This is a genomic window from Fulvivirga sp. M361, from assembly GCF_007097395.1.
In the GTDB taxonomy this organism is placed as follows: Bacteria; Bacteroidota; Bacteroidia; order Cytophagales; family Cyclobacteriaceae; genus Fulvivirga.
Genome location: NZ_VKDC01000050.1, coordinates 1 through 47241 on the forward strand (window position 1 = coordinate 1; position 47241 = coordinate 47241).

The following is a 47241-nucleotide window of genomic DNA, read 5'->3' on the forward strand; positions in this document are numbered from 1 at the left end:
CCCATTAGAGTGGCTTACCCAAACCCTGAGAAAAATCCCTGAGTATAAGATCAACCAGTTACATGAATTACTGCCTATAAGAAAATAATCATAATTAAATACACGCCCAACACCGAAGGGATACATTAGTTATATGGGCTCATTATAAATAAAGACAGGCTTTTACAAGCCTGTCAGAAATTCCATTGTATCTATTCCGTCAGCATAATCATTTAATGTTGGGCATTGAGCTGTTCCAAAAGTCAGGCTGTTTGACCAGTGCCCATTTTCAGAGACAATGCACTGTATTTTGTGCTGTTGTCGTTCAATAGTTATTTTTAAGTTATCCAGGTCGGTATAGGTTTCGTAGAACAAAACGGAAATTGGAGATACCAATTGCGGATCTTCTTTTATAAGTAAGAAGCCATTGTCAAGGTGGTGTTCTTTGTTGACAAGGTAAATGGCCTTGTTGTAATCATAGTTGTTATGGTATTTATGATGATGTATTATAGACTGATATGGTTCGAGAGCAGCGAATAACGGTTTGAAATCATAGCCTTCCGGTACATATATTTTAGATACATTTCTACAACCCAATCCATAGTACAGAAATATGTCCTCCCCCAGTTTGGTTAGCACTTCTTGTCCTTCGGTTCCTGATAATATGCCGATTGATGTCCTGTTTTTTCGAATGATATTGGGATACTTGCCAAAATAGTATTCAAAGTAACGGGAAGTATTGTCACTTCCGGTGGCAATGACAGCGTCAATCCCTTTCAACTGATCCACCAGACGAAAATACGCAGATATCCCAGGGGATAATCGTGTCAACTGATCGAGAAGGTATGTCATGATAACAGTGTCCTTTGAGCTGGGCTTAATTACAGCAATATTCCCACTTAGCAATATGCAAAAAACGTCATGAAAACCTACGGCAGGAATATTTCCCGCCAGCACAACACCTATTAATTTGTTATTGCCCCTTATGTTGTACTGATTTATAAACTCTTCTATTGAATCTGGATTTAAGAATAATTGAATACCATATAGAGCACTTGAGACCGAATCCGGATCAAACCAGCTGTTTTCGGATCGTGCGGCGACCTGTAAGTTTTCAAGTTCTTCAGGGGGCATAGTTTTTAAATGATTACCTAGCTGAATAAAAACATTAATTTTCTCCTTGATGGTCATAAACTTTCGCTCTTAATATCTGTTTGTGGCTATGAATATAGTGTCTAACTTTGCAAAGGTTTTAATTTTTATTGAAAAGGAAATAGGAAGCTGGAGATATGGCTATAATGATAACAGATGAATGCATCAATTGTGGTGCATGTGAACCAGAGTGCCCCAATACGGCAATTTATGAAGGAGGAATCGAGTGGAACTGGTCAGGTGGAACAGAGCTATCGGAAGTGGAGTTGGAAGACGGTACTATCGTAGATGGCAAGGATGATCAGACACCGGTATCAGATGAATTTTATTATATAGTTTCAGGCAAATGTACGGAATGTATGGGTTTTCATGAGGAACCTCAATGCGCGGCGGTATGTCCTGTGGATTGCTGTGTGCCTGATCCTGACTATGAAGAGACTGAGGAAGAGCTGCTAGGTAAAAAGGCATGGATGCATAATGAGTAGCTTTGTAAGCTGAAGGTGAGTGCTGATGCCAGGTGTTGATTTATCTTGATAGGACATTATGATTATCTCATTTTAGCCCGTTTGATCATATAAGCGTTCAATATTTGATTGTAATCCTCACTGATATCAGCCTCAATAAGATCTATTTTTAACTGTGCACATCGAAGTTTCAGATGAGTATAATACTGTTGTGCTTCTTTAACGAAATGTTGCTTGATCTCGGATGGCTGGAGTTTGATCTTGTCACCAGATTCTAAATCAATGAATTCATGCGGCCTTTCTTCAAACTCGAATTGCAGTTCTGTTTTTTTATCGGTTACATGAAATACTAGTACTTCGTGCTTATTATGCTTGAGGTGCTGTAACCCCTTGAATATTTCTTCTAACTCATTTTCATTATCGAACATATCACTGAAGATAATGATCAGAGACCTCTTCCTGTTTTTTTTAGCCACTTCATGAAGGATCTTGCCTACAGAGGTTTGCTTATGTTTGGCAGGCTCACGGGCTAATTCCTGAAGGTTAATGAATAGTTTATTCAGATGAGATGATGTAGACTTTATATCCGAATTAAATTCAATTTTATCTGAAAATGTGCTAATACCGACCGCATCGCGTTGGCTTTGTAACAGGTAAGCAATAGCGGAAGCGGCCAATAAACTGAAGATGAGTTTCCCCTTGTAATCTACCGGATAATGCATGGATGAAGAATTGTCCACTACAATCTGACATCTCAGATTGGTTTCTTCCTCGTACCTTTTTGTGTATAAACGATCTGTTTTTGCGTACACTTTCCAATCAATATGTCGGGTGCTTTCCCCCGTATTATAGAGTCTATGCTCCGCAAATTCTACTGAAAAACCATGATAAGGTGATTTGTGCAATCCGGTTATAAAACCCTCTACCAACTGTTTTGCTAGAAAATCAATGTTGTTTACATCTTTGACTTTTTCCAGATCTAATTTCATAGGCAGGTCTTAAATAAAAAACGCTTAACAGCTAAGAAGCTAAATTGTTTTGACAATTCACTAGTACCACTTGCATTAAATATAAATATTATACTATATTTAGAGCAAGTTTTGCTAGGAAAGGGTTGATACATAAATTAAACTAACAGGATTGTGGAAGAGAATATTAACAATGAAAGGGAAGAAATATATTCAGAACGGGTGCGAGCAGGCAAACGGACATACTTTTTTGATGTGAAAGCCACAAGGTCAAATGACTACTACCTTACCATCACAGAAAGCAAAAGAAAATACAAGGATGACGGATTTACTTATGAGAAGCATAAAATCTTTTTATATAAAGAAGATTTCAACAAGTTTATGGAGGCTTTGAATAATACGGTCAACCATGTAAAAGAAGAACTAATGCCGGAAGTGGATTTCGATCAATTTGATCGGCGTGAACCATCTGAGAACGGGCATATGGAAAAAACTGAAATTGATACAGAGTTGAAGTGGGATTGATTACGTTTTAGTTCCGTATCAAAAATAATTAAATTGGGCCTTATCTAGTTAGATAGGGCCTTTTTTGTTAAACATCTATGCTTAAAAAAACACTCCTGATAGTTATTCTTATTGTAGTCGCCTTCATTAGCCTTGCATGGGTGTTCTCCGATATTTTTATTTACATAGCAGTGAGTATTGTGTTGAGTTCTATCCTCAGGCCCCTGACACAGTACATAGCAAAAATGCAGATCTTTAAGGTTAAGGTGCCGCGACTTGTTGCAGTATTGGTTTCTTTCCTTATTTTGCTTTCCTTAATTTCTTCATTTATCATACTGTTTATTCCACTGATATCTGAGCAGATCGAAGTGCTATCTGCATTGGACTATGAAGATCTATACAGTCGGAGTACTGTTCCATTAAAGAACCTGGAGTTGTTTATGATTGAAAACAATCTTACCAGTGCGCCTGAAGGGTTTATCGTAAATAACCTCAGAGAGAACATTATCTCTTTTATTTCCGGGATCAGCTTCAGTAACTTACTGAACGAGATCATAGCCTTTACGGGACAGTTCTTTGTAGGTATTCTGGCAGTAAGCTTTATTAGTTTTTTCTTTCTCTATGAAATGGGGCTATTGAGAAACAAATTGATTGACCTTATACCTAATCGCTATTTTGAAGTGACCATTGCTGCTTATAATAAGATTGAACGATTGCTTTCCAACTATCTCATCGGACTCCTTTTTCAGATGTTTTCCGTCTTTAGCATAGCAGCACTGGGGTTAAGTATTGTAGGAGTGAAGTACGCCCTGACAATAGCCTTATTTGCAGCAGTAGCCAATTTGATCCCTTATCTAGGTCCATTATTAGGCGCTTCATTTGGTATTTTGGTGGGTATGTCAACTGGTCTGGATATAGATTCTTCCCGTGAATATCTCTTTCTTATCGTTAAGATCATTTCTGTTTTTGGTGTTATGCAATTGGTGGATAACATTCTTCTACAGCCACTTATTTTTTCAAAAAGTGTGAAGGCCCATCCTTTGGAAATTTTTATAATTATATTTGCAGGCGCTTCTTTGGCAGGCATTACAGGGATGATTGCGGCGATACCCGTTTATACTGTATTACGTGTGTCATTTTCAGAGTTGTATGAAGGCTATAGAAGCTATGCGATATTTAAAATTCAGAAAAATAAAGTTTAATGGCTCTAAAGTGTGGCATTGTAGGCTTACCAAATGTTGGTAAGTCGACATTATTTAATGCTATTTCAAATAATAAGGCAGAAGCTGCTAATTTTCCTTTTTGCACGATAGAACCTAACGTCGGTGTGATTACTGTACCTGATGAAAGGTTAACTATATTAGAAGGGTTAGTGAACCCCCAAAAGGTATTACCTACCACGATCGAATTTGTAGACATTGCCGGGCTTGTAAAAGGTGCCAGTAAAGGGGAAGGGCTGGGAAATCAATTTCTTGCCAACATACGGGAAGTAGATGCCATTGCTCATGTCGTGAGGTGTTTTACGGATGATAATATTGTACATGTAGATGGTAGAGTAGATCCAATAGCTGATAAGGAGGTGATCGATATAGAATTGCAGCTTAGGGACCTGGATTCTATAGAAAAGAGAATTCAACGAGTAGAAAAAATGGCTAAAAGCGGTGACGCACAGGCGAAGAAAGAAATGACTGCGTTAACAGCCTATAAAAAGCACCTGGAATCCGGGAAAAATGCTCGTTCGATTGATCTCGACCCAGAAGACAGAGGTATAGAAAGAGAGTTACAACTACTCACAGCTAAGCCGGTGATCTATGTAGCTAATGTAGAGGAAACCGCTCTGCCGGATGGCAATCAATATGCTGATCAACTCAGGGCCATAGCTGTTGAAGAAGGGACGGAGATGGTGGTAGTTTCAGCTTCGATAGAAGCCCAGATCGCTGAGTTAGAAGATGCAGAAGAACGGGAAATGTTCCTGGCAGAGTATGGATTAAAGGAATCCGGCCTTAATAAACTTATCAAGGCGGCATACGCAATACTTGATCTTATTACCTATTTTACGGCAGGTGAGAAGGAAGTGAGGGCATGGACGATCCGTACCGGTTGGAAAGCGCCACAGGCGGCTGGTGTGATTCATACTGATTTTGAACGGGGTTTCATTCGAGCTGAGGTAATTAAATTAGCTGATTATCAAAATTATAAATCTGAGTTGGCATGCAGGGAGGCAGGGAAAGTATCAGTGGAAGGTAAAGATTACATTGTAGATGATGGAGACATCATGCATTTCCGGTTCAATGTCTAAAATCTGCTTTTCTATTCATTAGTCTTTTGGATTTTCAGTTTTATAGATTATTTTTAACAGACGCAATCGTGTCTATAAGAACATCTATTTGAATAAGTGAGGTCATAAGCTTTTTTATTTTTTGAGGATAACTTAGTGTGACGGTTGTAACGCTGATTTTTTAGGGAGGAAAAATTACCGCAGTGAGAGTCCGTATCGTTTTTCTTTTAAGAAATAGAGGGAGTTATGTCCCTTTTCACCATCAATACCTGTTGGCACAGATGATCAAGGGTATCCTTATGAAAGGGGGTACGAAAGATTTTGTGGATTTTTCACTTTATAATTTCTCAGGACTTAAAGGACAGACTAAAATAAGCAGGAAAGGGCTTCATTTTTATTCCTCAAGAGTTACGTTGGTTTTATCAAGCCCCAGTAAAGAATTCATTGACTACTTTCTGATGAATCTTTTTGAGTTGGAACAGGTTGAAATTGGTAACCTTGTCATTCAACCGGAAGATGTCGAACTGGAAAACCGCGTCGAGTTCGGAGATAACACCAAATTTATTTGCATCTCACCCGTAGTCATTCTCAGTTCTTCTTTTAATGATACTACGGCTAAAAGGTTTATTCCACCTGAGACAGACAGTTTCTCTGACCTGCTTTATGAGTCTACCATGACCAGAATGCAGAGCACTGGTATGTTTTCAGAAGAGCAAATGGCAGGGTTTTATAAATTTCAGTTAGTGCCAGATAAGAATTACCTTGCCAGATTGAATGCCGCGCAGAAAAAATTTGCCCGTATTTATCCTGTATTTGATCAGGATGTCAAATATGAGATTAGAGGATATACTTTTCCGTTTACACTTTATGCCGCCAAAGAAGTACAGGAGTTTGTGTTTCATAGCGGCCTTGGCAAATTCACTCATAAAGGTTTTGGTATGTTGGATGTAGCTAATACTAATCCGAATCAACGGGTGCTGAAGTATGAGTTCAATCTGGCACAGGCCTAGTTTTCTGTAACTTCGATTTATACTTTAGAATAATGCTTTTTTATCATCTGTTGTTAAATAGAATAGATGGCATAATTTCTTTTGCTGTAAGTGATCTTGTCGTTATGTAATTTAGGAGATGAGGCTAATGTGATCTCATAACGTTAGTTCCTGGGGTTAAGAGTCACTTGTGTATATCCCACTAACAGGTCGGCACCCAGATTCATAGGGCGATAGTATGCCATGATTTCGTAACCGTTTTCCGTTTCGTAGTGATTACCTTCCAGGTAACTGGAGCTTAACGTGTCTGCTCTAACCAGGTATTGGTAATTGTAAAACCCTTGTTTCAGGATCATGTCTGTTTGGTAAGTATTAGAACTTTTATTGAACGTCATTTTACTTTCGGCATCTGACATGTAATTGTTCATTTTGCCAATTACATGAACGTCGCCGGGCAAGAAGCGATCAGCATTCAACATGAACCTTACCGTTACATAATCGGATTGAACCTGTCCGTTGCCGGTGTCTGTGTTTTGAATATAGAAATCTCCATTGATATCTTCATATTGAGCATACGCCTGATATTCCCTGGTTTGATCTACCATAAGGTATGCCAGACTCGGATAGCTTTTCATGTCTACTTTCCCTACATTTTGCCCGGGATACCGAAGCGACCTAAGGTCAAAAAAGCGATACTCGTTGTTACCTGGAAAGCTATTTTCTCTGTCAAAGAAACGATATTCAAGAATGCCTTGACTTTCTCGTATAAATCGGGGTTTTAAGTTGAAGATAGCATTATCCCAGCGTTCGTTTTGACGTATTGTTACACTAAAAAATTCACTGGGATTAATTATTTCATAATCACTGAAGATCACTTCAAAATCTATCTGTTGATTATTCCTGTCAGCTGAGGTAACCCCTGTAAGATTACTTGTTACACTAATACCCACATTACGCTGATATATCATAAATCGTTTGGAAAGAATAATGTCTTTTGAGTTCGAGCCACGATAAGCTACGAGTAAATAGTTTCCGGGTAGCTTTACTCTTGGCAGGCGAAAAGAATAGTGAACATAACTGATTTTTGTATCTACGGAATATTCAAATGTAGTGATGTTGAATTCATTGTAGTCATATAGATAATCCAGACTCTTTAATCGTGATGGTGTCCAATCTGCATTACAATGTATCAGCATGACCCGATACTCCTCATGAGCTTCCACCAGATCATCAAATTCTAAAAACAAGGTGTTCTGATTGATAGGAGCTGTGGGCGGTAGTAACTTATCTTGTGGATTACCGGTATTCGGATATAATTGAACCGTTTTTATCTCTTCTTCGTAAGATACATCTTCGTATCTGAGTTTCTTACCTTTGTAAGGGTGATAAGATGTGGTTGATAATAAGCATATTAAAACTGTGATTCCAAGCAGTAAGCGCATAATGCCTCTTTTTTTCTCTAAATTTATTACTTATTCATTAAATCATTCCAACCTGATGGAACGCTTTAGTGTCTTAACATCAAAGCCCGGGCCAAACCTGTAATATGGATCCAGAAAAAGCGTTGATTGAAGGCTGCAAAAAAGGAGATCGTAAGTCTCAGCGGAAACTCTATGAAGAGTTTGCTCCGAAAATGACGGTAGTCTGTTTGCGTTACTCTAAATCCGACCAGGAAGCAGAAGATATTCTGCAGGAATCATTCATTAAAGTCTTCGATAAAATAAAATCCTTTAAGGGAGAGTCCAGGTTGATTTATTGGATAAAGAGAATTGTTATTAATACGGCTTTGAACCATTGCAGACGGAAATTATATATGTTTCCCATGGTTGATATCGATAAAATGCAGGACTCTTTTGAGTCAGATTTTTCACTTGCTGGATTTCATTTTTCAGAGTTGTTAAAAATGATCCAGTTGCTGCCATCCGGCTGCCAGGTAATATTTAACCTGTATGCACTGGAAGGATATAATCATAATGAGATTGCCGAGTCCTTGGATATAAGCGTAGGCACCTCAAAATCTCAATATTTCAGAGCTAAAATGTTGCTCCGTGATATGATACAGAAAGAGGAAAAAATGAGTTATGGACACACAGAATAAATCAGAATTTGAGCAGGAATGGGAAAATGCTTTTGAAGGAGCTGAAATACAGCCTTCAAAAGCCGTGTGGGACAGAGTGGCATTAGCTCTGGCGAATTCTGCTAATGGTTCATTCCGAAAAAAAATAATAGTGTTTAAATTATTGGCGGCAGCGTCTGTGGCCTTTGCGATGACTATTGGAGGTATAGGACTATACAATGGCTATTTCGAAGACGCCAGTTTACTAACACCAGGTGAAAAACTATCTAAAAACCAGTTAGATGATCGTACTCCGGCCGAGGTAAGCAGCCAGGCACCGGAAACTACTGAAAAGGCCCAACCCAATATTTCTTTTGAAAGTAACACTGCAAACCAACTGGCAGCTGCCACTAATTCTGAAATGAAAGAAGGAAGTGAACTTATCTCTTCAGAAGGACCTGTGCCTGCTAATATGGTTGATGCCATACATGCAAATGATGGATCAAACCCTCCTTTGATAGCTGAGACGCAAACCTCTACACGTACGGCTGAAAGAGTTTCTACCGATACAAAACAGGTTTTGTCTGATGTTGAAAGTAAGAACGTTTACAGCACGGCAATAAGTGAAGAAAAGTCCAATTCGTCTTATGCATCTTTGGAAGAGCTGGTTGAAGATCCGAGGCATTTGCAGGATGCCGATAAAATGGGGCGTGATCCAAATGTGGGTTCACTGGAACAGGTACCTGAAAAACTTGAGAAACTGATGGCTCAGTTGGAGACAGCCTCCCTTCGGGAAAGAGAATTAACCATGGTACCCTGGTACGTATTTAATCAAACAAACGATAGAAAAACAAGTAAAAACAAGGCCTGGGCTGGTTTAGGCATGGGAGGTGGTGAATTTAACTTTTCAGGAGCGTCTCCCTTACCGACAACGGCAAATGCAGCGATACTTTCTCCCAATGTAGAAGACTTATTCGGTTATGATTATAATGAAGCCAGTAATCAATTTACACTTCTTAATAATGAACAATCCAGGAGGTCTGAGCAACCGGACATTGGAGAAGAACAGAGCGGAACATCTTTTAATATAGGATTTAATGTTGGTGTGCGAGTAGCACAGCGCTGGATTATTCAAAGCGGAGCAAGTTTCATTGAAAGGAATACAACTAATACTTCTAATGTCGTTTTGCAGGATGGTACTGGAAATTCAAACCCATTGGTAATAAGTGATGCAGATGTGTTAAACAGCTCGGAAAATGTTTTAGTCGTTCCGGAATATGATGTTGAGAATAAGTATCAATTGATTTCTGTACCACTTCAGGTAGGATATGTTGTGTTAGACAGGAAGTTGGCAATTACACTGCTTGGAGGTTTTTCTAATGATGTACTTTTAAGTAGAAAAGCCAGTACTGAGTTTGCCGAATTTCAGGATTATTCAGGAAGAGGTGGATATAGAAAGTACAATGTGGCAGGTTTGTTGAGTACTGAAATAGGTTATAAACTTGGTAGTAATTACCAGGTATCTCTTATGCCGCAAATAAGAAAATCTGTTCATTCCATTCGTACGACTCGGGATGATGAGAAACCCACCTTTATGGAAATGGGCTTTCGTTTTAAATATATCATTGACTAACAAGTCTGATATTTTCACAATGATTTAAACTATTTAATTCCAGGAAAGAGTATTCTGGTGTTTGATTATCCTTACTTAAGTGATTTTGATCACATATAATATCTCATTCATCGAAAAATAATAAAAACAAGTCCGTTTCCAACTTAGCTTTAATAAGAAGTGTCTTTAGAATAAGCGAATAAATCACTTTTATAATGAAAGCACTTATACTTCAAATATTAATCCGGCAAAAGGAGAAGATCATATGGTTTCTGTCCATAGCGTTGTTGATCATTGTGGGGTTTTTTGCGGGTGGGTGCACAGAGGATTGCGAACAGCAAACGCAGTATTTTTATATGGAGCCTGTTTATACCTCTCTGTCAGAGATTCGTACAGCGGTCAACGTAACGGAACCAGTGGAAATTAAACATACCGGAAAGATCTTCTTTAAAGATAACCTGCTTTTTGTCAATGAGCCGAATGAAGGTATCCATGTCATTGATAATAGTGACCCTTCAAACCCTTCACCCATAGCATTTATCACTGTTCCCGGTTCTTTTGATTTGGCGGTAAAGGGAAATGTATTGTTCACAGATAGCTATATTGACCTAATCGCCATTGATATTACAGATGTTAGAAATGCGAATGAAATAGATCGCATTGAGAATTTATTTGATGGGTATAACTCATACGGATTTTATGCGGATCCGCAGCTAGGCATAGTCACCGACTGGGAAGAATCAGGAATGGTAGATGTTATCGAATCTGATTGTGCGGAAGGAATTGAAGCATGGGGAGGTATTTATTATGAAAGTGGCCTGGCTATGGCAGATGCTTCCGGGTTTAGCCGTCAGTCGGCCATAGCTCCTTCTAACCCTGGAGTAGGAGGGTCCATGGCAAGGTTTGCGCTAAGTGGTGATTTTCTCTACGCTATTGATGCCGATAAGCTACAACCTGTGGACGTTAGTCTTCCTTCTGCCATGACTGCTGCTGACGAAACAGTTGTTAATTGGGGGATTGAAACGATCTTTCCTAACAACGATGTACTTTTCATCGGTGCTCAGGACGGTATGTATATTATGGATATATCTAATCCTTCAGCACCTGATCTGATTTCCAATTATCAACACGTCAATAGTTGTGACCCTGTCATTGTAGATGGTGATCTTGCTTTTGTTACACTTAGGTCTGGAACTGAATGTCAAGGGTTCACTAATCAATTGGAGGTGATTGATATTTCAGACCTGAAGACACCCAGACTTTTGCATACATATGCCATGGATAATCCACATGGATTGGGAAAAGAGGGAGATGCCTTATTCATTTGTGACGGAGCTTCCGGTCTTAAAGTGTATGACGCAAGTGATGTTAGCGTCATTGACAAAAATCAATTGGTTCACTACAGTGACATACAAGCTTTTGATATAATTCCATTTAATAATGTAGCTATGATGATTGGTGCCAATGGGTTATACCAATATGACTATTCTGACTTGAATGATATTAAACTTTTGAGCCAAATAAAAGTATCAAATGGAATTGAATAAATTCTTAAATATGATTTTCATCATTTTCTCTTTGAATTTATATCCACATGGGAGTTCATGTGAAGAGATGAGATTTAAAGTAAAGTTGAGGTTGCCAGTAGGTGGTTATTAACTGTTTTGTTATCAGTTTATTATGGTTTGGTTCAATTTTTGCCATCGTCAAGGAAATGAAATTATCATGTGTTAGGAAAGAACTGTTTGGAATAATAAACATGATAAATTACATGTAAAAATGCTTTTGTTGGATTACAATATTTGCGTCATACGGATTGTAATAACGATGTTTACTAAAAATAAAAATAAAATAATATAACTTTGTCAACAAAAAAAAACAAAGTAAGAAAATGATGGAGTTACTATTATTTTTTAAACCACAAGATCAGAACTGAGTCTAATCTCAGGATCGAGTTACTTTTTTAATCTTTTGAATATTAAATAATATTATGAGCACTTACCAATTACAACTTAAGAAGCTGGCTTTAAGGTATGTGGTAGTGGCTGGAGTTTGTTTCTTGCTTATACTTATGATCTGATCAGGATTGTAAGCGTTCAATTTGAGTAAATAATTCCTCCCACTGTCCATTTAATTCTTCTAATTGTTTTTTTAGAGTTTCGTACTCGGTATTGGCAATTAGAAGTTGATCAGCATCTCCGTATACTGTTGGATCGGCAAGATGATCTTCTTGCCGTTTGATTCTTAATTGGAACTCATCTATTTGGGATTCCAGTGCACTGAGTTCTTTTTCCGCTTTTTTGAGCTCTGTGTCCGTTTTAGGTTTCTCTGGCTTTGGTCTTTTTTCTTTTACCTTAATCCCGTTAGTAGACTCTTCACTTTCTTTAGGCGGTGTTAAGCTGTCTTTCCAGTAGATGTACTCATCATAGGTTCCAGGATATTCTTTTATCTCAGTGTCTTCAATATACCATATTTTATTGGCTACTTCTGACACAAAATGACGATTGTGAGAAACTACAATACATGTGCCTTGGTATTGTTGTAATGCCTGTATGAGAATGTTTTCCGAAATAAAATCAAGGTGGTTGGTAGGTTCGTCTAAAAGAAGGAAATTGGCCTCTGAAATCAGTGTTTTGGCCAGTGCTACTCTTGATTTTTCACCTCCTGAAAGTACTTTGATCTTTTTAAATACATCATCATCACTGAAAAGGAAACAGCCTAATAGTTGACGTAATTCCAACTCTGTTTTGTCCAAACCAGACTGTTTTAATTCCTCAAGTATCTCATTACTTACATTTAAGGCTTCCAACTGATGTTGGGCATAAAACCCTTTGATCACATTGTACCCTTCCTCCCGAAGGCCTTCTATGCTCTCCGACCCTGAGATGATCCTTAGCAAAGTGGACTTGCCTTTGCCGTTAGCTCCGATAAGAGCAATCTTATCACCCCGTTCTATGTGTGCTGTAGAGTTCTTGAAAATGGTGAGGTCACCATAACTTTTTGACACATTTTCGAGTCTAATGATATGTCTTCCTGATTTTTGTTTGAAACTAAACCGGAAATTTACAGCTGCGGTGTCATTTACCACATCTTCAATCATATCCATTCGCTCCAGCGCTTTTACCCTGGATTGAACCTGACGCGCTTTTGTTGCCTTGGCTCTAAACCTTTCAATGAATTTTTCAGTCTGTTTGATCTTTTGCTGTTGATTATCAAAAGCGTTCTTTTGTATCTCAGCTCTCAGCTCTTTTTCTTCCAGATAGAAGTCATAATTACCTTCGTAAGTGATTAGATCACCACCTGTTACCTCCACTATTTTAGATGCGGTATTATTGAGAAATTGCCTGTCGTGAGAGACTACGATCACCGCACCTTCATAATTTCTTAAATAATTTTCTATCCATTCAATAGACGGTAGGTCGAGGTGGTTAGTTGGTTCATCCAGCATGAGCAGAGAAGGTTTCTCCAGCAGTAGCTTGGCTAACATTACACGCATTCTCCAACCACCAGAGAATTCCTGCAGAGGCCGCTGTAAGTCCGTTGTCTTAAAACCTATACCTTCCAACACTTCTTCAGCCCTGGCTTGCATACTATATCCATCCAGTGCTTCGAAGCGCTCTTGCAGCTTTGATAACTTGTCTACAAGGTCGTCGGTGTAATTGGTTTCCATTTGCTTCAAAACAGCATCTATCTTCTTTTGTATTTGAACGGCTTCTTCAAAAGCCAGCATCGATACCGTTAAAATACTTTCCTGACTTTGATATGAAAGAAGGTCTTGGTTCAGGAATCCCAGAGAACACTCGTTACTTTTACTTATTTCACCCTTGTCAGGTGGATAGTCTCCGTTAATAAGCTTAAGCAGAGTAGACTTTCCTTTACCGTTTAAACCTATCAGACCTATTTTGTCTTTAGGTTTTATGTGAAGAGAAGCGTTTTCATAAATTACTCTTCCTCCTATGTAGTAGCACAAATTATTGATTGCGAGCATAAGGGCAAAGGTATTTCATCCCACCTGATCAATGAAATCAAAGTCAGAATAATAATAACATTAAATATTAGAGTGTCACTGAAATTTGTCGAGTGCTATTTTGAGTCGTATAAAAACTGTTGTATAGATGCATGCAATACTTTAGATTTAATTCAATGTCCGTAAGTATATGGATGTCTTTCACTGAACTCGATCAATATGCGTGTATTAATTTTTTTCATAACCTTACTTACTCTAACATTAGGATGTAGCTCTGAAAGTGACTCCATGAGTGGGGGGGGAGAAGATATAGGAATCAAAGATTCTTTATCTACAGAGCCTAATGCTTCAGAACATCCATTACACAAATTAAATCTGCCAAAAGGTTTCAAAATCTCAGTTTTTGGAGAAGTAGAAAATGCACGTTCTCTTGCTATTAGTCCTTCCGGCGTGGTATATGTGGGCAATCGAAATGGTGGTAAGGTCTATGCGTTGAAAGATTCAGATGCGAATGGTGTGGCGGATGAAAAGTACCTCCTGGCCTCCGGTTTGAAGATGCCAAATGGGGTAGCTTTTAAAGATGGGGCACTTTATGTGGCAGAAGTGAGTAAAATATGGAAGTTTGACAATATAGAGCGTCAGTTGAAAGCTCCCGATAAACCAAAATTGATCTATGACGAATATCCTACTGAAAGTCACCATGGGTGGAAATACATAGCTTTCGGCCCGGATGGTAAATTATATGTACCAGTAGGAGCGCCGTGCAATATTTGTAAAAGTGAGCAACCGGTTTTTGCTTCTATTACCAGGATGAATGCAGATGGAACAAATATGGAAATTGTGGCGGAAGGTGTGAGAAATACGGTGGGTTTTGACTGGAACCCTAACACACGGGAATTGTGGTTTACGGACAATGGCAGAGATCATATGGGAGATAATTACCCGCCTTGTGAACTCAATAGATTACAGACTGACGGCCAGCATTTCGGCTATCCTTATTGTCATGGAGGGGATATTGCAGACCCGGAATTTGGTGCCCAAAGGCCATGTAGTGATTTTGAGCGACCTGTATGGAATTTTGGCGCTCATACTGCACCTCTTGGTATGAAATTCTATAGAGGCGATATGTTTCCTACAGAATATAATGGCGATGTACTTGTTGCTCAGCATGGTTCGTGGAACCGATCGAAAAAAGTAGGATACCGGGTCATGCGGGTACATATAGAGGGTAATCGTGCCACGAGTGCCGAAGTGTTTATTGACGGTTGGCTTGAGGACATTGGTCAAGACCAATGGGGAAGACCCGTTGATATATTAGAGATGCCGGATGGATCGATTTTGTTGAGTGACGATTATGCAGGGCTTGTTTACAGGATTACCTACAACTAAAACCGGGTCATTTTCCTGGTTGAATAAGTATATCAGCATTTATCTCTAATATTATTCTTAACTCGTAATATCCGTCTCCTTATTTTCTTGTTATGGTTTGGTTATTACCACAACTAAGTGCTCAGGCGATAATCAGATAACATTACCAGCCTTTGTTAGATTGTTCAAAATATAAGTTTCAAAAGATATTGATTACCAGTATTTTGTATTTAAATTGTATGGAAAAACAATTTGATGAACGGCAATATACTCGCACTTTTCATTACCACTTTGCTTTCTATATCCACAATCATCACACAGGCACAGAATGAAAAGGTGGATTTTGTAGATGCGGTACTTGACGAACCGAACAATACGATTGAAGTAATTTATAACCTCAAACCCAATTCGGATAATAGGCCATACACAGTTACATTATACTATTCTAATGACGGAGGTAAGACTTTCAAAGGGCCAGCTGAAAGAGTGAGTGGGGATGTTGGTATCCAGGTACAGCCGGGGTCGTACAAAAAGATTTATTGGAACTACTTCTATGAGGATAAAGAATTTACAGGCGAGAACCTCGTATTCTCAATTCGTGCAAAACCCATGACTGTTTCAACGGGCTCTCAATTAATGGGGCCAAAAGCTGCGTTGTATTCGGTACTTATACCCGGCTGGGGAGATACAAAGGCCAGAATGGGAAAAAACTACTGGTTGATAACAGCTGGTACGTGGGGATTGATGGGAGCGGCGCTTGTTTCGCGTTCCGGAGCTAAAAACTCTTATGATGATTATTTGAATGCGACAGATCCGGAAGCGGCAAATTCCGCTTTCGACGATGCCGATGGAAAATTCAATACGTTTAAAACATTGAGGACATTGGCCATCCTGGCCTGGGCGGCAGATGTGGTAGGGGTGTATATCAGAGGAAAAAAGAATGAAAAAGAAGGGCTGGTGATAAGGAGGAAAGTTGTGATGGATTGGAATTTGACCATGTCAGCAGATGGCAGAACTCCGTTGGCAGGCTTAAAAGCAACTTTTTAACATGAAGAAAATAGTAACATGGCTGCTAACTGCGTCCATAGTTCTCGGTTGTAGTAAATTGGAAATTGTACGTGTAGACGCTTCCATAGCTTCGGTAAGCCCGGATGCTGCTGTGCCCGGTTCCACTATTGTCATATCAGGAAGCAATTTTACAGAAAATACGGTCGTTACTTTCGGAACTCAAAAGGCAGAAATAGTGGGTGTCACTGGTGATCGATTGGAAGTGCTGGCGCCTAATCCATTGGAAGAAGGTGATCTGGAATTAAATGTTTCGAGCCGGGGAGTACCGGCAATAACTAATTTCGAGGTCCTGCCATTCTTTGTTGAAAAAACACCTCACCCGGATGGAGCCATAAATGGCACCGGCTTCGTTTTGAATGGTGAAATTTATTTCGGTACCGGACGCATCGGTAATGGTAATATCACATCGACGTTTTACAAGTATAGTGCAGGTAGTGATACATGGACAGAGTTAGTGTCAAACAATACTATTCCTGCCAGAGCAGGAGCTTTTGGATTTGAAGCTGGTGGCAAAGGTTATGTACTTGGTGGTAGTTCCGGTACAGACTTTTGGGAATACGACCCTGTTACCAATAACTGGACCCAAAAAAAAGATTATCCCAACAGTTCACTCCTCTTTCCAGTCATTTTGACGCTCGGAAGCGATGTTTATTTATGCACCGGCTTTCAGAATTTTATCAGTCGTGAGGTTTGGAGGTATTCTATTACGAATGACGATTGGATGCAAATGAATGACTTTGGGGGAGTCAAGAGAGGTGCTGCGGTCGGATTCGTTATTGATGATGTAGGTTATGCAGGGCAGGGGTATGATTTTGATACAAATACCAGATTAAATGATTTTTGGTCTTACAATCAGTCATCAGATTCCTGGGACCAGGTAGGTGCGCCCGTGCCAAGCGCTAATATGGAGGGTGGTATAGGGTTCAGTCTTAATGGCAATGGTTATATTGGTCTGGGCAGGAACGGGAATACCGGGATCAAGGATTTTTGGAAATATAATCCGTCACAGGATAATTGGGATCTGCTTACCGAGTTTGTAGGGTCAGCTACATTGGCGGCCCAGGTTTTTGTGGTTGGTAAGCGCGCTTACATTATAAATGGAAGTTCGTTTAACAACTCTGAAGACTTTGTAGAACTATGGGAATTTACCCCTGAAACGTTTTAAGCATGAATAAATTTATCCTATTTATTTCCTTATTGGGGATATGTACCGCCTTATCCGCCCAGGAAGAAAAAACAGAAAGTAAGGTTTTTAACTTTTACATTAAATCCCGTGATAAGGCTCCACCGGCTATTTTTTGGATTAAACCGAATAGCGATCAGAAGATAGCCAAAGACAAAGAGTATCCCTTGAAGATCGGTATTAAATGCCCGTCTAAGATCACAAAAGTGGATGTAAGAGTGAATGGTCGGTCTCTTTCTGAAATGCGTGGAATGGGAGTGGTATCGATGACTAAACAGACCGGTGAATATGATGCATGGCTGGACCAAATAGTTAGCCTGGCAGAAGGAGACAATACTATTGAAGTAACTGCCAGGAATGAATATGATGGTGTTACCACTGAGAAACGTACTATCCGGTTTACGAATGCCCTGGTGACACGCAAAGACCATGCGCTGATCTTTGCCACCGATGAATATGACCACTGGAAAAATCTGACTAACCCTATCCATGATGCCAGAACAATTGCCCGTGAATTGAGAGATACCTATGGTTATGAGGTGGAATTGATGGAAAACAATAAGATTAACGATATCCTGATCAAGGTTCGTGAGTATGCCGGTAAGGAATACCTGGAAGATGATCAGTTGTTTATATTTTTTGCTGGTCATGGCCATTTTGATGATCTTCTGGGGGATGGTTATATCGTGGGTAAGAATTCACAAAAAAACGATCCTGCTAACACCTCCTACCTGTCTTTTTCTATCCTGGAACGAGCTCTTAATAATGTTCCTGCCAAGCATGTTTTTCTCACAATGGATGTTTGCTTCGGAGGTACTTTCGATGCAAAAATGGCAGCTGGAAGTCGTGGAGAAGAAGATGTTTATGCCGAGGTTTCCCGTACGGAATTTGCCACCAGGCGATTAAAATATAGAACACGAAGATTCCTGACCTCTGGTGGCAAAGAATATGTCTCGGACGGCAGACCCGGCATGCACTCACCATTTGCCAGGAAATTCATTGAAGCTTTGAGAACAAATGGAGGCAAGGATAAAATACTTACCCTGAGCGAAATATTGAACGAAGTCAGTACGGTAAACCCGGCCCCTCATTACGGAGAGTTTGGAAGCAACGAAGCGGGCAGCGATTTTATATTTATCGTGAAATGATACTGTTTTTTAATGTGCAACCAGTGTAATGGATCAGTTCATTGAAGTAGATAGAAGTATCAAAGGAAGCTTTTTCCCGTTTATTTTATGCTTTGTTTCATCGGTTTCACTTGCCCAGCAGTGTCCCATTGGCCTTGATTTTAACGAAAATGAATATAAAGCTCAAGCATTGCCTGCGTTGCAGCATTATGGCCTTTTACCAACCTCATTTTCCCTTAAAAAGTATTGTCCTAAACCCACTACTCAACTAAGCTTCAAAACTTCCGCAGGCTGGGCTTCAGCTTATTACGCTATGACCATTCTGAATGCCAGAGATCAGGAGCTGACAGACCCCGAGTTAATAACCAAAGGATCTTTTGCTCCTGTCTATATCTATGAAAATCTTTTAGACAATAACTGTGAGCGTAGCACATCCATTGGAAAGACCCTGGATGCTTTGAAGTCCGTCGGTGTGCCGAAGTTCATAGATTATCCTTTTTACTGTCCGGAAGGAATTATCGGTAAGGCAGGGCTGGAACGTCAAAAGCTTTCCGGTTATGTGAAATTGTTTGATCGCACCAGTGAGCGTAAGGTTGAAGCTATTAAAAGAGTGCTGGCTAAAGGTAATCCTGTTGTGGTGGGATTGAGTGTTGCTCCGACTTTATGTTCGGCCTCTGACCTATGGAGGCCTTATGAATCTTTGTCTACACAATATGACGGTCACGCGTTGTGCGTTTTAGGCTATAATGATCATCTTTATGGTGGGAGCTTTGAAGTAGTAAACAGTTGGGGAAGTGCCTGGGGAAATAAAGGATTCACCAATATTAAGTATAGCGATCTCGAAAAATGGGTATTTAGTGGTTACCAGCTTAGCCATTTTGGTGAATACAGTGACGTACAAATATCCATTGAGGGGAAGCTAAGTCATGGAGCGCTTATGGGTGTGAAGTTTCTGACGGAAGGCAAATACACTTTTAAAAAGTCCTATCCATCCGGTACAGCATTTGGCTTTGACATAACAAATAATTTCGCCTGCTATTTATTCATTACCTATTGCAATGATTCCGGAGATTACGGAAAATTATTCCCCGCTTCTGGTTCGGAAAGCTCCATTTTACCTTATCAGGATAATTGCCTTTCATTTCCGACCCGGGAAAACCATATCCGCCTGGATAATCAAAAAGGTAAGGAAAGTATCACGTTTATTTTCAGTCGGACAGAGCTGAATTCTCACGAATTAAAGAAATACACTCTGCAACCCAACGAAAGACCTCCCGATTTTTCCTGGGAGAAAGACAAAATTAAAATGAGCACAATAAACTACTTATCCGGCCCTCCCATTGTAATACAGATCATGTTGGATCATATTTAAAATCTTCAGACGAGGATTTTCACCGCGTCCGCTATAACTGTGATAAGAAAAGTTGTATATTATACTTACTGCGTCGGCCAACGGAAAACCAATCTTTAAAATGACACTGAATGATGTATTGAAAGCATTAGAAAGCTATGGGGATGAAAATACGAAACGCACTCTTATAAAGCACGGTGCGAAAGAACCTTTCTTTGGTGTTAAAGTCCAGGACCTGAAAAAGATTCTTAAAAAGACGAAGAAAGACCATACGCTGTCACTTGAACTTTATGCTACAGGCAACTCTGATGCAATGTACCTGGCAGGTCTGATGGCAGATGAAAACAAGATCACAAAAGATCAATTAGAAAAATGGGTAGAAAAAGCGTATTGGTACTACCTCAGCGAATATGCTGTGCCTTGGGTTGCTGCTGAAACTCCTTTTGGCCTTGAATTAGGATTAAAATGGATTGAGTCTGGTCAAGAACGGATCGCATCTGCCGGTTGGTCCACTTTATCTAATTGTGCGGCTGTGAATGAGGATGACGCACTACCAGTCAAGACATATCAGGGTCTTTTAAGTACGGTTGAAAAAGAGATACATAAAGCTCAGAACAGGGTGCGATATACTATGAATGGCTTTGTAATTGCAACTGGCACCTATATCAAAGTATTGACTGAAGATTCCTTAAAAGTAGCCAGTGCTATAGGGAAAGTAAATGTTGAAATGGGTGGAACGGCCTGCAAAGTTCCGCTAGCCTCAGCATATCTGGCGAAGGTTATAGAAAAAGGACGAATTGGAAAAAAAAGAAAGACAGCCAGGTGTTAGGGTGATCATACCGAAACACTATTTAGGAATTTAAAACGGAATAAATGATCTGTACGCGGACTGTTAATTAACGTTACCTTCTACACTGGTACGGGCTATTATTTCTTCCTGTTTGGTCAGTATCATTCTTTTTATGGTTTCCCGGGCCACATCCGGGGATAACGCATCAGCCAATTCATTGTCTTTAATGTATTTCAACGCCTTTTCTACTTTCTTCATCTTTACGTTGTTTACAAAACTTTCGCGTAGAACAGCGGGGTCAAATGCTTGAATATGAATATTTTCAATGCCAATGTCGAAAAGCTGATCAGCGCTTCTCAGATCTGTGTTATACAATATGTCCAGGGTTTTGCGAACCTCGTCTTCCTTCACTTCATCCACCGCTTGTATGAGTTGGTCAATGGTGATGCCCTGGGTTTCGGTGGTTGTAATTACTGTTTCCAACCGGGTGTTCACCTCTTTACTGGCCACTTTGATTTTTTTAACAACCTTTTCCGGGACGATTGCCGGGTACTCGTCCTTAACGATCGCATCTGCTACAGCCTGAGGAAGTCTTTCTTTATAGTAATATCGGATACTAAAAAAAGCTGCGATCATTAGGATCAATACTATTACCAGGATCTTTTTCATGACAAGTATAAAGTTAACGGTGATAACGTTAATAAACGGAATGGATTTTTCAAAATCTGAGCCATTACTTGTTGCATAAATCTGAAATACACTAAACTAAGCCAAACGGTTTTAAGAAAAGTTTCAAAATGGTAATCCAGGTTCGATTCATAATTGTATATCATGGCACGAATAAACCTTCGGTATAAAACCTAAAGAATAGCTGAGACTTAAATCCGATAATTGTGTTGTAATTAGTATTAGCAATTTATACTTCATCTATCTCAGGCAGTAAAACCGGTCGATGTGTTAAAATGACAAAACATCAGTTTAAAGTCGTATTAATTTCAATGAGTGGCGTTAGAGTTTATAACGAAAGGCTGCTCGAACTTGGTTTGACACTTCCCGGGTTTGTTGATCGAAGTGAGGTCATTGCGAGTCTCCCAAGTTTAGGACTGTTGACGCTTGCCGCTCACACACCTGCTCATTGGAAAGTTATCTATAAAGAACTGGACAATTATTCGGATGGCGATATAAATGAAATAGCAGAAGAGTGTCCGGATATCGTTGCATTTTCATCCTTGACCGCTCGAATCAATGAAGCTTACTCTTTAACAAGTGTATTTAAAAAGTATGGAATTACAACTGTAATTGGAGGTCTCCACGTATCTGCGCTACCGGATGAGGCCATGAAAATAGCAGACTGTGTTATTCAGGGAGAAGGGGAGATCATTTGGGAAACCCTTCTTTCAGATTATGAAAATAATATGCTGAAAAGGTACTACAGCTCCTTATCAAATCCTGAGTATACATTCCGGTTTAAGGATGTAAGAGTTCCGAAGTATGAAATACTTGATATTTCAAAATACAATCGGTTAACCATCCAGACGACAAGGGGATGTCCCCTGCATTGTAGTTTTTGTGCGGCTTCCAGAACCATCAGCACTTATAAAAAGAAATCAATGGTTCAAATTGAAAGTGAGCTAAACAAAATATTTGAAGTTTGGGATAGACCATTTATTGAGCTGGCAGACGATAATACCTTTGTAGACAAAGCCTGGTCAAAGGATTTATTGAAACTGTTCGGTAAATACAAAATGAAATGGTTTACAGAAACAGATATTTCAGTGGCTTATGATGATGAATTGTTAGAATTACTTGCCAAATCAAATTGCGCCCAGGTTTTAATCGGGTTTGAAACTTCAAAGGCAAGTGGGCTGAAAGGATTGGATAGAAGTGATTGGAAATACAAACAGTTTGATAATTACTTAAAAGCCATTGATAAAATTCAATCCTATGGTATTTCAGTCAATGGCTGTTTCATTTTAGGCTTTGATACCGACACAAAGGATACCTTTATTGACACCGAGGAGTTCATCAAAGTCAGTGGTTTATCTGAAGTACAGATCACTTTGCTGACGCCGTTCCCAGGTACTGATCTTTACAAGCAGCTAAAGGCAGAGAATAGATTACTGGATGAACACTATTGGGAAAAATGCACATTATTTGACGTAAATTTCATCCCTAAGAATTTCTCCGTAGAGGAATTGGAGGATAGCTTTCAAAAACTGATGTCAACGATTTATTCAGCTGATGCGGTAAAAGAAAGAAAAAGAAAATTCAGAGAGATACAAAGGAACAGAAAGAAATACAGTTTGTATGAGTCTATTTAAAACCACCCTACGGCTCCTGACATTCAGACTGACCAGAGATGAAATGTTACAATTTAAGGTTAAACATTTCATCGTAGCCCTTACAGGTACGTGGTTGGTTGGAATGGGACGCTATTGGGATGATGAAAAAGCAAGCCTCCTTCAGCATTTCGGCTTGGGGTCTGTGATCTACATTTTTGTATTATCCGGTTTTATCTGGCTGATACTTCTGCCATTTAAGGTGGATGGCTGGAAATATTCTGTAGTGTTAATTTTTATTGGACTCACCTCTTTTCCTGCCATATTTTATGCTATTCCGGTTGAAAGGTTTTTTTCAATAGAAACGGCCAATACAATGAATGTTTGGTTTCTTGCAGTAGTTGCTGCCTGGAGGTTAGGCCTGTTGTATTACTTCCTCAGGCATTTTACAAGACTGAGTTTAGGAAACATATTGACCGTAACATTGATGCCTATGTGCCTTATTATTTCAGCGCTGACAATTTTAAACTTACATAAAGTGGTTTTTCAGGTTATGGGAGGTATCAGAAACCCCTCTCCACATGACAGTTCATATATGATATTAATGTTGCTAACCGGTTTGTCTATGATATTATCAATACCATTACTTATTGCTTATGGTGTGGGTATATACAAACGGAATAAATCCATTAATAATGAAGGTCTAACAACATTTAAAAAAACATAGCTGATCGGAAAACATGTTTTTTAGCCAAATGCTTTAAAAAATTACTCTATGAATCGAATTTATCTTCTTTCAATTGCCCTGTTACTTAGCTGTTCTGACAAAGGTTCTAACGACAAAGCCCTTACAGAGCAAGATCGTTGGGACCGACATGTATCAAACACAGAGATCATCCGGGATGATTTTGGTGTTCCTCACATTTATGGGAAAACGGACGCGGATGCGGTTTTTGGTTTGTTGTATGCACAATGCGAAGATGATTTTAACCGGGTAGAACAAAATTACATTTGGGCAACAGGCAGACTTGCTGAGGTGGAGGGTGAAGAAGCTCTTTACAGTGATCTGAGAGCCAGGCTTTTTATGACCCAAAAAGAGGCGGAAGATAACTTTGAAAACAGCCCTGAATGGCTGAAAGAACTCTGTGTTGCTTTTGCGGATGGCATTAATTTTTACCTCTCCAAACACCCGGAAGTACAACCGAAATTATTGACACGTTTTGAGCCCTGGATGCCCATGTATTTTAGTGAAGGGTCCATTGGAGGTGATATTGAACGGATATCCATCCGGAAGATCAAGGCATTTTATGACAGTGGAATGGAGCTCCCTGAATTGGAAGATAAGGAGATGCAAAAAGAAGAGGAAATGGCAGAACCACAAGGGTCCAATGGAATTGCAATTTCCGGAAAGTTAACCGAATCCGGTAATACACTACTGCTCATCAACCCACACACTTCCTTTTATTTTAGAGGGGAAGTACATGTGGTCAGTGAAGAGGGGTTGAACGCATACGGAGCTGTTACCTGGGGGCAGTTTTTTGTTTATCAGGGGTTTAATGAAAAAACCGGCTGGATGCATACCTCAACCTACACCGATGTGATGGACCAATTCAAAGAAACCATTGTGAAAAGGGATGATGGCCTGTTTTACAAATATGGCGAGGAATTGAAGCCTGTGGAAACCTCTGAAGTCACATTGAAATATAAAGAAGGAGATGTGTTAAAAGAAAAGAACTTTCCAATGTATCATACCCATCACGGACCAGTTACACACATGGAAGAGGGGCAATGGACCTCCTCGGCCATGATGTGGGAACCGGTTAAAGCGTTGGAGCAATCTTTTATCAGAACAAAACAAGAGGGGTATCAGGGATTTCGTGAAATGATGGACATCCGCACAAACTCTTCCAATAATACGGTTTATGCTGATGCAGAAGGGAACATTGCCTATTTTCATGGTAATTTCATCCCGGTCCGTGATACTACATTTGATTATACATTGCCGGTAGACGGAAGTCTGCCAGGAACCGATTGGAAAGGTCTTCATACGGTAGATGATAACATCCTGCTGTTAAATCCTGAGAATGGATGGATACAAAATTGTAATTCTACTCCGTTCACTGCTGCATCGGAATTCAGCCCTAAGAAGAAAAATTACCCTCGATACATGTCGATCGACAGGGAGAATTTTCGGGGTGTTCATGCCATAGGCTTACTAAAGGACAAAAAGGATTTTACGTTGGGTAACCTGATCACGTTGGCGCACGACCCTTATTTGCCGGCCTTTGAAGCGTTGATCCCTGGTTTGGTAGAAGCTTACGATAAACTGGGCGGTACGTCAGTACCAGGCGCTCCGGTGGAACTACTTCGTAATTGGGATTACAGAACTTCCAAAACGTCTGTGGCCATGACGCTGGCACATTACTATGGCACCATGTATTACAAAAATGGGCGTCGTCCCTCCGGGCTAAGACCTATGGAGTTGGTGACTTTTTGGGGGAGTAATTCTCCTTTGGAAGAACGAGTCAAAATTTTTAAAGCAACAATTTCCCAACTCGAAGCAGATTTTGGCACCTGGAACAAACCATGGGGAGAAGTAAACCGGTACCAGCGGTTAAATGGGGATATTCGTCAACCTTTTAGTGATGATGAACCGAGCATCGCTATTGGTTTTGCTTCAGGTCGCTGGGGCGCGCTGGCGGCTTATGGTGCACGATATAATAACAATACAAAAAAAATGTATGGGACGCGAGGGAATAGTTTTGTTGCTGTGGTGGAATTTGGCGAAAAAGTAAAAGCAAAATCAATGTTAGCAGGCGGCCAAAGCGGTGATGTAAACTCACCACACTTTGACGATCAGGCCCAACGTTACGCAGATGGTTTGTTTAAGACGGTGGCATTCTATCATGAAGATGTTCTTAAAAGGGCAAAGTCAAGATATCATCCCGGGGAGTAATAGAATTTCCTATTGCTCAAAGTATCTGGCAGAGGACTCTCGACAGAAAAATGTTTAAAGGCAGGACAGACAGGCACAATAGAAATTTTCTACCCTGACTTTTGAACTACAGGATCTTGAACAGGAAATAGGAAAATGATCATCGGTATCATTCCGTGCGGGAGGCGGTATATGGTCTGGTGAAGATATTGGTTCATCAGGCTCAATGACAGAGGGTCATAGACGAGGTTAGACCAGGTACGTGCTATGGCTGTTACAAATCCCCATAATGCGGCATAAAGCAGAAAATACTGCCCGTATCGTGGCAGGAAAATACCAATGGCCAGTACAAAGTCCACCAGGCCGGCAACAGTGAGGAATTGATGTGCTTTGGTTTCACTGACTCCTAAAATGTTGACGGTCATATCCACAAATACTCCGGGCCTGGGATAATATTCAAAAGCATACAGGCCATGAGAAATAAAGGTAAGTGTCACGGCGATTTTCATATAAAAGACCAACCGGGCACGTGTGATATCTTTAAAAAGAGACAGGCTAAAAAAGACAGGAGTTAAAAACTGGATAGCATACTCAAAAAACTGTGCCGTATGATAAAATTTCTCTTTGCAATAAAAGAATGCGAGAACAGCCAGGAAAAATGAGGATAAGCCGTAAAGCCAGGATAGTTTACGCATGCGGGGTTGAGCTATTAACGTAAGTATGGCCATGAATAAATAAAATATACCGAAGGCCCTGGTAAGAATGGTGATGGAATGATCGGTCGAAGGACTGGTCACGTATTCAAACCAGGTCATGTCAGAAAAGGTAGTGACTATTCCTTCCAGAAGGCCCTGGTCCCAAAAAAAAGTACGGAACGGCGAATCCCATAAAAGGTGTTGCCAGGCACGTCCTGTAAAAACGAAAAGACAGGAAATACGAAGGAGATTCGGGATTGAATTAGCTAACAATTTTATGCTCATGGAGTTGGAGGGTTTTAGCCTCAAAATTGATAAATTCTTGTGAAATCAGACGTTAAGTTTATGTAAAGTCATTAACAATTTTATGGCAGTTTTTTAACCTGGGATTTATTTGTGTTTAGCGTAATCTCTATACATTGCGCTTTTATTTGGTAAATATATTTTTTTAATTTTTTACTAAAAACCAACAAAAATATGCAATTCAACATTACTTTAATCTTATTATTCTGTGCTGCTCTCACTTTTGCCAATACAGAAAAATATCGTCTGACACTACGGGATGATCCGGCTACTACTATAGTCATTGGATGGAACCAAATATCGGGTTCAAACCCGGTAATTTATTATGGACCACAAGACTTCGGAACGAATTGGAGTGCTTACCCAGAGAGGAAAAAACAATAAGACAGCTCAGTAGTGTAAGTATACGGGTTTGCTGTAATTCAACACTTTAATCTAAATTTTAACTGGGATTTCTGGTGTGAAAATATGGAAAACCATTAGGTTCAGGGAATGCAGTGCAGGCTTAAAACGCTCTTTGAGATGGAGGTATGGCCAAGCCTGGAAATTGTATAATAGAACCCATATTGTAGAAGTATTAAAGGAAAATATATGAAACGCTTTAAAAGCATATTATTTGTTCTTATTGGCTTGATTTTAAGCTGTTCTGAAAAAAAAGAAGAGATTGTATCAACTATTTCTACAGGGGCAGAAGATCGGGCTTATTGTATCAAGCTAATGCAAAAAATAGTGGACCCCGTTTTGATTCCCTTAAGCAAGCAGCAATTGCATCAGGAGCTTCCTCGTAAAGATTGGGAAGTTAATAATGATAAATGCGATATCCGTACCACAAATATACAAGCTGTGGGGCGTACAATATCAGGTCTGTCACCCTGGTTATCTTTGGGAGCCGACGACACCGAAGAAGGTAAGTTAAGGGCCAAATACATTGATTTATCATTGACCGGACTTATTCATACTACAGACCCAAATTCTGCAGATTACTTGTTTGATAAAGATACAGATACGTATGAGCGTATAGTTCATGGGGCCTATTTGGCTTATCCACTATTGATTGCCCCTAAGCAATTGTGGGAACCCTTAACACCGGAACAAAAAGAAAATGTGATAAAAGCATTGAAATCACATCGGCCCTTCAAACCTTTCGATAATAACTGGTTGTTATTTGCATCCGTATTAGAAGCTGCAATTTGGAAGTTTACAGGTGAATGTGAAATAGAAAGGATAGAACATGGTGTCAATAAGCATATGGAATGGTATGTGGGTGATGGTATCTATGGCGATGGGCCTCAGTTTCACTGGGATTACTACAATAGCTATGTCATACACCCTTTGTTACTTGAAATATTAAAAGTGTGTCAGGAAAAAAACCATCCGCTTAAAGATCTATTACCGATAGAATTAGGAAGAGCAAAAAGATATGCTGAAATACAGGAGCACCTTATCTCGCCGGAAGGAACATTCCCTATTATTGGCCGGTCTGCAGTATATAGAATAGCAGCATTTCAGTTATTAGGTTACGTTGCTTATAGAAACGAGCTACCATCGATACTTGACCCTGGTGCTACCCGGGCAGCGCTGATGGCTGTAACGAAAAGAATGATGGAAGCACCTGGTACCTTTGATGAAAACGGCTGGTTAAATTCAGGTGTTGTAGGCAAACAGATCAATGCGAAAGATGTATATATTTTTACAGGCTCACTTTACATGTGTACGATGGGATTAACCCATTTAGGGTTACCTGCCGATGACCCGTTTTGGACAGCTCCTGTCGGTAAATGGTTTCAACAAAAAGTGTGGGATGGGGAAGATATCTCCAGTCAGCATGAATATTATGGTAAATAGTTTTTGAGTTCCTCAAAGCTTATTGTGTATGAGCAAAGCCTTAAAAGTGGAACAAGAACTTCTGGTACCGTACAGTTATAAAGTATGTTTATCCATTGGATCAACTGATATGTTCTAAGTTTCAGCCCGAAGGTCAACTCAAAAACATAAATAACCACATTTTTCCGATGGTGTAATTCTACAAGCTTTTGAAGCTGCAATTTCCTAAGTTCATTTCATCATTGAAACTTAACTCCTATGAAAAAGCTTATCTCCTTCATACTTCTATTATTTATCTATTTTCAAGCGTCCTCACAAGGAGCGCTCGGCTACCAGGAACCGCCTGCGGTTATTAAGGAGCTGGTAGACGTGACGCCTGCTCCTACGGTACGCATTGATGGTAAGGCTGAAAATGTTGTGTTACTCTACAGAAATGCTTTCAAAACCATAGCAGAATTATCAGAGACCGAACTCCGGCTGGGCGGGCTTCGGATCAACCCAAAAACCAACATTGGAAGCAGGACCCGCTATTATAATAATATAGAGGTTAAGAAAGCCTATTCAAAAGAGACTAGACCAGTCAGTGGATTACCGGTCAATACCCGTCTGGCCAATTTTGGCTGGTCACCGGATGAAAAGATGATGAGTTTTACCCATACCACCGGTGAAGGAGTGGAAGCATGGGTGCTGGATGTGGTTAGTGGAAAAGCCAAAAGAATCACCGAGGCAAATATCAACGCTAACATGGGCGACCCTATCTCCTGGTTCGCCGATGGGAAAGCTATGCTTATAAAAATGCTTCCCTCCAATAGAATGGAGCTGATCAATACCTCCGAAGCTGTACCGAAGGGTCCGACTGTTTCGGTAAGCAGTGGAGCAAAGGCGCAAAACAGGACGTACCAGGACCTGCTTAAGAACCCGAATGATGAGCAAAATTTTGAGCAACTGGCCCTGTCAGATATCAAAAAAGTTACTTTGGATGGTAAAAGCTCAGATTGGTTGCCCACAGCTATGTACACCAATATTTCCTTGTCTCCCGATGGAGAATATGTGATGGTAAGCAAAATCAAACGTCCATTCTCTTACCTTGTGACTTATCGCAGGTTTCCATCTGAATCCACAATTTATACTAAGGATGGCGCGTTGGTCAGCACTGTAAGAGATATACCCCTTATTGAAGTAATGCCTAAAGGATTTATGGCCACATATGAAGGACGAAGGTCTGTACAATGGAGAAATGATCAACCTGCTACATTAGTTTGGGCAGAAGCCCTCGATGGAGGTGATCCTGAAAAAGAAGTGGATTTTAGAGATGAAGTCTTTCAACTGAGTGCACCATTTAAAGGGGAAGGGAGATCCATACTTAAAACCATAGGGCGTTTTTCCGGAATACAATGGGCGGATGAACATCATGCCGTAGGGTATGACTACTGGTGGAACACCAGGAATACCAAAGTATATCTTTTCGACCCATCCAATGACAAAAAGAAACCGGTGATCCTGGCGGATAGAAACTACCAGGATAAGTACAACGACCCGGGGTCACTGGTAACTGAAAAGAATAAATACAACAGGTATACGGTAAGCCTTGTAAATGGGGACGCTTTCTTGCTGGGGGAGGGATATTCTGAGAGAGGCCAATTCCCGTTTGTAGATAAACTCAACTTACAGACACAAAAGAAAACCAGAATTTATGAGTCTGAATACACGGATAAGCTGGAGAACCTGTACAGTGCATTAGATATAGCAAAAGGGGAGATCTTAGTGAGGATTGAATCCCAAACGGAGTATCCTAACTATTACAAAAGAAATATCTATAAGGACAAGCTGACCCCTATGACCTTTTTTGAAAACCCATTCAAAGGCCTTGAGGGAGTGCATAAGGAGGTAGTAAATTATAAAAGAGAAGACGGACTGGACCTGGACGGTACACTTTACTTACCTGCCGGGTATGACAGGTCCAAGAAAGAGAAACTGCCTATGATCCTATGGGCGTACCCACGTGAATATAAAGATAAACAGAGCGCCGGCCAGAGCACTTCTAATCCCAATGAGTTCATTTATCCTTACTATGGCTCGCCCATCTATTGGGTCACGCGGGGGTATGTTGTCCTGGATAATGCAGCCTTTCCCATAGTGGGTGAGGGGGATGACGAACCGAATGATTCTTTCAGGGAACAATTAGTTGCAAATGCAAAAGCTGCTATTGATGCTGTGGATAAAATAGGATACATCGATAGAAACCGTGTAGGTGTTGGCGGTCATTCCTATGGTGCATTTATGGTGGCTAATTTATTGTCACACTCCAATTTATTTGCAGCGGGCATTGCCAGGAGCGGGGCATATAACAGGACATTGACCCCGTTTGGTTTTCAAAGCGAAGAACGATCGTATTGGGACTCACCGGAGACGTATTACACTATGTCTCCCTTCATGCATGCGGATAAAATGAAATCTCCGCTATTGCTTGTTCACGGAGATGCCGACAATAATTCGGGCACATATCCAATGCAAAGCGAGCGCTACTTCAATGCACTAAAAGGATTAGGGGCTACCGCCCGATTGGTAATGCTTCCAAAAGAAAGCCACGGCTACCGGGCAAGGGAAAGCATTATGCATTTGTTATGGGAGCAGGACCAATGGCTCGAGACCTACGTTAAAAATAGAGATTCCCTTGAAGGAGAGGTAGTGCCCAGTAAGTAGGGGGGACATGGCGGGCAAAAGGGATTTATAGTCTATTAACCTCTTTATTAGTACTTGTTGAATACGTGTGTAATTACTGAGACGTGCGCCTGAAAAGTAGTCTTTTTAGCGCCTGATGGGAATATGCTTTAAGACTATCAAGCGAATAGAACTCAAAATGACTTTTCATAACTTAAAATCAATTGAAAGGAATTTTTAGTAGATATGTGTAATTTGGGTTTCAGATAGTTATGTTCAAAGTCTTATAATACAACCACATAACATCAGGAAAACAAAAACGAACTAAAAAAGGAGAGTTATGAAATTAGGTGCATTCTCGGTGAGTCTTGCTGTAAAGGATATTAATGTTTCAAAAGCATTTTATGAAAACCTTGGTTTCACAGTATTTGGGGGAGACATAAAAATGAATTATCTCATTATGAAAAATGGAAATTCATTGATAGGATTGTTTCAAGGAATGTTTGAGAATAATATTTTGACGTTCAATCCCGGATGGGATGAGGAGGCCAACACGCTGGAATCATTTGATGATGTTCGGGAAATACAGCGTAGTCTGAAAGAAAAAAACGTAACCTTAGAAAGAGAGGCAGACGAATCCACCAAAGGGCCAGCCAGTATTGTCCTGACCGACCCGGATGGCAATCATATTCTTATTGATCAGCATATATAAGGATGAACTGATAGTTAGTTCACCTGATTTAAACGAGTGTATGCTCTGTTTTTTACGTTTAAGAAAATTCATTAATACTTTAACTCCTTGTGATATCGCATTGTTAAGAAGTAGGTTGCATTCGTTTCCAATGGCTTAAACACATGGCTGCCTATGAAATTAGCTACTATAATTATTTTGATCTGCTCTTTTAATGCCTTTTCTTATCAGGTCGATTTTTTAGGAGATCAGAAAAGGTATAAACGCGTTAGAACTGCTCTTGCAGAAAAAGAAAAAGGAATAATATCGACTTTACAGGAAAAAGATATTGAAGTTGATGAACTCAATATTCTGATCAGTGCCTTTAAAGCAGAGAATGAACTGGAGCTATATGTTAAAAGAAAAACCGACACTATCTACCGGAAGGCAGGCACCTATAACATCTGCGCAAGTTCAGGACAGTTGGGCCCAAAGCACAAGCAGGGAGACTACCAGGTCCCGGAAGGGTTTTATTACGTGGATAGGTTTAATCCAGCCAGCAGTTTCTTTTTATCCCTGGGGTTAAATTATCCCAATCAGTCCGATCGAAAAAAGAGTAAATTCCCAAAGCTTGGGGGAGATATCTTCATTCACGGGTCTTGCGTGACCATCGGCTGTCTGCCCATGACAGATAATATAATAAAAGAACTATATGTCTATGCTGTTCATGCTAAAAATAACGGACAGTCAAAGATTCCGGTATATATCTTCCCTTTTAGAATGACACCTCAGAACTTTGGTAAATACGAAAATGACCGTAATTATGCCCAGTTAATTGACTTTTGGAGAAACTTGAAAAAGGGTTATGACACGTTCTCCAAAAGTAAAAGGGAACTAAAAGTATCTGTTAATTCCAATGGTGATTATGTCTTTTGAGCAAAATACACTATTCCAGTCGGTTTGACTACTTGAATTATTTAGGCCACTCATGAAAAATAGTTTTAGCTCAAAAAGTGTGTTTTTGACGTTTAAATGCACCTTTTTATGGGAGGTTTTGGTGTTTTGAATCTCAAAATCATTGGTATTATGCCATTTTCGAGGTTTTTGTCTTCTATCACGGTCTGATTTGCAATAAGCGACTGAGCAATATCATTTTTCAAGTGTATTTGTAATATGTTGATAATCAATAAATTGTGCGCTGTATTGCCAGTGGCCCAGTGACCAGCATCCAGAAACAAACCTTGAAAATGGAATTTTCGAGAGAGGCCTATTTAGGGTCCAGAATATCATCAATCCTTTCCAACACATCCTGCAAATGATATTTGCTTAGAACATGAGAAGTCCTTCCCACAGCGCTTCGTACACTACTTCTTAAATTTTTAAGTTCAGCCCTTACTACCGGTCGTATATCAGATTGGCTAACATCTATCCCTGTCCTGTTAATAAAAGCTCTGAACTTTTCAGGAATTTTACCTGCTTCTTTGGTCATGGCAAATTCCATGCGCTCAAGATATGCGCGTTGCAGATTTCTTCTATAGGTATCGATAGGTCTCCCGGTATTCAGTTCGCTCCATAATCCTTTTCTCAGATCCGTCATCATTTCAACCAGGCCGTAGGCATCTCTTCCATTAAGTGTTTCATTTTCTATCATCCGGGCCATTCGTCCGAAATCGAGTATATTGTTCAACGTCCTTTGTTGAGTGCTCCTGATACGTTCCACCACTCCCGCATGCTCTACCTTATTGAAAATGTTTTCATCAATCAACCAATCGGGGGTTTTGAATAATTCGTTCTGAAGGAATTTCATACACTTTTTTTGATGGTCCTTGTTTACATGGGTGTATACCGCCCCTTCCTGGTCATATGTTTTATAATGCTCATATACGCCCCCTATATTTGAAGCTACATGTCCCATGTATCGATTGTATTGAGCAAGTACTTGCAGGTACATGGTCTGTAGGTCTTTATAATCCTTTCCATCTTCTGCTGTCCATTCGATAAGATTTGGAACAATCTTTTTAAGGTTAGCAATACCATATGAACTTGCTTTTATAGCGTTATCACCAAGGTCTTCTGTCTGAGAGCTTGGATCTATTACACCGGACTGCTGACGTCCAAAACGGTACATCGGGTCACCTGCATGCTCTAATATCCACTGATCCAACGTTTCTTTTTCTGCTGACTCGTCTAAGATCGGACGATATCCCCACCGGATGGCATGCTTATCGTAGATCCCGATATCTGGCATTAAAGCCACTCCATTATCTTCCGGTTGTGCGATATAATTGAAACGAGCATAATCCATAATGGAAGGTGCAGTCCCAAATTTTTGAGTAAACGTGGGAGAGCGAAGAGAGTCTACAGGATATGCGACACTGCTTCCCATATTATGCGGTAACCCTAATGTATGACCTACCTCATGCGCAGATACAAAGCGGATAAGCCTACCCATGATCTCATCTTTAAATTCCACCCCCCTGGCTTCAGGGTTGATCGCTGCCGTTTGAACAAAAAACCAGTTACGAAGAAGTAACATCACATTATGATACCAGTTAATGTCAGACTCAAGGATCTCACCGGATCGCGGGTCGCTTACGTGCGGACCATTTGCATTGGGTATGGGCGAAGCAAGATAACGTACTACCGAATATCTCACATCTTCTGGGCTCCATTCAGGGTCTTCTTCGGGTGAAGGAGGATCTTTGGCAATGATAGCATTTTTAAATCCCGCTTCTTCAAAAGCTACCTGCCAGTCCTCAATTCCTTGTTTTATATAGTTCCTCCATTTTTCCGGGGTGGCCCGGTCAATGTAATAAACAATTGGTTTTTTAGGCTCCACTAACTCACCTCTTTTGAATTTCTCAATATCTTCCTCTTTTACTTCCAGCCTCCATCGGTCCAGGTAACGGACCGTCTTGCTTTCCTGTGTATCTAACCCATAGTCCGTTTGGCCTCTCGCAAACCATCCTACCCGTTGGTCGAAATAGCGCCTCTTCATAGGTTCCTTCGGAAGTAAGATCATCGAGTTATTCATTTCAACAGAAATAGTTCCGTTACTTTGATTTGAAGGAGGTTCGGATGCAGCATAGGTTTTTACATGTCTTGCCTCTATGTTCAGCGGGTAGCTTTTAACGGTTTCAATAAACGACTTACTATCGTCTAACCGGGTTATTTTATATTGCTTCCTGACACCTTTTGGTAGCCCAAGTGCCTTAATATCTTTTTGAAATAGGTCAGATACATCAATGACCGTTTTGCTACTGTCTTTGCTAAATGCTTTGATGGGAAAGGTATACAGTATGGGTTCAAAATTAGAGTTGACCACAGCTTCATGAATGGGTAGTGAGTCCGCCGCATAGATAGTGTGTGAAACGACCCTTAGTATGATCTTCTTTCCCTTTTTTTGCCAGCGCAGCACCTGGGTGTTGGTTTTGCCGCCACCAAACCCTAATCCTGTAGCTGTTTTTGCTATTCTGGTGACCATTAGCATTTCTCTTTCCAACAGCGAATCCGGGATCTCATAAAAGTATTTTTCGTCTACTCTGTGCACATCGAATAAACCTTTGTCCGTTCGGGCCTCTTTTGTAATTACTTCATCATAAGGTTTGATGGCATCTTTTTTGGGCTTTGGCTTTTTGTCACTGACTTCCGAAGACGTTTCTTTCTTCTTTTTCTTTTTCTTCTGCGCCAAAACATCAGTGTTCATTGTAGTGAACAGCATAAGTACAAAAAAGAGGTAGAATAGGGTTTTCATTAAATGTGTGATTTGATTTTTGTGAAAAGCTAGGCGTTAATGAACCGGCTAACAATCTTATACGTGATGAGCGGACTTTTTTCTCCAATGTTGGTTAAGCGAGTTCCGGTATGCCGTTGCTACCCGGTTCCTTTCTTTATAACAGCAAGGCACAAATCCAATAGATTTGAAGGTGGTGTCCTAGTTGGGAATAATTGGTTAAGTTGGGTGCGTTAATCGTATGAAAACCAATATCTTCAAAAATGCAGCTTTATTAAAACACTAAAAGTCTGGTTGTTTTTCAAATTAAGCTTTGAAGAAAAGTCTATGAAAATAATAAAATAGTTTTAACTCCAGGCGGAATCCTATTAAAAAGAGCTCATACCTTGTCCTGATAAGGAAGTAGATCCGCATGTTCCTTTTCATGTTGAATAAGCCAACGTTTTCTCTCAAGACCCCCACCATACCCTGTTAAATGACCATTTTCTCCAATGACCCTATGACAGGGGACCAGGATAGAAATTCGATTCATGCCATTGGCCGTACCCACTGCCCTGACGGCTTTTGATTTATTAATTTTTTTGGCTTGTTGGGTATATGTAGAGGTTTTACCATAGGGGACTTCTTTTAAAGCATGCCAAACAGCCTTCTGAAAGTCAGTTCCGGGGGTCAGAAGTTTTACCTCAAACGTTTTTCGCTTACCTTCAAAGTACTCCCGGATCTCTTCGGTGGCCTGTACGATATGCTCATTCTTACCGGCAATGATCTTTGCTTTTAATAACCGTTGCAGGTCTTTAAATTCAGTTTCCAGCATTTTTCTGTCCACAAATTCCAATAGACATACACCATCTTCGGTCGCACAGATGAACATTGGCCCTAGCAGAGTAGTGAGGCGACTCACTAAAATGATGTTCTTATCCATGCTGTTTTGAGGCGATTTACCTACGATTTTCTTGTAAGTATACCCAAAGCCACTCAATGATTCATAGCCTGTTTGAAATGCAGTTTCAGTTGTCCGCTTTCCTCTCTTCAACTCCTGGAAAGCGTTATTGATCCTGTACATCCTTTGATAAGTATGAAAGGTTATGGCATAATGCTGTTTGAACCATCTCCTTACCAGCTCAGGACTGATATTATGTTTGCGAAGCTGAGCGTCAGAGATCTTGACTTTTGGGTTGGCTTCTATCATTTCAATAGCAGCTGTTACTGGCTCAGGGGGCTGGTTGGTATTTTCTGTAGGTTTACATATTTTACATGGTCTGTATCCATGGTCAAGCGCCTCTTTAAAAGTAGTGTAGAATACGACGTTCTCCGGTTTGGGCTTTCGGGCCCTGCAGGTAGCAATACAGAAAACAGACGTAGTTTTTACTCCTACATAGAATATACCTACAAAGCTTTGCTCTCTGTTTAATAGCGCCTGATAGTATTTGGATATTTTTTCTTTTTCAGTGATCAGCATGTTTAAAAACAGGGTTAAAAGAGCCTTGGGCAGATACAGATTTCAGTGTGTTTTTGAAACCTTTCTGAATGTGATCAAATAGAAAATTTCTCATGCTTATGCGCTTGACACCCAGTGATCTCAATGTGTCGAAATCTGGTAAATCAGGCATACACATTACATTAACAGGTAAGTCAGTGGTTTCAACAATATGTTTAATATCGCCTTCCTTTTCTATGCAAGGAGTGAAAATACCGTCTGCTCCTGATTTTTCATATAATAAAATACGGGAACAGGTTTCTTTGACCGGATCGGGATGTTGTAGCAAAAATGCATCGGTTCTTACATTTAGAAAAATATCTATGCCATCATCTTTAAGTTGGGCTTTTACAGAGGAGAGCGTCTTTGCAAAGTTTTCTGCCTCTAACAAAGTTCGTTTGTTTTCTACCAGGCTGTCTTCGATATTGATCCCCGTTATACCCAGGTGTGCTAACCGTTGGATGTGATCAATGATTTTGGAAACATCACGACTATAACCGGATTCTAAATCCACAGATACCGGGATGCTTACATTGCTTACGATGCGTTTTACAATATATTCTAACTCTACGAAGCTCATTTGCTCGCCATCTTTATATCCCAGCATAGAAGCGATGGCTGAACTTGATGTTCCCAGGGCCTGGAAATTTATTTTTTCAGCTCCCCTGGCGCTGGCAACATCCCAAACATTACAGATAAGTAAGGGATGGGTTTGATGGTGTAAGTCTTTGAATTGCATGGTTCTCGTTTTAATGTAAATTACCGAAGACTGTCTTCATTCAACAACCGAAAACTTGACATGTATATTCCAAACAATGGTATACTTACATAGGAAGTGTCATAGAACTTACTTTATTCGATTGAATACCATTCTTCTACCACTCTTTTTTGATGATTCTTTATTGTTGTTCAGAGAGTTGTAAAAAATGTGCAGCAAAAAGTTAGGCTAAAAAGGTGGTGACAGAAGTATAACATTTCATTATATTGGATGAAACTAAACCACTGATAAAGGTTTTAAACCATGTCATGTCATCTTCGCTACATTATGGTATGGGCGTTTTACCCTAATATTAGTGGTCTGAAATATTAGATCATGTCTATGCCCGAGAATAAAAAAATACAATGGCACAAAGTTCTGAATGACAAAATTGAGCTGCCTGAAGGACGGGTTACCACTGTTACTGCTAATCATGTGGGAATATGTCTTACACATCACAAGGGGAAATTATGCGCCTTGGACAATCGGTGTCCGCATCAGGGCGGGCCACTTGGAGAAGGTTCAATTGAGAATGGCCTTTTACGGTGTCCCTGGCATGGCTGGGATTTTGACCCACATACAGGACAGTCACCCGGTTTTCATGATGATAGTATTGTTACCTACGAGGTGGATGAGCGTGAAGACGGTATTTATGTAGGTATAGAGGAGGAGGAAGAACACGAAACCAGTATTTCCGATGTAATGATGGAAACTATGGTAGCGGCCGGAGTAGACACGGTATTTGGAATGGTGGGTCATTCCAACCTTGGAGTGGCTGAAGCTATGCGACGATTGGAACAGAAAGGTAAACTTTCGTTCATTGGTATACGTCACGAAGGTGCTGCCGCATTTGCTGCTTCAGCGTATGGCAAGTTAACAGGTCGTCCGGCAGCCTGCTTTGGCATTGCCGGACCGGGCGCTACGAACATGTTCACCGGTATGTGGGATGCTAAGAATGACCGTGCACCGATGTTGGCACTTTCCGGACAAGTACAATCCCAGGTAGTAGGTACGGGCGCTTTCCAGGAAGTGGACCTTATACAGGCGTTTGGTTCAGTAGCTGATTTTAATCATCGTGTACTTTCCAATAGCAAACATAGTGAGCTTATGCTACTGGCAATAAAACATGCCGTGATCAACCGGGAAGTATCCCATTTGACTTTTCCTGATGACATTCAAAAGATGCCTGTAAGGAAGGATGTCTCTATAAAAACTACTGAATATCGTATAGCAGAAGATAAAATAATACCGCCGCATAAGGCGGTGGCAGATGCCGTGGCTCTGTTGAACAAGGCCAGGCGACCTGTGATCATAGCAGGTCATGGCGCCCGGTTTAATATGGATGAGGTTATTGCACTGGCAGAAGAACTAAATGCTCCGGTGCTTACCACCTTTAAAGGAAAAGGGCTTATTTCAGATCATCACCCATTGGGATGTGGTGTATTAGGAAGAAGCGGAACACCTATTGCGAGCTGGGTGATGAATGAAGCTGATCTGTTATGCGTATTTGGCGCTTCTTTTTCAAATCATACGGGCATTACCTCAAAAATCCCAACGATCCAGGTAGACTATGATCGTTTAGTATTGGCCAAGTTCCATGATATTGAAGTGCCCGTTTGGGGTGAAATAGGAGTATCCGCTGACATATTCAGGGAAAAACTGGATAATCCGGCAGCCATTGACCAACGTCAGGATATCAGGCAGCGTTGGGATTTATGGCTAAAAGAAAAAGAAAGTCGCTTAAAGGACGATAGGGGAGAGGGTATCAGCTCTGCGGCTGTTTTTGCAGCTATGAATAAGCAAGCTCCCGAAGATGCCGTAATGTGCGTTGATGTAGGTAACAACGCCTATTCTTTCGGACGTTATTTTGAAACTAAAAAGCATTCGTTCTTAATGTCAGGGTACCTGGGTTCTATAGGGTTTGGTTATCCTGCGGCTATGGGGGCCTGGATGGCGGTGAAAGGAAAACGAGCAGTGATAACAGTCACGGGAGATGGTGGTTTCGGTCAATATATGGCCGAAGTGTCTACCGCTGTAAAATATAAGATGGGGATCAAACACATTCTGATCAATAATGATGAACTGGGTAAGATCTCCAAAGAACAACGTGCAGACCAATTGGACGTATGGAAAACATCACTACACAATCCTAATTTTGCGGATTTTGCCACTAGCTGTGGCGCTTTGGGCTTACGTGTTACAAAGCAGGAAGAACTGGAGAATGCTATGAAACAGGTTTTTGACCATGACGGCCCTGCCACATTAGAAGTGATGGCTGATGTAAACCTGATCTGATGTTTCAGTCATTTACCATCCTGCTGTCCATTTCGGCCCTTTTTAGCTATATAAATCATAAATGGTTAAAATTGCCCGTCACCATCGGTTTGATGATTATGGCGATGGTCATGTCGGTGCCTATGGGCTTATTAGAGATATATAAGCCAGAGGTATTTCATCAGGCTTGCCAGGTAGTGGTACAGATCAATTTTAAAACCTTTCTGCTTGACGTTATACTTAGCATTTTATTGTTTGCCGGTGCGTTGCATATTAAGGTCCGGGACCTTAATAAGGAGAGGGCCTCCGTGATTGCCTTTGCTACCGCGGGAGTGCTTATTTCAACATTTATTGTAGGGTTTTTATTTTTTTATACATTGCAATGGATCGGACATCCCATTCCATTGGTTTATGCCCTCTTATTCGGCGCACTTATTTCACCGACTGATCCTGTAGCGGTACTGGCTATTCTCAAAGAGTCCAATGTAGCCCACTCTTTGGAGACGAAAATAGCCGGGGAGTCTTTGTTCAATGATGGAGTAGGTGTTGTCGTCTTTGTAAGTATTTTAGGATTTACCGGGGATATGGAAAGTGTGGGAGTGGGAGAAGTTGTGTCGTTGTTTGCAGAGGAAGCACTGGGAGGTATAATTTATGGCTTGGTTTTAGGGTATGTGGGGTATTTGCTATTACATTCCGTTACCGATGATCCAAAAGTGGAAGTGCTACTTTCGCTGGCCCTGGTTCTAGGCGGTTATAGCCTGGCCTCTACGATCCATGTCTCAGGCCCCCTGGCTATGGTGGTAGCAGGATTGTTCATAGGAAATAAACTGAATAGCAAAGCTTTTGACCGGCAGTCAAGAGACCATTTGAGTCTCTTTTGGGAAATGTTGGATGAAATTTTAAATGCACTACTTTTTGTTTTGATTGGTTTGGAAATACTTACCTTAAGTTTTGAGAACTATTATTTCCTTGTTGGAGCGCTAGCCATTATCATTACACTGTTAGGCAGATGGCTTAGCGTAATGGGAACTTATCAAATGATAGGACGTAAAAATGATGAACACCCTCAAAAAACCATATTGATCCTCAGTTGGGGAGGGTTGAGGGGGGCTATTTCAGTGGCATTGGCGCTGTCCATAGATGCTTTTGAACAGCGTGAATTACTGGTATTTATTACCTATTGTATTGTGGTATTCTCTATTGTAGTACAAGGTTTAAGCATTAAAACACTTGTTAACAAACTCAAACTATCCAAAGAATGAAAAAGCTATTGATAATACTATTGGTCATGGTGAGCGTTTCAGCTGTGGCCCAAACAGAGCATTCCGGGAAATGGATCAAAAAGACCTATGGAGTTAATGGAGGGTGGAAGATCGTTAAAAATGGAAGCGTATTGCAATTGGAATTAGATGAGGGCTTTGATACCAAAAAGGCCCCTGATTTGAAAATATTTCTTTCACCGCTCGGCTATGATGAAGTTACAAAGAAAAATGCCGTAAGAGGGTCAGCTAAAGTAGCAGAACTTAAGAAGTATGAAGGAGCACAGGTATTCACGTTACCCCGTAATATTAAACTTAATAAATATAAGACCCTCCTGATCCACTGTGAAGAGTATGGTGTGCTATGGAGTGTAGCTAAACTCAATGACTAGTATGATAGATTTTTCCTCTATTGACAAGGGCTTGCTGAAAGAAGCCAGAGAAGAAACCCATAAAGCTATCCAGTTGGTGGCCATAGTACCTCGTCATCTTTTACCGCATGATATTACAGATAGCTCAGCAAGTTTGTTATGGAATAATGGCCTGAATATGCTTACATCGCAAGATGTCAATGGGCTGAAAGTTGGATTTAATTTTATTGATCAGCAAATTAAGCTTTTGCGCGACGGTGCTACTGTAAAAAGTATTGAAACGATCCATCAAACATCCGATAGTGTTTTTGAAGAATTGAAAAATGCGCTGGAAATATTAGGCGAAGTTGGAGAACGTTTAAAAACGGACCTTCCTTATGAGCTTCCTGCCAGTGTAGAGCAGCGTGGCCGGCCTTTCAAGAAACAAGATCCGGGCGCTTTAGAAGCGCTGATGTATCTATATAAGCTGACTCATGAGGTATTGACCATCACTTTTGAAACGATTATAGAAGAGGCTTCAGAGATTACCTGCTGGCCACATCACTATGATCTGGCCACATTGGTCACGTTGGAAGCTCATGAAGACCCGGAAAAGGCCAAATCCATTGGTTTTGGGTTTTCTCCGGGAGATGGCAGTTATGATGAGCCTTATTTTTACCTGACGCCGTGGCCCTATCCCGACGTGGCTGACCTATACGATATGCCGGCACCGGCTATCTGGAATACAGAGGGTTGGGTAGGCGGTGTATTGAGAGTAGCCGACTTGACCGAAGGTAAGGAAAAGGAAATGATTTGTGATTATTTCAACACCGGATTTGAAAAACTGAAACAATTATTATGAGTGATATTCTCGAAAAGATAGAAGCAGTAGAAGTGGCGTCATTCAATCAGCTTGAAAACCGTACACCCACACATGCGCAAGTCTCTAAAACTGACTTGGTTGTCATACGCTATGAAGAGAATGTTTCAGTACTTTATGGAAGGTGCTTACACCGGGGAGCTCTTTTGGGGGATGGTTTCGTAGATGGAGATAACCTGATCTGTGGTTTGCATAATTGGGATTATCGCATAGATACCGGGGTAAGCGAGTACAATAATAGTGAGGTACTTTATAAATTTAAAGAATACGTTATCAACGGAAAGGTATACGTAGATCAACGAGAAGTACTGGACTACGAGGTGGATAACCCGTCTCCCTTTAATGAAGATGAATACCTGGGTAAATATGCAGATACTCACCCGGAGACTACGGAACCTTATACCCGGTATATTAAAGCTCTGGCCCGGGATGGCCTTTCTAAAGTAGGACATCACGGTGTAACCGAGGCCATGGGAGTAGATCGTGATACTCTGCCGAAGTGGGAGAGCATTCAAATGTTACCTGCTCAGATAGCTAAAAAGCCGTTGTTAGATGATGCAGAGGTCGGTACATCAGTGATAATAGGCCCGGGAGCTAAAAAACCACTGAAGCTCGATATTCCACTTTTTGTTTCGGACATGTCTTTCGGAGCATTGTCAAGAGAAGCTAAGATAGCCCTTTCAAAAGGAGCAGAGCTCTCAGGTACAGGTATTTGTTCAGGAGAAGGTGGAATGTTACCCGCCGAACAGGAGAGTAATTCCAGGTATTTTTATGAGCTGGCCTCTGGGAAGTTTGGCTTTGAATTCGATAAATTGAAAAAAGTACAAGCTTTTCATTTTAAAGGGGGGCAAGGCGCTAAAACGGGTACAGGAGGTCATTTGCCCGGGCATAAAGTTAGTGATGAAATAGCTTCTGTGCGTGGCTTGAAGCCAGGAGAAGCGGCCATTAGCCCGGCTACTTTTACAGATATGACCACGATCCGGGACTTTCGTGAATTTAGCGAGCAAGTGCGTGAAGTGAGCGGCGGTATTCCTGTAGGATATAAGCTGGCAGCCAGCAGGATTGAACAGGATATAGATTTTGCCCTGGAAGCAGGAGCGGATTATATTATACTTGATGGTCGTGGAGGAGGTACCGGCGCTGCGCCGATAGTGTTAAGGAATCATATCAATGTGCCTACGATACCTGCACTTGCCAGGGCCAGAAAACACCTGGACAAACAAGGTGCCGGTAATGTTTCCCTGATCATTACAGGAGGGCTGAGGGTGCCTTCGGATTTTGCCAAAGCGTTGGCGATGGGGGCCGATGCCGTGGCCGTATCTAATGCAGCCATCCAGGCAATAGGCTGCCTGGGCATGCGTGCCTGTCATACGAACAATTGTCCGGTGGGTATTGCTACACAAAAGGAAAACCTGCGTTCCAGGCTTCTCATAGAGAATTCTGCTAAGCAACTGTATAACTTTTTCTCAGCCAGTGTAGACTTAATGAAGATCCTGGCAAGAGCCTGTGGACATGATGATCTTTCTCAATTTGACATGGAGGATCTTTCTACCTTTGACAGAGATATGTACCATCTGACTGGGATAAACTATGCAGGAGTGAATCCCTGAAGTTTGCCTTTTCCCATTTATTAGCTCACATCTGAGTTTGATTAGATGTGTTATTTTTATCTTATATGGACTTTTTTGTTTAAATAAGATCAATTATTTGATCTTATTTTTTATTTTTGAATAAAATAAGCAAATTCATGCTCAAAGAGATCTCTAAAAAGCAAGTTTTGGATAGGATACGTTTTGAGAATCCATGGTGGGTGGAAGGTCATATTGACAATGATTACAATGAAATGCCAAGGCGTCTATACTTTGATTTGTTCAAACCTTTGGCCTATGAGAGAGACATAAGAAGAGCGGTAGTTTTAATGGGCCCCAGACGAGTCGGAAAAACGGTAATGCTTTTTCACTTGGTTGAAGATATGATCCAAAATGGGTTGGACCCCCGGAAAATCATTTTCATTACTATTGAAAATCCCATCTATAATAATATCAGCCTGGAGCAATTATTCCTTTATGCCAAAGAGGCTACCGGGTTATCAGCAAATAGTGATTGGTACGTGATATTTGATGAAATACAATATTGCAGAAATTGGGAAGTCCACCTTAAATTACTAGTAGATAGTTATCGAAAAGATAAATTCATTGTTTCAGGCTCAGCCGCTGCTGCGTTGAAATTTGCAAGTAATGAAAGTGGAGCAGGCAGGTTTACCGATTTTCTTTTACCCCCTTTAACGTTTAATGAATACATTTCACTGAAAGGATACGATAATATCATTCATCCAATATCGCTACAATGGAAAGGGCACATTGCCGAATTTTATACATCGTCTCATTTGGATGAGTTGAACAGGCACTTTCTAGATTATATAAATTTTGGAGGTTATCCCGAAGTCATTTTCTCTGAGAAATTGCAATCCAACCCAGGAAGATATATAAGGCATGACATTGTAGATAAAGTACTTTTAAGGGATTTGCCAAGTCTTTACGGGATTAGTGATACCAGGGAGCTAAACAGCTTATTTACTACCATAGCCTACAATAGTGGAGGTGAATTTTCATTAGAAACATTGAGTAAACAATCCCAGGTTCCTAAAAATACGCTTAAGAAGTATATTGAATACCTGGAAGCTGCTTATCTGATCAAGCCAGTGAAAAGAATTGACCAAAGTGGAAAAAGGTTCAAAAGAGATAATTTCTTTAAGATATACCTGACCAACCCATCGCTTAGAAGCGCTCTTTTTTCACCCATAACTGCCACAGATGAGATGACGGGGAGCATGGTGGAAACAGCTATTTTTGCACAATGGATGCATCGTGACTGGTTTACTCCCTGGTATGCCCGATGGAATAACGGAGAAGTAGATATGGTAGGATTAAGCGATTCATCTTTAAAACCAGTTTGGGCATTAGAGATAAAATGGTCTAACCGATATCATGAAAAACCAAATGAATTGAAAAGCTTATATAAATTTTGTGTTGAAAATAAACTTAACCACCCTATTGTGACTACGATAGATAAAGAAGGAGAACAGGATTATCAAGGGCTGAATATTCAATTCTTACCTTCATCAGCCTATGCCTATACAGTAGGAAGAAACACGTTGAATAAAAAGAAAAACAGGTAGATTAGGTGATATAGGTGGTATCTGATGTTAATAATTGGATATTGGTTTTGTTCATAAGATCAAATAATTGACCTTATATCAAAATTTTCAATGAGACAAGAAATCCATGTAAACAGGAATATTAACCTATCGTGTAATTTATAGAATACAGTCTGGAAACTACGAAAGCAGTCGATTCGAAAAGTTATTCAAAATTGCAATAAATTGAATAATAACAATGAGCTAATAAAAAATACCTTGAATGCTATATGAAAAATATATAAGCCAATGTATATTTATTATTATTCAATGTAAACTGAGCTAAAATGCCTGATCCAGGGATAATATTAGTTGAAGCTAAGGACAAAGATGATTTTAATGAAGCTTCAAAATTATTTACGGAATATGAGTCAGGATTAGGGATAGATCTGGAGTTTCAAAACTTTCGGGAGGAGCTTGAAACTATCAGTATACAATATGGTAAGCCCAATGGAGTCCTGATTCTCGCGAAGTCATCTGAACTTAAAATTATTGGCTGTGCAGGAGTAAGAAGGTACGAAGGAAGTATTTGTGAGTTGAAAAGAATGTATATCAAGCCGGAAGCCAGAGGATTAGGGTTAGGAAAGATCCTGTTACGCAAATCAGTAGAAATTGCTACTGAATTGGGTTATTCCAAAATGCGCCTGGATACTTTACCTGATATGAAAAAGGCCATAAAAATGTATGAAGGAGAGCAATTCCATGAAATAGAAGCATATCGATATAACCCCATTAAAGGAGCGCGGTACTATGAAAAAGATCTAACCTATTAGTAGTGTCCGTCATTATCAATGAAATCAGATCCATGCGTCATGTCTTTGTGACCATTGAAATCACATTCTTCCAATATTTGGGTCAATAATAAACAGAATGCTACTAATAATAAATGAGTGATATCAAACGCATACATAATTCACCCGCTATCGTATAGAAACCTTTTTGCTTGTCAGAGGAAAGTACATGATCCGGGTTTAACCGCGATTATGCAATAGGATTTCAGAAAATGCAATAATTTTTTGTATAAAGGAATTAAAGGGCGATTTTGAAGGAGTTTTAAATTCACCCAAATGGTTAACCTACCGATAGGATACA

The 47241-nt window shown here is 40.3% G+C and carries 38 protein-coding genes; 29 read left to right on the top strand and 9 right to left on the bottom strand.

Features of this window, described 5'->3' with window-relative positions; all coding sequences use genetic code 11:
* Positions 1 to 162 precede the first annotated feature (162 nt).
* Positions 163 to 1170: an acyl-CoA reductase gene (locus FNH22_RS29325; RefSeq protein ID WP_143402093.1), complete on the bottom strand. Its 1008-nt coding sequence runs from the start codon at positions 1168 to 1170 to the stop codon at positions 163 to 165.
* Positions 1171 to 1268: 98 nt separating this feature from the next.
* Here FNH22_RS29325 and FNH22_RS29330 point away from each other — a divergent pair, with 98 nt between their 5' ends.
* Positions 1269 to 1616 (top strand): 4Fe-4S dicluster domain-containing protein, encoded by a 348-nt coding sequence (locus FNH22_RS29330; protein ID WP_143402094.1) that lies wholly within the window; start codon positions 1269 to 1271, stop codon positions 1614 to 1616.
* A gap of 62 nt (positions 1617 to 1678) precedes the next feature.
* On the opposite strand, the gene FNH22_RS29335 is transcribed toward FNH22_RS29330, so the two are convergent.
* Positions 1679 to 2584, bottom strand: a complete 906-nt coding sequence (locus FNH22_RS29335; protein ID WP_185154489.1) for a DUF58 domain-containing protein — start codon at positions 2582 to 2584, stop codon at positions 1679 to 1681.
* A 153-nt stretch (positions 2585 to 2737) separates the two neighbouring features.
* Here FNH22_RS29335 and FNH22_RS29340 point away from each other — a divergent pair, with 153 nt between their 5' ends.
* The 4 genes from FNH22_RS29340 to cas6 all read left to right on the top strand — a co-directional run bounded on the left by FNH22_RS29340 (position 2738) and on the right by cas6 (position 6355).
* Positions 2738 to 3088 (top strand): DUF3276 family protein, encoded by a 351-nt coding sequence (locus tag FNH22_RS29340; RefSeq protein ID WP_143402096.1) that lies wholly within the window; start codon positions 2738 to 2740, stop codon positions 3086 to 3088.
* A gap of 77 nt (positions 3089 to 3165) precedes the next feature.
* A complete protein-coding gene (locus FNH22_RS29345) occupies positions 3166 to 4269 on the top strand; it encodes an AI-2E family transporter (RefSeq protein ID WP_143402097.1) in 1104 nt (367 codons plus the stop codon).
* Complete coding sequence (gene ychF, locus FNH22_RS29350; RefSeq protein ID WP_143402098.1) at positions 4269 to 5366, top strand: redox-regulated ATPase YchF; 1098 nt, start codon at positions 4269 to 4271, stop codon at positions 5364 to 5366. Before FNH22_RS29345 ends, ychF begins: the two co-directional genes overlap by 1 nt.
* A 182-nt stretch (positions 5367 to 5548) precedes the next feature.
* Positions 5549 to 6355: a CRISPR-associated endoribonuclease Cas6 gene (gene cas6 / locus FNH22_RS29355; RefSeq protein WP_185154490.1), complete on the top strand. Its 807-nt coding sequence runs from the start codon at positions 5549 to 5551 to the stop codon at positions 6353 to 6355.
* Positions 6356 to 6498: 143 nt separating this feature from the next.
* Here the strand turns inward: cas6 and FNH22_RS29360 are convergent, their stop codons facing one another.
* Positions 6499 to 7776 (bottom strand): DUF5103 domain-containing protein, encoded by a 1278-nt coding sequence (locus tag FNH22_RS29360; RefSeq protein ID WP_143402099.1) that lies wholly within the window; start codon positions 7774 to 7776, stop codon positions 6499 to 6501.
* A 104-nt stretch (positions 7777 to 7880) separates the two neighbouring features.
* On the opposite strand from FNH22_RS29360, the gene FNH22_RS29365 reads away from it, so the two are divergent.
* The 3 genes from FNH22_RS29365 to FNH22_RS29375 all read left to right on the top strand — a co-directional run bounded on the left by FNH22_RS29365 (position 7881) and on the right by FNH22_RS29375 (position 11549).
* Positions 7881 to 8432 carry an RNA polymerase sigma factor gene (locus FNH22_RS29365; protein ID WP_143402100.1) on the top strand — a complete coding sequence of 184 codons (552 nt, stop codon included), beginning with the start codon at positions 7881 to 7883 and terminating at the stop codon, positions 8430 to 8432.
* Complete coding sequence (locus FNH22_RS29370; protein ID WP_143402101.1) at positions 8416 to 10023, top strand: hypothetical protein; 1608 nt, start codon at positions 8416 to 8418, stop codon at positions 10021 to 10023. The genes FNH22_RS29365 and FNH22_RS29370 overlap by 17 nt, the downstream gene beginning before the upstream one ends.
* 194 nt (positions 10024 to 10217) lie before the next feature.
* A complete protein-coding gene (locus tag FNH22_RS29375) occupies positions 10218 to 11549 on the top strand; it encodes an LVIVD repeat-containing protein (protein ID WP_143402102.1) in 1332 nt (443 codons plus the stop codon).
* A 533-nt stretch (positions 11550 to 12082) separates the two neighbouring features.
* On the opposite strand, the gene FNH22_RS29380 is transcribed toward FNH22_RS29375, so the two are convergent.
* On the bottom strand, positions 12083 to 13990 hold the full coding sequence (locus FNH22_RS29380) for an ABC-F family ATP-binding cassette domain-containing protein (protein WP_143402103.1): 1908 nt from the start codon (positions 13988 to 13990) through the stop codon (positions 12083 to 12085).
* Between the two features lie 198 nt (positions 13991 to 14188).
* On the opposite strand from FNH22_RS29380, the gene FNH22_RS29385 reads away from it, so the two are divergent.
* The 6 genes from FNH22_RS29385 (at position 14189) to FNH22_RS29410 (ending at position 20895) form a co-directional block, all read left to right on the top strand.
* Positions 14189 to 15358, top strand: a complete 1170-nt coding sequence (locus FNH22_RS29385; RefSeq protein ID WP_143402104.1) for a sorbosone dehydrogenase family protein — start codon at positions 14189 to 14191, stop codon at positions 15356 to 15358.
* A 234-nt stretch (positions 15359 to 15592) separates the two neighbouring features.
* Positions 15593 to 16384 carry a hypothetical protein gene (locus tag FNH22_RS29390; RefSeq protein WP_143402105.1) on the top strand — a complete coding sequence of 264 codons (792 nt, stop codon included), beginning with the start codon at positions 15593 to 15595 and terminating at the stop codon, positions 16382 to 16384.
* 1 nt (position 16385) lies between these two features.
* A complete protein-coding gene (locus FNH22_RS29395) occupies positions 16386 to 17570 on the top strand; it encodes an IPT/TIG domain-containing protein (protein ID WP_143402106.1) in 1185 nt (394 codons plus the stop codon).
* Between the two features lie 2 nt (positions 17571 to 17572).
* Positions 17573 to 18736: a caspase family protein gene (locus tag FNH22_RS29400; protein ID WP_143402107.1), complete on the top strand. Its 1164-nt coding sequence runs from the start codon at positions 17573 to 17575 to the stop codon at positions 18734 to 18736.
* Positions 18737 to 18764: 28 nt separating this feature from the next.
* The gene (locus FNH22_RS29405) at positions 18765 to 20087 is read left to right on the top strand and encodes a C1 family peptidase (RefSeq protein WP_143402108.1); all 1323 of its coding nucleotides are present in this window, start codon (positions 18765 to 18767) and stop codon (positions 20085 to 20087) included.
* Between the two features lie 100 nt (positions 20088 to 20187).
* The gene (locus tag FNH22_RS29410; protein WP_143402109.1) at positions 20188 to 20895 is read left to right on the top strand and encodes a DNA alkylation repair protein; all 708 of its coding nucleotides are present in this window, start codon (positions 20188 to 20190) and stop codon (positions 20893 to 20895) included.
* A 63-nt stretch (positions 20896 to 20958) separates the two neighbouring features.
* Here FNH22_RS29410 and FNH22_RS29415 read toward each other — a convergent pair whose 3' ends face one another.
* Complete coding sequence (locus FNH22_RS29415) at positions 20959 to 21525, bottom strand: hypothetical protein (RefSeq protein WP_143402110.1); 567 nt, start codon at positions 21523 to 21525, stop codon at positions 20959 to 20961.
* 329 nt (positions 21526 to 21854) lie between these two features.
* On the opposite strand from FNH22_RS29415, the gene FNH22_RS29420 reads away from it, so the two are divergent.
* From FNH22_RS29420 to FNH22_RS29430, 3 genes are read left to right on the top strand one after another with little or no spacing between them, the layout of a single operon-like run.
* A complete protein-coding gene (locus FNH22_RS29420) occupies positions 21855 to 23177 on the top strand; it encodes a B12-binding domain-containing radical SAM protein (RefSeq protein ID WP_185154491.1) in 1323 nt (440 codons plus the stop codon).
* Positions 23164 to 23862, top strand: a complete 699-nt coding sequence (locus FNH22_RS29425; protein WP_143402112.1) for a hypothetical protein — start codon at positions 23164 to 23166, stop codon at positions 23860 to 23862. Before FNH22_RS29420 ends, FNH22_RS29425 begins: the two co-directional genes overlap by 14 nt.
* A 48-nt stretch (positions 23863 to 23910) precedes the next feature.
* Complete coding sequence (locus FNH22_RS29430; RefSeq protein WP_143402113.1) at positions 23911 to 26091, top strand: acylase; 2181 nt, start codon at positions 23911 to 23913, stop codon at positions 26089 to 26091.
* 89 nt (positions 26092 to 26180) lie between these two features.
* On the opposite strand, the gene FNH22_RS29435 is transcribed toward FNH22_RS29430, so the two are convergent.
* Positions 26181 to 27050, bottom strand: coding sequence for a hypothetical protein (locus tag FNH22_RS29435; RefSeq protein WP_143402114.1), 870 nt, complete (start codon positions 27048 to 27050; stop codon positions 26181 to 26183).
* Between the two features lie 192 nt (positions 27051 to 27242).
* Between FNH22_RS29435 and FNH22_RS29440 the strand changes: the two genes are divergently transcribed.
* The 5 genes from FNH22_RS29440 to FNH22_RS29460 all read left to right on the top strand — a co-directional run bounded on the left by FNH22_RS29440 (position 27243) and on the right by FNH22_RS29460 (position 33159).
* Positions 27243 to 27452 carry a hypothetical protein gene (locus FNH22_RS29440; RefSeq protein WP_143402115.1) on the top strand — a complete coding sequence of 70 codons (210 nt, stop codon included), beginning with the start codon at positions 27243 to 27245 and terminating at the stop codon, positions 27450 to 27452.
* A 207-nt stretch (positions 27453 to 27659) separates the two neighbouring features.
* A complete protein-coding gene (locus tag FNH22_RS29445) occupies positions 27660 to 28913 on the top strand; it encodes a DUF2264 domain-containing protein (protein ID WP_143402116.1) in 1254 nt (417 codons plus the stop codon).
* Positions 28914 to 29150: 237 nt separating this feature from the next.
* On the top strand, positions 29151 to 31595 hold the full coding sequence (locus FNH22_RS29450; RefSeq protein ID WP_143402117.1) for a S9 family peptidase: 2445 nt from the start codon (positions 29151 to 29153) through the stop codon (positions 31593 to 31595).
* Positions 31596 to 31893: 298 nt separating this feature from the next.
* Positions 31894 to 32265 carry a VOC family protein gene (locus FNH22_RS29455; protein WP_143402118.1) on the top strand — a complete coding sequence of 124 codons (372 nt, stop codon included), beginning with the start codon at positions 31894 to 31896 and terminating at the stop codon, positions 32263 to 32265.
* Positions 32266 to 32418: 153 nt separating this feature from the next.
* Complete coding sequence (locus FNH22_RS29460) at positions 32419 to 33159, top strand: murein L,D-transpeptidase family protein (RefSeq protein ID WP_143402119.1); 741 nt, start codon at positions 32419 to 32421, stop codon at positions 33157 to 33159.
* Between the two features lie 331 nt (positions 33160 to 33490).
* Here FNH22_RS29460 and FNH22_RS29465 read toward each other — a convergent pair whose 3' ends face one another.
* The 3 genes from FNH22_RS29465 to FNH22_RS29475 form a co-directional block, all read right to left on the bottom strand.
* Positions 33491 to 35977 carry a zinc-dependent metalloprotease gene (locus FNH22_RS29465; protein ID WP_143402120.1) on the bottom strand — a complete coding sequence of 829 codons (2487 nt, stop codon included), beginning with the start codon at positions 35975 to 35977 and terminating at the stop codon, positions 33491 to 33493.
* A gap of 358 nt (positions 35978 to 36335) precedes the next feature.
* A complete protein-coding gene (locus FNH22_RS29470; protein ID WP_143402121.1) occupies positions 36336 to 37415 on the bottom strand; it encodes a bifunctional transcriptional activator/DNA repair enzyme AdaA in 1080 nt (359 codons plus the stop codon).
* Positions 37402 to 38172: an isocitrate lyase/phosphoenolpyruvate mutase family protein gene (locus tag FNH22_RS29475; protein WP_143402122.1), complete on the bottom strand. Its 771-nt coding sequence runs from the start codon at positions 38170 to 38172 to the stop codon at positions 37402 to 37404. Before FNH22_RS29475 ends, FNH22_RS29470 begins: the two co-directional genes overlap by 14 nt.
* Positions 38173 to 38532: 360 nt before the next feature.
* Between FNH22_RS29475 and FNH22_RS29480 the strand changes: the two genes are divergently transcribed.
* From FNH22_RS29480 to FNH22_RS29510, 7 genes are all read left to right on the top strand, one after another.
* On the top strand, positions 38533 to 40485 hold the full coding sequence (locus FNH22_RS29480) for a thiamine pyrophosphate-dependent enzyme (protein WP_143402123.1): 1953 nt from the start codon (positions 38533 to 38535) through the stop codon (positions 40483 to 40485).
* Complete coding sequence (locus FNH22_RS29485) at positions 40485 to 41726, top strand: sodium:proton antiporter (RefSeq protein WP_143402124.1); 1242 nt, start codon at positions 40485 to 40487, stop codon at positions 41724 to 41726. The genes FNH22_RS29480 and FNH22_RS29485 overlap by 1 nt, the downstream gene beginning before the upstream one ends.
* Complete coding sequence (locus FNH22_RS29490; RefSeq protein ID WP_143402125.1) at positions 41723 to 42115, top strand: DM13 domain-containing protein; 393 nt, start codon at positions 41723 to 41725, stop codon at positions 42113 to 42115. The genes FNH22_RS29485 and FNH22_RS29490 overlap by 4 nt, the downstream gene beginning before the upstream one ends.
* Positions 42108 to 42935, top strand: a complete 828-nt coding sequence (locus FNH22_RS29495) for a DUF5996 family protein (RefSeq protein ID WP_185154492.1) — start codon at positions 42108 to 42110, stop codon at positions 42933 to 42935. Before FNH22_RS29490 ends, FNH22_RS29495 begins: the two co-directional genes overlap by 8 nt.
* Complete coding sequence (locus FNH22_RS29500) at positions 42932 to 44563, top strand: glutamate synthase-related protein (protein WP_185154493.1); 1632 nt, start codon at positions 42932 to 42934, stop codon at positions 44561 to 44563. Before FNH22_RS29495 ends, FNH22_RS29500 begins: the two co-directional genes overlap by 4 nt.
* Before the next feature lie 137 nt (positions 44564 to 44700).
* A complete protein-coding gene (locus FNH22_RS29505; protein WP_143402127.1) occupies positions 44701 to 46131 on the top strand; it encodes an ATP-binding protein in 1431 nt (476 codons plus the stop codon).
* 305 nt (positions 46132 to 46436) lie between these two features.
* A complete protein-coding gene (locus FNH22_RS29510) occupies positions 46437 to 46922 on the top strand; it encodes a GNAT family N-acetyltransferase (RefSeq protein WP_143402128.1) in 486 nt (161 codons plus the stop codon).
* Positions 46923 to 47241: the final 319 nt, after the last annotated feature.

What these genes read in the sequence shown, in the direction of transcription:
- FNH22_RS29430 (WP_143402113.1), top strand. Translation starts at nt 23,911, where the DNA reads ATGAATCGAATTTATCTTCTTTCAATTGCCCTGTTACTTAGCTGTTCT.
- FNH22_RS29415 (WP_143402110.1), bottom strand. Translation starts at nt 21,525, where the DNA reads ATGAAAAAGATCCTGGTAATAGTATTGATCCTAATGATCGCAGCTTTT.
- FNH22_RS29460 (WP_143402119.1), top strand. Translation starts at nt 32,419, where the DNA reads ATGAAATTAGCTACTATAATTATTTTGATCTGCTCTTTTAATGCCTTT.
- FNH22_RS29420 (WP_185154491.1), top strand. Translation starts at nt 21,855, where the DNA reads ATGAGTGGCGTTAGAGTTTATAACGAAAGGCTGCTCGAACTTGGTTTG.
- FNH22_RS29490 (WP_143402125.1), top strand. Translation starts at nt 41,723, where the DNA reads ATGAAAAAGCTATTGATAATACTATTGGTCATGGTGAGCGTTTCAGCT.
- FNH22_RS29440 (WP_143402115.1), top strand. Translation starts at nt 27,243, where the DNA reads ATGCAATTCAACATTACTTTAATCTTATTATTCTGTGCTGCTCTCACT.
- FNH22_RS29465 (WP_143402120.1), bottom strand. Translation starts at nt 35,977, where the DNA reads ATGAAAACCCTATTCTACCTCTTTTTTGTACTTATGCTGTTCACTACA.
- FNH22_RS29435 (WP_143402114.1), bottom strand. Translation starts at nt 27,050, where the DNA reads ATGAGCATAAAATTGTTAGCTAATTCAATCCCGAATCTCCTTCGTATT.
- FNH22_RS29450 (WP_143402117.1), top strand. Translation starts at nt 29,151, where the DNA reads ATGAAAAAGCTTATCTCCTTCATACTTCTATTATTTATCTATTTTCAA.
- ychF (WP_143402098.1), top strand. Translation starts at nt 4,269, where the DNA reads ATGGCTCTAAAGTGTGGCATTGTAGGCTTACCAAATGTTGGTAAGTCG.
- FNH22_RS29400 (WP_143402107.1), top strand. Translation starts at nt 17,573, where the DNA reads ATGAATAAATTTATCCTATTTATTTCCTTATTGGGGATATGTACCGCC.
- FNH22_RS29395 (WP_143402106.1), top strand. Translation starts at nt 16,386, where the DNA reads ATGAAGAAAATAGTAACATGGCTGCTAACTGCGTCCATAGTTCTCGGT.
- FNH22_RS29505 (WP_143402127.1), top strand. Translation starts at nt 44,701, where the DNA reads ATGCTCAAAGAGATCTCTAAAAAGCAAGTTTTGGATAGGATACGTTTT.
- FNH22_RS29375 (WP_143402102.1), top strand. Translation starts at nt 10,218, where the DNA reads ATGAAAGCACTTATACTTCAAATATTAATCCGGCAAAAGGAGAAGATC.
- FNH22_RS29510 (WP_143402128.1), top strand. Translation starts at nt 46,437, where the DNA reads ATGCCTGATCCAGGGATAATATTAGTTGAAGCTAAGGACAAAGATGAT.
- FNH22_RS29480 (WP_143402123.1), top strand. Translation starts at nt 38,533, where the DNA reads ATGCCCGAGAATAAAAAAATACAATGGCACAAAGTTCTGAATGACAAA.
- FNH22_RS29455 (WP_143402118.1), top strand. Translation starts at nt 31,894, where the DNA reads ATGAAATTAGGTGCATTCTCGGTGAGTCTTGCTGTAAAGGATATTAAT.
- FNH22_RS29345 (WP_143402097.1), top strand. Translation starts at nt 3,166, where the DNA reads ATGCTTAAAAAAACACTCCTGATAGTTATTCTTATTGTAGTCGCCTTC.
- FNH22_RS29475 (WP_143402122.1), bottom strand. Translation starts at nt 38,172, where the DNA reads ATGCAATTCAAAGACTTACACCATCAAACCCATCCCTTACTTATCTGT.
- FNH22_RS29405 (WP_143402108.1), top strand. Translation starts at nt 18,765, where the DNA reads ATGGATCAGTTCATTGAAGTAGATAGAAGTATCAAAGGAAGCTTTTTC.
- FNH22_RS29470 (WP_143402121.1), bottom strand. Translation starts at nt 37,415, where the DNA reads ATGCTGATCACTGAAAAAGAAAAAATATCCAAATACTATCAGGCGCTA.
- FNH22_RS29325 (WP_143402093.1), bottom strand. Translation starts at nt 1,170, where the DNA reads ATGACCATCAAGGAGAAAATTAATGTTTTTATTCAGCTAGGTAATCAT.
- FNH22_RS29380 (WP_143402103.1), bottom strand. Translation starts at nt 13,990, where the DNA reads ATGCTCGCAATCAATAATTTGTGCTACTACATAGGAGGAAGAGTAATT.
- FNH22_RS29370 (WP_143402101.1), top strand. Translation starts at nt 8,416, where the DNA reads ATGGACACACAGAATAAATCAGAATTTGAGCAGGAATGGGAAAATGCT.
- FNH22_RS29485 (WP_143402124.1), top strand. Translation starts at nt 40,485, where the DNA reads ATGTTTCAGTCATTTACCATCCTGCTGTCCATTTCGGCCCTTTTTAGC.
- FNH22_RS29410 (WP_143402109.1), top strand. Translation starts at nt 20,188, where the DNA reads ATGACACTGAATGATGTATTGAAAGCATTAGAAAGCTATGGGGATGAA.
- FNH22_RS29330 (WP_143402094.1), top strand. Translation starts at nt 1,269, where the DNA reads ATGGCTATAATGATAACAGATGAATGCATCAATTGTGGTGCATGTGAA.
- FNH22_RS29425 (WP_143402112.1), top strand. Translation starts at nt 23,164, where the DNA reads ATGAGTCTATTTAAAACCACCCTACGGCTCCTGACATTCAGACTGACC.
- FNH22_RS29360 (WP_143402099.1), bottom strand. Translation starts at nt 7,776, where the DNA reads ATGCGCTTACTGCTTGGAATCACAGTTTTAATATGCTTATTATCAACC.
- FNH22_RS29385 (WP_143402104.1), top strand. Translation starts at nt 14,189, where the DNA reads ATGCGTGTATTAATTTTTTTCATAACCTTACTTACTCTAACATTAGGA.
- FNH22_RS29335 (WP_185154489.1), bottom strand. Translation starts at nt 2,584, where the DNA reads ATGAAATTAGATCTGGAAAAAGTCAAAGATGTAAACAACATTGATTTT.
- FNH22_RS29500 (WP_185154493.1), top strand. Translation starts at nt 42,932, where the DNA reads ATGAGTGATATTCTCGAAAAGATAGAAGCAGTAGAAGTGGCGTCATTC.
- FNH22_RS29495 (WP_185154492.1), top strand. Translation starts at nt 42,108, where the DNA reads ATGACTAGTATGATAGATTTTTCCTCTATTGACAAGGGCTTGCTGAAA.
- FNH22_RS29365 (WP_143402100.1), top strand. Translation starts at nt 7,881, where the DNA reads ATGGATCCAGAAAAAGCGTTGATTGAAGGCTGCAAAAAAGGAGATCGT.
- FNH22_RS29445 (WP_143402116.1), top strand. Translation starts at nt 27,660, where the DNA reads ATGAAACGCTTTAAAAGCATATTATTTGTTCTTATTGGCTTGATTTTA.
- FNH22_RS29390 (WP_143402105.1), top strand. Translation starts at nt 15,593, where the DNA reads ATGAACGGCAATATACTCGCACTTTTCATTACCACTTTGCTTTCTATA.